General features: G+C 60.8%; 52 protein-coding genes (1 of these 52 running past the window's edge). 33 read left to right on the top strand and 19 right to left on the bottom strand.

The window, feature by feature from the left end:
* Positions 1-290: the 5' end (the start) of a DUF1302 domain-containing protein gene (locus KEM63_RS08830; RefSeq protein ID WP_223650804.1), read on the bottom strand. 1,507 nt of this gene lie to the left of the window's left edge; the window shows 290 of its 1,797 coding nt (coding positions 1-290); its start codon is at positions 288-290; its stop codon lies beyond the left edge, outside the window.
* A 201-nt stretch (positions 291-491) separates the two neighbouring features.
* On the opposite strand from KEM63_RS08830, the gene KEM63_RS08825 reads away from it, so the two are divergent.
* The 14 genes from KEM63_RS08825 (at position 492) to KEM63_RS08760 (ending at position 12,895) form a co-directional block, all read left to right on the top strand.
* Positions 492-2,099, top strand: a complete 1,608-nt coding sequence (locus tag KEM63_RS08825; RefSeq protein ID WP_223650802.1) for a DNA recombination protein RmuC — start codon at positions 492-494, stop codon at positions 2,097-2,099.
* Positions 2,100-2,182: 83 nt separating this feature from the next.
* Positions 2,183-2,428 carry a phosphopantetheine-binding protein gene (locus KEM63_RS08820; RefSeq protein WP_223650800.1) on the top strand — a complete coding sequence of 82 codons (246 nt, stop codon included), beginning with the start codon at positions 2,183-2,185 and terminating at the stop codon, positions 2,426-2,428.
* Positions 2,429-2,595: 167 nt separating this feature from the next.
* Positions 2,596-3,453: an urease accessory protein UreD gene (locus tag KEM63_RS08815; protein WP_223650798.1), complete on the top strand. Its 858-nt coding sequence runs from the start codon at positions 2,596-2,598 to the stop codon at positions 3,451-3,453.
* A gap of 13 nt (positions 3,454-3,466) precedes the next feature.
* Positions 3,467-3,769 carry an urease subunit gamma gene (gene ureA, locus KEM63_RS08810; RefSeq protein ID WP_223650796.1) on the top strand — a complete coding sequence of 101 codons (303 nt, stop codon included), beginning with the start codon at positions 3,467-3,469 and terminating at the stop codon, positions 3,767-3,769.
* A 10-nt stretch (positions 3,770-3,779) separates the two neighbouring features.
* Positions 3,780-4,085 carry an urease subunit beta gene (locus KEM63_RS08805; protein WP_223650794.1) on the top strand — a complete coding sequence of 102 codons (306 nt, stop codon included), beginning with the start codon at positions 3,780-3,782 and terminating at the stop codon, positions 4,083-4,085.
* A 55-nt stretch (positions 4,086-4,140) separates the two neighbouring features.
* A complete protein-coding gene (gene ureC / locus KEM63_RS08800; RefSeq protein WP_223650792.1) occupies positions 4,141-5,841 on the top strand; it encodes an urease subunit alpha in 1,701 nt (566 codons plus the stop codon).
* Between the two features lie 9 nt (positions 5,842-5,850).
* Entirely contained in the window at positions 5,851-6,342 is a 492-nt protein-coding gene (gene ureE / locus KEM63_RS08795) for an urease accessory protein UreE (RefSeq protein ID WP_223650790.1), read from the top strand.
* Positions 6,329-7,015 (top strand): urease accessory protein UreF, encoded by a 687-nt coding sequence (locus KEM63_RS08790; RefSeq protein ID WP_223650788.1) that lies wholly within the window; start codon positions 6,329-6,331, stop codon positions 7,013-7,015. The genes ureE and KEM63_RS08790 overlap by 14 nt, the downstream gene beginning before the upstream one ends.
* A gap of 11 nt (positions 7,016-7,026) precedes the next feature.
* Positions 7,027-7,674: an urease accessory protein UreG gene (gene ureG, locus KEM63_RS08785; protein WP_223650786.1), complete on the top strand. Its 648-nt coding sequence runs from the start codon at positions 7,027-7,029 to the stop codon at positions 7,672-7,674.
* Positions 7,675-7,676: 2 nt separating this feature from the next.
* Positions 7,677-8,249, top strand: coding sequence for a HupE/UreJ family protein (locus KEM63_RS08780; RefSeq protein ID WP_223650784.1), 573 nt, complete (start codon positions 7,677-7,679; stop codon positions 8,247-8,249).
* 205 nt (positions 8,250-8,454) lie between these two features.
* Entirely contained in the window at positions 8,455-9,372 is a 918-nt protein-coding gene (locus KEM63_RS08775) for an AAA family ATPase (RefSeq protein WP_223650782.1), read from the top strand.
* Positions 9,369-10,331 carry a DUF58 domain-containing protein gene (locus tag KEM63_RS08770; RefSeq protein ID WP_423747857.1) on the top strand — a complete coding sequence of 321 codons (963 nt, stop codon included), beginning with the start codon at positions 9,369-9,371 and terminating at the stop codon, positions 10,329-10,331. Before KEM63_RS08775 ends, KEM63_RS08770 begins: the two co-directional genes overlap by 4 nt.
* Positions 10,328-12,382 carry a transglutaminase TgpA family protein gene (locus KEM63_RS08765; RefSeq protein ID WP_223650776.1) on the top strand — a complete coding sequence of 685 codons (2,055 nt, stop codon included), beginning with the start codon at positions 10,328-10,330 and terminating at the stop codon, positions 12,380-12,382. The genes KEM63_RS08770 and KEM63_RS08765 overlap by 4 nt, the downstream gene beginning before the upstream one ends.
* 48 nt (positions 12,383-12,430) lie before the next feature.
* Positions 12,431-12,895, top strand: coding sequence for a DUF3429 domain-containing protein (locus tag KEM63_RS08760; RefSeq protein WP_223650774.1), 465 nt, complete (start codon positions 12,431-12,433; stop codon positions 12,893-12,895).
* Positions 12,896-12,917: 22 nt separating this feature from the next.
* Here KEM63_RS08760 and KEM63_RS08755 read toward each other — a convergent pair whose 3' ends face one another.
* Positions 12,918-14,048 carry a serine hydrolase gene (locus tag KEM63_RS08755; protein ID WP_223650772.1) on the bottom strand — a complete coding sequence of 377 codons (1,131 nt, stop codon included), beginning with the start codon at positions 14,046-14,048 and terminating at the stop codon, positions 12,918-12,920.
* A gap of 154 nt (positions 14,049-14,202) precedes the next feature.
* A complete protein-coding gene (locus KEM63_RS08750; RefSeq protein WP_223650770.1) occupies positions 14,203-15,609 on the bottom strand; it encodes an MFS transporter in 1,407 nt (468 codons plus the stop codon).
* A gap of 216 nt (positions 15,610-15,825) precedes the next feature.
* Here KEM63_RS08750 and KEM63_RS08745 point away from each other — a divergent pair, with 216 nt between their 5' ends.
* Positions 15,826-16,542, top strand: a complete 717-nt coding sequence (locus tag KEM63_RS08745; RefSeq protein WP_223650768.1) for a YebC/PmpR family DNA-binding transcriptional regulator — start codon at positions 15,826-15,828, stop codon at positions 16,540-16,542.
* A gap of 35 nt (positions 16,543-16,577) precedes the next feature.
* Here the strand turns inward: KEM63_RS08745 and KEM63_RS08740 are convergent, their stop codons facing one another.
* Together KEM63_RS08740 and KEM63_RS08735 are read right to left on the bottom strand one after the other, a co-directional pair.
* On the bottom strand, positions 16,578-16,925 hold the full coding sequence (locus tag KEM63_RS08740) for a zinc ribbon domain-containing protein YjdM (RefSeq protein ID WP_223650766.1): 348 nt from the start codon (positions 16,923-16,925) through the stop codon (positions 16,578-16,580).
* 93 nt (positions 16,926-17,018) lie between these two features.
* Entirely contained in the window at positions 17,019-17,747 is a 729-nt protein-coding gene (locus KEM63_RS08735; RefSeq protein WP_223650764.1) for an extensin-like domain-containing protein, read from the bottom strand.
* A gap of 114 nt (positions 17,748-17,861) precedes the next feature.
* Between KEM63_RS08735 and KEM63_RS08730 the strand changes: the two genes are divergently transcribed.
* Positions 17,862-18,347 carry a hypothetical protein gene (locus tag KEM63_RS08730; protein WP_223650762.1) on the top strand — a complete coding sequence of 162 codons (486 nt, stop codon included), beginning with the start codon at positions 17,862-17,864 and terminating at the stop codon, positions 18,345-18,347.
* A 76-nt stretch (positions 18,348-18,423) separates the two neighbouring features.
* Here the strand turns inward: KEM63_RS08730 and KEM63_RS08725 are convergent, their stop codons facing one another.
* Positions 18,424-18,780, bottom strand: coding sequence for a GFA family protein (locus tag KEM63_RS08725; protein ID WP_223650760.1), 357 nt, complete (start codon positions 18,778-18,780; stop codon positions 18,424-18,426).
* Positions 18,780-20,048 (bottom strand): mechanosensitive ion channel family protein, encoded by a 1,269-nt coding sequence (locus KEM63_RS08720; RefSeq protein ID WP_223650758.1) that lies wholly within the window; start codon positions 20,046-20,048, stop codon positions 18,780-18,782. Before KEM63_RS08720 ends, KEM63_RS08725 begins: the two co-directional genes overlap by 1 nt.
* A 419-nt stretch (positions 20,049-20,467) precedes the next feature.
* Here KEM63_RS08720 and KEM63_RS08715 point away from each other — a divergent pair, with 419 nt between their 5' ends.
* Positions 20,468-21,634, top strand: coding sequence for a baeRF3 domain-containing protein (locus tag KEM63_RS08715; protein ID WP_223650756.1), 1,167 nt, complete (start codon positions 20,468-20,470; stop codon positions 21,632-21,634).
* A gap of 73 nt (positions 21,635-21,707) precedes the next feature.
* Here KEM63_RS08715 and KEM63_RS08710 read toward each other — a convergent pair whose 3' ends face one another.
* Complete coding sequence (locus tag KEM63_RS08710; protein ID WP_223650754.1) at positions 21,708-22,592, bottom strand: mechanosensitive ion channel domain-containing protein; 885 nt, start codon at positions 22,590-22,592, stop codon at positions 21,708-21,710.
* A 119-nt stretch (positions 22,593-22,711) separates the two neighbouring features.
* On the opposite strand from KEM63_RS08710, the gene KEM63_RS08705 reads away from it, so the two are divergent.
* The gene (locus KEM63_RS08705) at positions 22,712-23,560 is read left to right on the top strand and encodes an MOSC domain-containing protein (protein WP_223650752.1); all 849 of its coding nucleotides are present in this window, start codon (positions 22,712-22,714) and stop codon (positions 23,558-23,560) included.
* Positions 23,561-23,572: 12 nt separating this feature from the next.
* Here the strand turns inward: KEM63_RS08705 and KEM63_RS16960 are convergent, their stop codons facing one another.
* The 5 genes from KEM63_RS16960 to KEM63_RS08675 form a co-directional block, all read right to left on the bottom strand.
* Complete coding sequence (locus KEM63_RS16960; protein ID WP_279346571.1) at positions 23,573-24,880, bottom strand: methyl-accepting chemotaxis protein; 1,308 nt, start codon at positions 24,878-24,880, stop codon at positions 23,573-23,575.
* 209 nt (positions 24,881-25,089) lie between these two features.
* A complete protein-coding gene (gene rimO / locus KEM63_RS08690) occupies positions 25,090-26,421 on the bottom strand; it encodes a 30S ribosomal protein S12 methylthiotransferase RimO (protein WP_223650750.1) in 1,332 nt (443 codons plus the stop codon).
* Positions 26,422-27,574: 1,153 nt separating this feature from the next.
* Entirely contained in the window at positions 27,575-32,185 is a 4,611-nt protein-coding gene (locus tag KEM63_RS08685) for a DUF6531 domain-containing protein (RefSeq protein WP_223650748.1), read from the bottom strand.
* A 235-nt stretch (positions 32,186-32,420) separates the two neighbouring features.
* Positions 32,421-35,015, bottom strand: coding sequence for a bifunctional aconitate hydratase 2/2-methylisocitrate dehydratase (gene acnB, locus KEM63_RS08680; protein ID WP_223655850.1), 2,595 nt, complete (start codon positions 35,013-35,015; stop codon positions 32,421-32,423).
* Between the two features lie 308 nt (positions 35,016-35,323).
* Positions 35,324-36,184, bottom strand: a complete 861-nt coding sequence (locus KEM63_RS08675) for a universal stress protein (protein ID WP_223650746.1) — start codon at positions 36,182-36,184, stop codon at positions 35,324-35,326.
* 160 nt (positions 36,185-36,344) lie between these two features.
* Between KEM63_RS08675 and KEM63_RS08670 the strand changes: the two genes are divergently transcribed.
* The 3 genes from KEM63_RS08670 (at position 36,345) to KEM63_RS08660 (ending at position 39,461) form a co-directional block, all read left to right on the top strand.
* Complete coding sequence (locus tag KEM63_RS08670; RefSeq protein WP_223650743.1) at positions 36,345-36,956, top strand: MiaE family protein; 612 nt, start codon at positions 36,345-36,347, stop codon at positions 36,954-36,956.
* Positions 36,957-37,033: 77 nt separating this feature from the next.
* Complete coding sequence (locus tag KEM63_RS08665) at positions 37,034-37,861, top strand: substrate-binding periplasmic protein (protein WP_223650741.1); 828 nt, start codon at positions 37,034-37,036, stop codon at positions 37,859-37,861.
* A 139-nt stretch (positions 37,862-38,000) separates the two neighbouring features.
* On the top strand, positions 38,001-39,461 hold the full coding sequence (locus tag KEM63_RS08660) for an aminotransferase-like domain-containing protein (RefSeq protein ID WP_223650739.1): 1,461 nt from the start codon (positions 38,001-38,003) through the stop codon (positions 39,459-39,461).
* A 50-nt stretch (positions 39,462-39,511) separates the two neighbouring features.
* On the opposite strand, the gene KEM63_RS08655 is transcribed toward KEM63_RS08660, so the two are convergent.
* Positions 39,512-40,456: a LysR family transcriptional regulator gene (locus KEM63_RS08655; RefSeq protein WP_223650737.1), complete on the bottom strand. Its 945-nt coding sequence runs from the start codon at positions 40,454-40,456 to the stop codon at positions 39,512-39,514.
* Positions 40,457-40,635: 179 nt separating this feature from the next.
* On the opposite strand from KEM63_RS08655, the gene KEM63_RS08650 reads away from it, so the two are divergent.
* Positions 40,636-41,844, top strand: a complete 1,209-nt coding sequence (locus tag KEM63_RS08650) for an acyl-CoA dehydrogenase (protein WP_223650735.1) — start codon at positions 40,636-40,638, stop codon at positions 41,842-41,844.
* Positions 41,845-41,888: 44 nt separating this feature from the next.
* Here KEM63_RS08650 and KEM63_RS08645 read toward each other — a convergent pair whose 3' ends face one another.
* From KEM63_RS08645 to aat, 4 genes are all read right to left on the bottom strand, one after another.
* Complete coding sequence (locus tag KEM63_RS08645; RefSeq protein WP_223650733.1) at positions 41,889-42,959, bottom strand: AI-2E family transporter; 1,071 nt, start codon at positions 42,957-42,959, stop codon at positions 41,889-41,891.
* 171 nt (positions 42,960-43,130) lie between these two features.
* The gene (infA, locus tag KEM63_RS08640) at positions 43,131-43,349 is read right to left on the bottom strand and encodes a translation initiation factor IF-1 (RefSeq protein ID WP_080050557.1); all 219 of its coding nucleotides are present in this window, start codon (positions 43,347-43,349) and stop codon (positions 43,131-43,133) included.
* A 171-nt stretch (positions 43,350-43,520) separates the two neighbouring features.
* Positions 43,521-44,228, bottom strand: coding sequence for an arginyltransferase (locus KEM63_RS08635; protein ID WP_223650731.1), 708 nt, complete (start codon positions 44,226-44,228; stop codon positions 43,521-43,523).
* A gap of 58 nt (positions 44,229-44,286) precedes the next feature.
* Positions 44,287-44,988 (bottom strand): leucyl/phenylalanyl-tRNA--protein transferase, encoded by a 702-nt coding sequence (gene aat, locus KEM63_RS08630; RefSeq protein WP_223650729.1) that lies wholly within the window; start codon positions 44,986-44,988, stop codon positions 44,287-44,289.
* Between the two features lie 214 nt (positions 44,989-45,202).
* Here aat and KEM63_RS08625 point away from each other — a divergent pair, with 214 nt between their 5' ends.
* The 8 genes from KEM63_RS08625 to KEM63_RS08590 all read left to right on the top strand — a co-directional run bounded on the left by KEM63_RS08625 (position 45,203) and on the right by KEM63_RS08590 (position 54,546).
* Entirely contained in the window at positions 45,203-47,632 is a 2,430-nt protein-coding gene (locus KEM63_RS08625) for a DNA translocase FtsK (RefSeq protein WP_223650727.1), read from the top strand.
* Between the two features lie 18 nt (positions 47,633-47,650).
* Entirely contained in the window at positions 47,651-48,286 is a 636-nt protein-coding gene (gene lolA, locus KEM63_RS08620; protein WP_223650725.1) for an outer membrane lipoprotein periplasmic chaperone LolA, read from the top strand.
* 2 nt (positions 48,287-48,288) lie between these two features.
* On the top strand, positions 48,289-49,614 hold the full coding sequence (locus KEM63_RS08615; RefSeq protein WP_223650722.1) for a replication-associated recombination protein A: 1,326 nt from the start codon (positions 48,289-48,291) through the stop codon (positions 49,612-49,614).
* A gap of 2 nt (positions 49,615-49,616) precedes the next feature.
* Positions 49,617-49,988 carry a fluoride efflux transporter CrcB gene (gene crcB, locus KEM63_RS08610; RefSeq protein WP_423747856.1) on the top strand — a complete coding sequence of 124 codons (372 nt, stop codon included), beginning with the start codon at positions 49,617-49,619 and terminating at the stop codon, positions 49,986-49,988.
* Between the two features lie 39 nt (positions 49,989-50,027).
* Positions 50,028-51,311, top strand: coding sequence for a serine--tRNA ligase (gene serS / locus KEM63_RS08605; RefSeq protein WP_223650718.1), 1,284 nt, complete (start codon positions 50,028-50,030; stop codon positions 51,309-51,311).
* A gap of 60 nt (positions 51,312-51,371) precedes the next feature.
* Positions 51,372-52,784, top strand: a complete 1,413-nt coding sequence (gene cysG, locus KEM63_RS08600) for a siroheme synthase CysG (RefSeq protein WP_223650715.1) — start codon at positions 51,372-51,374, stop codon at positions 52,782-52,784.
* Positions 52,785-52,842: 58 nt separating this feature from the next.
* A complete protein-coding gene (gene corA / locus KEM63_RS08595) occupies positions 52,843-53,928 on the top strand; it encodes a magnesium/cobalt transporter CorA (protein ID WP_223650713.1) in 1,086 nt (361 codons plus the stop codon).
* 180 nt (positions 53,929-54,108) lie between these two features.
* On the top strand, positions 54,109-54,546 hold the full coding sequence (locus KEM63_RS08590; protein WP_223650711.1) for a hotdog fold domain-containing protein: 438 nt from the start codon (positions 54,109-54,111) through the stop codon (positions 54,544-54,546).
* A gap of 142 nt (positions 54,547-54,688) precedes the next feature.
* Here KEM63_RS08590 and KEM63_RS08585 read toward each other — a convergent pair whose 3' ends face one another.
* Positions 54,689-55,483 (bottom strand): SDR family NAD(P)-dependent oxidoreductase, encoded by a 795-nt coding sequence (locus KEM63_RS08585; protein WP_223650709.1) that lies wholly within the window; start codon positions 55,481-55,483, stop codon positions 54,689-54,691.
* A gap of 37 nt (positions 55,484-55,520) precedes the next feature.
* On the opposite strand from KEM63_RS08585, the gene KEM63_RS08580 reads away from it, so the two are divergent.
* From KEM63_RS08580 to KEM63_RS08570, 3 genes are read left to right on the top strand one after another with little or no spacing between them, the layout of a single operon-like run.
* Positions 55,521-55,742, top strand: a complete 222-nt coding sequence (locus tag KEM63_RS08580; protein ID WP_223650707.1) for a hypothetical protein — start codon at positions 55,521-55,523, stop codon at positions 55,740-55,742.
* Positions 55,743-55,769: 27 nt separating this feature from the next.
* Positions 55,770-56,474 carry a type 1 glutamine amidotransferase gene (locus KEM63_RS08575; protein ID WP_223650704.1) on the top strand — a complete coding sequence of 235 codons (705 nt, stop codon included), beginning with the start codon at positions 55,770-55,772 and terminating at the stop codon, positions 56,472-56,474.
* On the top strand, positions 56,464-57,033 hold the full coding sequence (locus KEM63_RS08570; protein WP_223650702.1) for a lipocalin family protein: 570 nt from the start codon (positions 56,464-56,466) through the stop codon (positions 57,031-57,033). Before KEM63_RS08575 ends, KEM63_RS08570 begins: the two co-directional genes overlap by 11 nt.
* The last annotated feature ends 56 nt before the right edge of the window (positions 57,034-57,089 follow it).

The raw sequence follows: 57,089 nt of genomic DNA, 5'->3' as shown, positions 1-57,089 counted from the left end.
TCGTGGGTACCCTTGAAAATGGTGGAGATCACGTCGCCCTTTTCATAGTTCAGGCGCCCGTCGTCCGAGTTGGCCGCATTGGCACGGCCGCCATTGTTTATCCAGATGAGATCGGCATCGCGCGCCTGCGTACTCCAGGCAGAACCGACGGAAAGCTGTGAATCGAACTGGCCTTGCACCTCGCCAATATCGAAGCGTACCGCGTGAGCCGGCGTTGCTGCAGCCATGGCGACCGCTACGGTCAAGGACGTCAGGCCCCAGATCCATTTTCTTGTAGTTATTCTGCTCATGATTCCCTCGCGTCGGGCTTGTTCTTATTGGAACCCGGGGTGATGTCGCAAGCCGTCTGCAACGGCCTTTTCATGCCCCACTCGACACTATGCTGGCCGGTTGCCGGCCTGAACCCCCCTTATGGGGGGGATTGCCGGAGCGAGGAGGTTGCAACGTGGTGCATCAGGCGGATAATGCGGGTCCTTGCCAAGGAGATCTGCATGCCGTTTTCAGACATTCAACTGCTCATGGGCGTGATTGCGCTCGCGTCCCTGGTCGGCTGGGGCGCGACAGCCGCGCTGCTGCTGCGCCGGCAGAATCAGCGCCAGGCCGAACTCGAAGCAGCCATCGCCCAGCTGGAAGAGCAGCGAGAGCGGGGGCATCGTCTCGAGGTCGAGGGCCATCAGCATCAGGCCCGGCACGGCACGCTGGAAGCACGGCTGGAGCACGTGCAGGAGACGCTCGATGCGTTACGTGCCCAGCACAAGGAAATCTGTGAACGTCTGACCGAAGCCGAGCGCCTGAGTCACGACTGGCAGGTGCAGGCCGAGCGGGCGCAAACCATGAGCCGGGAACAGTTGCGGCAGATGGAGGAGCTGCGCGGCGAGCGGGAGTCGCTCACGGCTCGGCTGGTCGAGCTGCAGACTGTTCACGAACAGTTGAACGTCGAGCATTCGACCCTGCGTAACAGCCTGGAACATCGGCAACAGCATTTCACCGAACAGCAGCAGCTGCTCAAGGAAAGTCGCGAGCAGTTGAAGATGGAGTTCGAGCAACTCGCCGGTCGTATCTTCGAGGCCAAGGGGCAGGCGTTCTCGCAGCACAGCCAACAGTCACTTGATGCGCTGCTCAAGCCGTTTCGCGAACAGATCGACCAGTTCCGCACCAAGGTCGAAGACATTCATCACAAGGACACCCAGCAGCAGGCCGCGCTGGCGCAGGAGCTGATGCACCTCAAGGAGCTGAACAGGCAGATCACCCAGGAAGCGCACGATCTGAGTACGGCCCTGCGCGGGCAGAAGAAAACCCAGGGCAACTGGGGCGAGCTGATTCTCGAAAACGTGCTCGAGCGGTCAGGCTTGCGGGCCGGGGAAGACTTCAAGCGGGAGGTCAGCTTCACCAATGCCGAGGGCCAGCGGCAGCGCCCCGATGTGTTGGTGTACCTGCCGCAGGGCAAGCACCTGATCATCGATGCCAAGGTGTCGCTGAATGCGTACACCCGCTATATCAATGCCGAAGACGATGCCGAGCGCAATATTGCGCTGGCCGAGCATGTCCAAGCCATCGGGCAGCGTATACGCGAGCTGTCGGACCGCAATTACTTCGAGCTGCCGGGGTTGAATGCGCCGGAAATGGTGTTCATGTTCATCCCCATCGAATCGGCGTTTGTCGAAGCGCTGAAAGCCGATGAAAAGCTGTTTCAGAAGGCCATCGAACAGAACGTGCTGGTGGCCACTCCGACGACGCTGCTCACCAGCCTGAATATCGTTCGCCAACTGTGGCGATTCGAGGACCAGAACCGGCATACCGCCGAGCTGGCCGACCGCGCAGCCAAGGTTCACGACAAGTTGCGCACCTTCCTCGGGAGTATGGACAAGATCGGCAAGAATCTGGAGTCGGCGACCGAGGCCTATCAAAAAGCCTGCGATCAGCTCGTTAATGGTCGCGGAAATCTGGTGAAGCAGGTCAACGATTTCAAGGAGTTGGGCGTGTCTGTTAAAGCAGAACTTGGCGATCAGTGGACTGACCGCGCTGGCCTCGAGCTTGGTTATCATGCCGCTGAAGGACCAGGCGAGTCCGCGCCGCAGCCGGAGGATGATCCGCGCTGAGCCTGCGTTGCAGTATCGCTGGTGTGGCCGCAGCAACTTTGGCAGAATCCGCCGCTGTCATTACCACCCCGGGAGAAAACCAGTTGGATAGACTGGCTGAAATTCAGGCATTGCTCCGCCGCAGCCTGCTCATTGACGATAGCGTTGCGCTGGATGCGGAAACCGAGCTTCTCGGCGGGCTGCCCGAGTTCGATTCGATGGCCGTGGTTGCGATTCTCGAAGACATCGAGAAGCAATTTGGTGTGTTGATCCCCGATGACGAAATCGAAGGGGAAGCGTTCGCCACCGTTGGCTCGCTTCATGACTTCGTTGTTGCCCGCCTGCGGTAACGCATTACTGGTATGCCGCCTCGTTTTGGTGCGCCTTGATTAGGGCGCACCAAATCAGGTCAGCCTGATGACCTCTCCTGATCCGTCACGCCTCGCCATCGCTGGCATCGTCATTCAGTGGCACGTCTATTGCTCAGTCCGCTTAATCGCAGACGGGGCAGGGCGACATGAGCGCAGCGTGGTATCTGGAGCAACTCGATAGTGCAGTAAGCTGGCAGGCGGGGCTGCATGTCAGCGTCGTTCGTCGCGCGGATCGCACCGTAATCGATCGTCTTGCCTATCGTGGCCCGCTTCGTGTGCAGCGACCCTTGCATCCAGAGGGTTCCGGTTGCCCTCATCTCTATATCCTTCATCCGCCTGGCGGACTGGTCAGCGGCGACACGCTGCGCCTGAACACCGACGTCGGTACCGATGCCTCGGTTCTGCTGACAACTCCGTCCTCTGGTAAATGCTACCGCGCCCGTGACAACGGAACGCTGCAGCAGCAGCTCAATCGGTTCAGCGTCGCTGCCGGCGGGTCGCTGGAATATCTCCCGCAGGACACCATCGCCTTTGAAGGATGCGACGCCCGCTTGACTACCCGGGTTGACCTGGAGGGTGACGCGCGGCTGTGCCTGTGGGATCTGCTCTGCCTGGGCCGCCCGGCCGCGGGTGAAGGGTTCTCTGCAGGCCGGGTCGATCAGCATCTGGACATCTGGCGCGACGGGCGCCCGCTATACATCGAGCGCAACCGCTTCGATGGCGGCGACGCCCTGCTCACTGCGCGCTGGGGCCTGGGTGGTTGTGGTGTGAGTGGTACCTGGCTGGCCACCGTCATGCTGGAGCGCAACGAGCTGGATGCGCTGCGTGACGATCTTGCAGGGGTGCCGCAGGTGGCTCTTACGCAGCGCCACGGGTTGTTGGTCGGCCGGTATCAGGGGCATAGCGGCGAGCACGCTCGAATGACTTTCATGCGGTTGTGGCAACGGCTACGCCCGCGCATAAACGGCCGCCCCCCCTGCGCGCCGCGAATCTGGAACACCTGAACGGAGTGTAACCATGGAGCTTTCGCCCCGTGAGAAAGACAAGCTGATGTTGTTCACCGCCGCGCTGGTTGCCGAACGCCGCCTCGCTCGTGGGGTGACGCTGAATTATCCGGAAGCCATGGCGTATATCAGTGCGGCGATCATGGAAGGTGCGCGAGACGGACGTAGCGTTGCGGAGATGATGAGCTTCGGTCGCACCTTGCTGACCCGGGAGCAGGTCATGTCCGGCGTTCCGGAGCTGCTCGCCGAGGTGCAGGTGGAAGCGACCTTTCCCGACGGTACCAAGCTGGTCACCGTCCACAATCCGATTGCATGAGGCTCGGCCGATGATCCCTGGAGAGATACAGACCCTCGAAGGTTCGCTGACCCTCAACGAGGGCCGCGAGACACTGCGCCTCAGCGTAGCCAATACAGGAGACCGCCCCATACAGGTCGGCTCGCACTATCACTTCGCAGAAACCAATGCTGCGCTGCGCTTCGATCGCGACGCCGCGCGAGGATTTCGATTGAACATCGCTGCCGGAACCGCGGTGCGCTTCGAGCCCGGCCAGAGTCGGGATGTCGAGCTGGTGGCGCTGGGCGGTGAGCGAAAGGTGTACGGCTTCCGCGGCCAGGTGATGGGCGGGCTGTAACGCCCGATGACGATTTCGTGTCGGGCGGCATGGCCGCTCGGCACCAGGAGGTGCTATGGATATCAGCAGGCAGGCGTACGCAGAAATGTACGGGCCGACCACCGGGGATCGGGTTCGCCTTGGTGACACCGATCTGTGGATCAGCGTGGAGACAGACTACACGCGCTACGGGGAAGAGGTGAAGTTCGGTGGCGGCAAGGTGATCCGCGACGGCATGGGCCAGAGTCAGCGCGGCCGGGCGGACACCCCGGATACCGTGATCACCAATGCGCTGATCCTCGACTGGTGGGGCGTGGTCAAGGCAGACGTCGCGATCAAGGACGGCCTGATCCAGCATCTGGGCAAGGCAGGCAACCCGGACATTCAGCCCGGGGTAGACATCATCATCGGGCCTGGCACCGAAGTCATAGCCGGCGAGAGCATGATTCTCACGGCTGGCGGCATTGATGCGCACATCCATTTCATCTGTCCGCAGCAAGTCGAAGAAGCGCTGATGTCGGGGGTCACGACCATGCTTGGCGGCGGCACTGGTCCGGCGACGGGTACCAACGCCACGACCTGTACCCCGGGCGCGTGGCACATTGCGCGCATGCTCGAAGCCGCCGAATCGCTGCCGATGAATCTGGGCTTTCTGGGCAAGGGCAATGCCAGCCTGCCGGATGCACTGGAAGAGCAGATCGAAGCAGGTGCGATGGGCCTGAAACTGCATGAGGACTGGGGCACGACGCCTGCAGCCATCGACTGCTGCCTGAGCGTGGCCGACGCCTATGACGTGCAGGTCGCCATTCACACCGATACCCTGAACGAATCGGGCTTCGTGGAGGACACGCTGGCAGCGATCAAGGGGCGGGTGATCCATACCTACCACACCGAAGGGGCCGGTGGCGGCCATGCTCCGGACATCATCAAGGCCTGCGGCGAGCCCAATGTGCTGCCATCTTCCACCAACCCGACCCGACCTTATACGATCAACACCGTGGATGAGCATCTCGACATGCTCATGGTCTGCCATCATCTGGACCCCTCGATCGCCGAGGATGTCGCCTTCGCAGATTCGCGCATTCGCCGCGAAACCATTGCCGCCGAGGACATCCTGCATGATCTGGGCGCCTTCTGCATGATCTCCTCCGACTCGCAGGCGATGGGCCGGGTAGGCGAAGTCATTACCCGCACCTGGCAGACAGCGCACAAGATGAAGGTGCAGCGCGGAGCGTTACCCGAGGACAACGACTGGGCAGACAACTTCCGTGCCCGTCGCTATGTGGCCAAGTACACCATCAACCCGGCGGTGACCATGGGCGTCGGTCACATCGTCGGCTCGGTCGAGCCCGGCAAGCTGGCCGATCTGGTGCTATGGAAACCGGCGTTCTTCGGCGCAAAGCCAAGTCTGATCCTCAAGGGCGGGGCGATAGCAGCCGCGCCGATGGGGGACCCCAACGCGTCGATTCCCACTCCTCAGCCGGTGCACTACCGGCAGATGTTCGGCGCGCTTGGCAAGGCGATGAATCACACCTGTCTGACCTTCGTTTCCCAGGCGGCACTGGATGCAGGAATCGGCGATCGCCTTGGTCTGTCGAGACGTCTGGTGGCAGTGCGCAACACGCGCACCCTCAGCAAGGCCGACATGAAGCTCAACGACTATATGCCGCAGATCAGCGTCGACCCGCAGACTTATGTGGTCGAGGCCGATGGGGTCGCGTTGCTGTGCGATCCGGCAGACGTTCTGCCGCTGGCGCAGCGTTACCATCTATTCTGAGGAGGCCCCATGCTCGAATGTCACCAATGGCTTGACGGCCCGGGACCGGCGCATCATGAACTGGAACTGACCTATGAGCTGCGCACCCGTAGCCGGCTGCGCACGCGCACCCGCAGCGGTGTGGAGGTGGGCCTGTTCCTGCCGCGCGGACGCGTTCTGCAACAGGGCGATCGGCTGCTGGCAGACGACGATACGGTCGTCATTATTCATGCCGAGCCCGAGCCGCTATCGCGGGTACTCTGCGACGACACCCTGTTGCTGGCACGGGCGGCATACCATCTCGGCAATCGTCATGTTGCGCTCGAGGTACAGCCGGGTCAGCTGCGCTATCAGCGTGATCATGTCCTTGACGGGATGCTCAAGGGTCTGGGGCTCGATGTGGAGGATATCGTCGCGCCGTTCAACCCTGAACCCGGTGCTTACCACGGGCATACCCATAGCGTGGCGACCCCTGCAGCGCCCTTGCTGCGCCTGAACGGGCATCTTCATGCCGGTCGCTGAATCACCGGATGACGCATTGCTGCGGGTGCTGCAGCTGGCCAGTCCGGCGCTGCCGATCGGCGGGTATGCGTATTCGCAGGGGCTGGAGTATGTCATCGAGCAGGGGTGGGTGAGCGATCTGAATACCGCGGTGCACTGGCTGGACGGCCTCGCTTCCCGAGGCCTGGCCCGATTGGATATTCCGATTCTCCTGCGGCAGTACGCAGCCCTGGAACAGGGCGACATGCAAGCCGTCGCGACCTGGAACGACTGGCTGCTTGCCAGCCGGGAGACCGCTGAACTCTACCTCGAGGACAGTCAACAGGGCGGCGCGCTGTTGCGCCTGCTGTGTTCCCTTGAGCAGCCCGCTGCGCTTGACTGGCCGAGGGGTGAGCCTATCGCGCTGGTGACTGCATTCGCCATGGCCGGCTGGCATTGGCAGACGGGCAGCCGCCAGCTCGCCCTTGGGGCACTGTGGAGCTGGCTGGAGAACCAGACCGGCGCTGCAACCAAGTTGATCCCGCTCGGACAGACCGATGCCCAGCGCCTGCTCGATCGCCTGCTGCCTCGTCTGCCGGGCGCAGTGGACATCGCTGCGCGCCTCGACGACCACGAATTGGGTGCAGGGTTGCCGGGGCTGGCCTTTGCCAGCGCCCGACACGAGCATCAGTACACACGACTGTTTCGATCATAAGGAGCGACACCATGAGTACCAGACCGGCACTGCGAGTAGGCATTGGAGGTCCCGTCGGATCAGGCAAGACGGCGCTCGTGCGCACGCTATGCGAGCGCCTGTTTCCGCACTACGACCTGGCGGTCATCACCAACGATATCTACACCCGGGAGGATGCAGACTTTCTGCTGCGTCACGAAGCGCTGCCGGCCGACCGGATCCTTGGGGTCGAGACGGGCGGCTGCCCGCATACGGCGATTCGCGAAGACGCCTCGATGAACCTGGCTGCCGTCGCGGAGCTGCACGAACGCTTCCCCGGGGTAGAGCTGATCTTCGTCGAAAGTGGCGGCGACAATCTTGCGGCCACCTTCAGCCCCGAGCTGTCGGACCTGACGCTCTATGTGATCGATGTGTCGGCGGGCGACAAGATTCCGCGCAAGGGCGGGCCGGGCATCACCCGCTCTGATCTCTTGATCATCAACAAGACAGATCTCGCGCCACTGGTGGGGGCAGATCTCGGTGTGATGGACCGTGACGCGAAGAAGATGCGTGGCGATCGTCCGTTCGTGTTTTCCAACCTCAAGAGCGGTGCCGGTGTCGACGACATCATCGCCTTCATCGTTAGCCAGGGCATGCTACGCCCGCTGCCATCCGCTGCCTCTGCGGCTCAAGGAGCTTGATCATGACATCCACATTGATGCGGAGCGCCGTACTCGCTGTGTTGTTTGGCGCGCCCGCCGTGGCCTACGCCCACCCAGGCCACGGGGATATCGGAGGCCTGTTCTCCGGACTGATTCATCCGCTTGCCGGACTGGACCATCTGTTGGCCATGCTTGCGGTAGGCCTGTGGGGAGCCCAGCTGGGCGGACGCGCGCGCTGGGTCCTGCCATCGCTGTTTGTTGTCTTCATGCTGGCGGGTGCGGGCGCAGGTGTGGCCGGTATCGCTGTGCCCGGCGTCGAGGAGGTTATCGTCGCCTCGGTGCTGGCGCTGGGGCTGCTGCTGCTATGGGCCCGCCGCGTGGCGCTGGCGCCCGGTGCGGTGATCGTCTCGGCCTTTGCGCTGATGCACGGTGTTGCCCATGGCGCAGAGATGCCCGTCGACGCTGGCATGGCCTACTACATGCTGGGGTTTGCGCTGAGCACGGCGCTACTGCACCTGGCAGGGATCGGCGTCGGCAGCTGGCGCGCTTCGGGGATTGCGCGGCTCGCCGGCGCTGGTATCGCGCTGGCCGGCCTGGGGTTGGCATTAAGTTGAAACACGCGGCGCTCGCCGCTTCGCTTGCCGCCGTTTAGACTGCATGGGTCAGACGGCGAAGGCGCGGCGGTAACCGATGTATCCACCGTCGATCCTGCGGCTGCTCGCAGGTTTCCTCTTCGCCGCCTTGTTCTGCTTCGCTTCAGGTGCACCAAAGCGTACGTGGAAGGGTCATAGTTCCAGGATGGCATAAGAAGAGGTGTACATGAGGGATGCGCTGGATCGTGCGGTAGAAGCAGTGGATCAGGTTCTTTACGGGAAGCGTCATGTGGTCAGGCTTGCAGTAGCCTGCATCCTCGCTCGTGGCCACTTGCTACTGGAAGATCTGCCCGGGATGGGCAAGACAACCCTCTCACAGGCTCTGTCCCGGGTACTCGGCATGAGCCACCAGCGAATCCAGTTCACCAGCGACCTGCTGCCCGGCGACATTCTCGGCACGTCGGTCTTCAACCGCGAGAGCGGCCAGTTCGAGTTCCACCCCGGCCCGGTGTTCGCCGAGCTGATTCTTGCCGATGAAATCAACCGCGCCACGCCGAAAAGTCAGAGCGCCCTGCTCGAGGCGATGGAAGAAGGCCAGGTGACCATCGATGGCGCCACCCGCGCGCTGCCCGATCCCTTCTTCGTTATTGCCACCCAGAATCCCGTTTCGCAAAGCGGCACGTTCGTGCTGCCGGAATCGCAGCTCGACCGCTTTCTCATGCGCCTGTCGCTTGGCTACCCTTCGGCTACGGCGGAAAAAAGTCTGCTGCAAGGCGATTCGCGCCGTGTCCGTCTCGATCGAATCCAGCCGGTCCTCACCCGCGGGCAGCTGCATGAACTTCAGGCGATGGTTCCGGAAATCACCGCGACCGATGCGATCATCGATTACATCCTCAGACTGGTGAACCGCACGCGCGAAGGTCAGGTCTGTGCCTGGGGCCTGTCGCCGCGCGCCAGTCTCGGTCTGCTCGCCGCATCGCGTGCCTGGGCGATGCTGCAGCATCGTAGTTACGTCATTCCTGAAGACGTGCAGGCGGTATTGCCAGCGGTGGTCACCCACCGACTGCGAGCCAGCGAAGATCCCGCAGGTCACGGTGGCGAAGGGCTGGCCCAGTGGCTGCTCAACGAAGTACCGGCAGTGTGACGGCGCGGTCCTCGGCACGCCCCCGAGGGGCGTTCGCCCGCTGGTTGAACCGGCGGATTCCTGCGGCCAGTCAGGTGAGGCTGGACCACCGGCGGATCTTCATCCTGCCCAGTCGGGCAGGGATGGGCATGCTGCTGTTGCTGTTGATCATGTTGCTCGGTGCCATCAATTACCAGAACAGCCTGGTCTATGCAGTGACCTTTACACTGGGCAGCCTGTTCTGGGTCGCGCTGCACCACACCTATCGCAACCTTGCCGGTCTGCAGTTGCAATCGGCAGGCAGCCGTTCCGTGTTTGCCGGCGAGGCGGCACCCTTCGAACTCAAGCTCCGAGGCGGCCGCCGAGAGCATCAATCGATAAGCCTGCGCTGGCGGGGTGCCCAGGAGCGTCGCATCGACGTGCCGGCGAAGGGAGAAATCGACACCACGCTATACCATCCCACCCATCGCCGGGGGTGGTTCCGGCCGGGGCGGCTGCGAGTCGAAACGCGTTACCCACTAGGCTGGTTCGTCGCATGGAGTCTGGTGGATCTGAACTGGCAGGTACTGGTGTACCCGAGTCCGGTGGAAGCCGAGCTGCCCAGACAGAATCGTAACCGCGAAGGCGAGGGCGAGCAGCCGCGTGGGGAGGGCGTGGAAGATTTCCAGGGTCTGCGCGATTACCAGCCGGGTGATTCCAGGCGACGTCTGGACTGGCGCGCCTGGTCGCGTGGGCAAGGGTTGCACAGCAAGATATTTGCCGAGCCCACCCAGAGCAATCTCTGGCTTAGCCTTGAAGACGCGCCAGCGTTGGATCTGGAGGGCCGCCTCGGCTGCCTGACCGGCTGGATACTGCAGCTGGAACAGTCCGCTCAACCCTACGGGCTGGTGCTGGGCGGAACGCGCCTCGAGCCTGGCTTGGGCGAGGCGCATCGCGACGCCTGTCTGCGCGCAGTGGCACTGTATCAGGAGGGGACATGAGCGCCGCCGGACTGGTACCACGCAACAGCCTCGTCTGGTTGCTCACGGCTCAGGTCGTGGTGCTGGCGCCTCATCTGCCGCGGCTGCCCATCTGGGTCGCGGTTTTGTGGGTGGTCTGCGCCGTGTGGCGGGTGCAGATCCAGCGTATGCGCTGGGGTTATCCCGGCAAGTTGATCAAGGTGCTGGCGCTGGTCACTACCTGTGCCGGGGTGTTCGTCACGCAGGGGACGCTGATTGGTCTCGATGCTGCGGTGATGCTGCTGTTGCTGCTGTTCATGCTCAAGTTGCTTGAGATGCGAGCCCCCCGCGACGCCCTGGTGGTGATCTACCTGGGTTTTTTTATCGTCGCCACCGCCTTTCTGTTCGACCAGAGCATCGCCCTGGCGTTGTATCAGTGCTTTTCGCTGCTGGTACTAGTTGCGGCCCTGGTTGGCTTGCAGCAGACGCCTGCGCGCAACGATCCGGCACGGGCATTCCGCACGGGGGCGGTGATGCTGTTTCAGGCCATACCGCTGATGCTGGTCCTGTTTCTGGTCTTCCCGCGTATCGGCCCCTTGTGGGCGGTGAATACGCCCGGGCAGGATCGGATCGGCCTGGCCGAAAGCATGGCCCCGGGAGATGTTGCAGAAGTGGCGCGTTCGGGCAACCTGGCCTTCCGCGCGAGCTTCTCGGGCGACATCCCGCCCCATCCGCAGCTCTACTGGCGAGCGCTGACGCTCGGCCACTTCGATGGTCGCAACTGGAGCCATTCGGGTTTCGCGTCCAGTGGCCCGGTGCCGCCCTGGGAAGCGATCGGTGATTCGATCGACTATCAGGTGATGATCCCGGCGACGGGCCAGGCGTGGACATTCAGCCTGCGAGGCGCAACCAGCCTGGACGATCGACTGCTGCTCACCCGCGACTTCATGCTTCAGGCGCGCCGTCCCATCAGCCAGACGCTGTTCTACTCGGCCACCTCCTGGCCCCAGAGCCGCCTCGATCCGGAGCGTCTGGACCCGATCCAGCGGCGGGTCTACACAGGCTTGCCGGAGGGTTCGGACCCGCGAGCGCGTGCCTGGGCGGCCGAGCTGCGCAAGGACTATCCGGACGACAGCGAGCTCATCCAGGCTGTTCTCGAGCACTTCAATCGCGAGCCCTATTACTACACCTTGCGCCCGGACCGGCTTGGCCGGCATACCAACGATGAGTTCCTGTTCGATAAGCGACGCGGGTTCTGTGCACACTTCGCCGGTGCCATGGCTTTCGTGCTGCGTGCTGCGGGAATTCCGGCGCGCATAGTGGCGGGCTACCAGGGCGGCGAGATCAATCCTCGGGGCAACTATGTACTGGTTCATCAGTTCGACGCTCACGCCTGGGTCGAAGCCTGGGTTCAGGGCGAGGGCTGGGTGTCGGTGGACCCGACCTTCCAGGTCGCTCCCGAGCGGATCGAGGAGGGCATTCAGAATGCGATCATGGATGAAGGCTCGTTCCTCGAGGATGCACCCCTCGCCAGTGCCCGCTACCGTACTATCGGCTGGGTCAACGACATCCGTCTGGCGTGGGACGATGTGAACTACCAGTGGCAGCTCAAGGTGCTTGGATATGAAAGCGAACGCCAGCTCGACTTCTTCAAACGCTGGCTGGGGACGACCGACTGGCAGCGTATCGGACTATACGCACTGATTGCAGCGCTAGCCGTGATGATTCCGCTGGCTCTGTGGACGTTGCGGCCTCAGCGGCGACGGCGCGACCCGCGGCAGGATGCCTGGCTCAAGCTGAATCGGCGGCTGGCCCGCATCGGGCTGCAGGCAGGAGTGTCCGAGGGCCCGCGAGCATGGCAGGCGCGACTGAGCCAGGCATTGCCGGACCAACGCGGACAACTCGCAGCGTTCTTTGACGACTACGTGCGGCTTACCTACTCGCAGGAGGCTTCTGCACGCGGACGCCAGCAGAGCAGGGAGCTGACCCGATCGCTCGGGCACCTGCTGAGCGTGATACCCCGACGCAAACCGCCGCGCCCGATCCGGCCCGTTTCGGATCATGACTTGCCCACAGAGCGGCCAGACCTATAATGATTCGCAGTTCGAAGGATCACCCCTTCACGGATAGCTGGAGCAAGCATGCATCCATTTAGCGCAATACGTCCGCCACGCCTGGCGGTGGGCCTCGGCATGGCCGGTCTGGTGCCGTTCGTTACCGGTGCCCTGGGCATGTGGGTGACGCCCGAAGCCTGGCGCGAGCGGGTGCTCGAGGAACTCATGGCTTACGCCGCGGTGATTCTGGCCTTCATGGGGGCGATCCATTGGGGCCTTGCAATGCGCGCAGACGAGCGTAGCGAAAAGGCGCCGATACAGCTGGGCCTGTCGGTGATTCCGCCGTTGCTCGGCTGGGTAGCACTAAGCCTACCGGTCAACTTCGGGCTGCCAGTGATCTTCATCGCGTTCGCCACGCTGTATTTCGCTGATATCTGGGCGGTGCGACACGGGTTGGCACCGGTGTGGTACCCCTCGTTGCGCAAGCCTTTGAGTGTCGTAGTAGTGATGTGCCTGGGCATTGCCTGGCTGAGCACTGTGAATCGACTCTAAGTCAGACGCCCGCGCATCAGCGTCAGTCCTGTTGCAGTACACCCGACGCGGCGATTGCCTGGCCGATATCGGCTAGGGCCTTGCTGGCTTCTTCCGCGGTGGCCGCGCCTCGGGTGCAGGCCGCTATGATCACGCCTTGAGCTGAAGCAGCGCCGCCCCCGGCCGATGTGATGATGCCAGCGTCGCATGCCCGTCTCGGCAGCTGGCTGCTCTGCTGCGCAAAGCGAGCCGATTCAGGTAGGTGGCTGCCCATAGGACCCTTTCCGAGCTGCATCATTGTCAGCAGCGCATCCGCGCTCTCTCGGCTCAGCCCCTGACCGGCGTTGAGCGCAGCTAGTATCTGCCCGTAACTGTCGAGCGTTCCGCCATGAATCGGCGTGGCGTAGTACATGGCATAGGCGCTGGCGAGATCCGGTACTTTCATGTCCTGCGGCCCAACCTCCAGGCGCTGCTGAAAAGCCTCGAGCTGCGCCTGATCATCGCCAGCCTGGCGGATTTCCATGAAGTCCTCAGCGCTCAGATCGAATGCCCCGCGATGCAGGATGCCGAACACATTGCGGTACATCTCCAGCGGCCGAACAATGGGACCCAGCTCCTGATAGTCGTCTCCCGGCGGCAACAACTGCTGCGCGCGCTGGTTGACCGCATCGAGGCCAACCTCGCTGATCAGTATCTCCGTGGCCGTCGGGTCACCGGAAGCCAGCATTTGTTCAAGCAGATAACCCACGCCCAGCGCGGTACCCGGCTGATGCTGGCTGGTTTCCCCCGGCCCGTCGACGATATGGGCTTGCGTCAATTCAATGGTGTCGCTCAGGCTGAGCTCGCGCTTGTCGATCCGGCTGAACACTTCAACGGCGATCGCCACATTGGTCAGCGAGCCCAGGTGCCAGGTCTCGTTTGCATGCCAGGAAAGCGAAGCGCCGTCGCTGAGCTGCTGCACGTACAAGCCGACTTCGCCGGGGAAGTAATTGTCGATCCGTGTGATCTCGTCCTGAAGGGACTTCTGCCAGTCCGTGGCGGCACACGCGAGGCCGGGGAGTAGAGCGAAGGTGGTGATGAGCAGTGAGCGTCTCATGGTGTAGTCCATCCGATCGTTGAATTTGCTTGGGTCGAGCAGCGCCAGGGCTTCGCCGCATTCACTTCGAACGGTCACGACAGACTGCATGCCCCATTGCAGGTTGCTGCTGATCGTCAGCTGCTAGCAGGGTTCACAGCTTAAGGCAGCGAAGCGCTGGTAAAGTTCGCGAGCGCACGCGGCATGGGGCTTCCAGCAGGCATCTCTCGACGTTTGGCAGACGGGGAGACGCTCAGCTTAGAGGGCTGGCAAGCGCATCCGGACGCTTGGCAGGGGGAGCACTATCGTGGATGCAATAGAACCGGTACGCGTAGATCGAAATGAAACCGAACACGCAGGCAGACAGGTTCAGCCAGGCCAGCCGGGTAACCGCGTCCGCGCTGACCTGGCTTGGCTCGGACTGAAGCGGAAAGGCAATCAGGTCGAGACCTGCGCCGGCGATGAAATAACCAACGGCGACCGACAGTTTCCCGGTGAATGCGGTCGCGCTGAATAGAAAGCCTTCCTGGTTACGTCCGGTTCGCATGGCGTGCTGATGCGCCACGTCCGCCATCATGCTGCCGCCGGTAATGATCGCCATTCCCGACGCCGCGCCGCCCACGAACAATAAAAACAGGATAAGCGGCACGAACAGTGGCGTACCCTGCTCTGGAAATACCCCGGCCAACTTGGCGGCTACCGCGATATTGCCGGCCAGCGAGGCAGTCAGCGCTGCGACAATGATCGTCGGCTTCTTGTCGAAGCGCCGGTGCATCGGGCCTGCCAGAACGATGCCCACGATCCAGCCGATCAGGGCGCCTGTGGCGAGAAAGGCTATCGCTGAACTGGGGAGCCGCCAGAAATAGACGTTCAAATGAACGTTGAGTGTTTGCACCACGCCAATCGATATGGCGACCAGCATGGTGCCGATGAATAGTGCCCGGAATGAAACGTTGCTCCAGGCGGCGGCTGCGTCATCGCGCAGGCGCGTCCGCTGACCCTTGTCAGGGGCAGAGGGAAGCGTGGGGATCCGGTCGCGGGTGCCCCAGGCGCAGATAAGAATCGCCGTGCCCATGATGATCGCACCACAAAGCGCCACCTTCGGATAGCCTGCCGGGTTCAACAAGCCGTTTTCGAACTCCGGAGTCTCCGGGAAAAAAAGCGGAATCCCGATCAGAATCACCGGTGTGGCGCCGAGTACGCCACTGATTCCCCTCCATGAGGCGACCGATGTGCGCTCGTGATAATCGGTGGTGAGCTCCGCTCCGAGTGCCAGATAGGGGACGTAATACAGGGTCATCGCGCCGCGCACGAGTATGGCGAAGCCGGTCAACCAGAGGAAAAGGCCGATCTGGTCCAGCCCATGCGGCGGCATGAACAGACCGAACCAGGCCAGGGCGAGGGGCAGCGCGGCTGCGTACATGAACGGGTGACGGCGACCGCGTGGAGATCGCCAGTTGTCCGAAAGCCGGCCGGCCAGAGGGTCTGTCACCGCGTCGAAAGTCAGCGCAATCATGACCGCCGTACCCGCCAGCGCGCCGCTCAAGCCGAGTACCTGGGTGAAATAGAAGAACAGAAACAGATCGAATCCGGTGCTCTTGACGGTCTCGGCGATCTGGCCAGAACCATAAGCGATTTTGGTACGCAGTCTCAACGACATGGGGTCGTCTCCGGGCGGTTGTTATTGTTATCTCGTGGGGAGACATAATGCGTTCTTGTGCGATGTTCGTCGAGCCTCGATGCCTGGTACTCGAAGGAGCTGACGTCGACCGTGAAGCTGCGGTTAGCGCTCGATCTGGCAGCGTCGGCGCGGCATGGATATGCCGGCCGAGTGCGGGTAGAATCGGCGGCTTTCCGATTTCACTGGGATGTAAACATGGGACGCGCCTACCAGAACCGCAAAGAATCCATGGCCAAGACGGCTGATGCCAAAACCAAGCTGTACAGCAAGTACGCTCGGGAGATCTATGTCAGTGCCAAGTCGGGCGGCGTGGACCCCACTGGCAATCTGACGCTCCGCGGTCTGATCGAGCGGGCGAAGAAGGATCAGGTGCCGGGGCACGTCATCGACAAGGCAATCGACAAGGCCAAGGGTGGTGGTGGCGAGGACTTTGCGCTGGCTCGTTACGAGGGTTTCGGGCCAGGCAACTGCATGGTCATCGTCGACTGCCTTACCGACAATCCGAATCGCACCATTGCCGATGTCCGCCACTGTTTCACCAAGACGAAGTGCAAGCTGGGCGTGGCCGGCAGTGTCAGCCACATGTTCGACCATTGCGCGATCCTGGCCTTTGCTGGAAATGACGAAGAAGCGGTGCTGGAAGCACTGATGATGGCAGACGTTGATGTCACAGATATCGAGAACGAAGGCGGCAGCATCACGGTGTTTACCCCGAACACCGAATACGCCAAAGCCAAGCAGGCATTGGCCGATGCGTTCGGCGATATTGATTTCGCCGTGGACGAAGTACAGTTTCTGCCGCAGACGATGACCGCCATCAGCGGCGAAGATGTCGAGATGCTGGACAAGCTGCTGGACATGCTCAATGACGTCGACGACGTGCAGAACGTCTACCACAACGCAGAAGTGTAGACCGCAGGCGCCCGCGACCGCGGGCGCTTCCTGGGTTAGACCTTTCTCACGAATTCGGATTTGAGCTTCATTGCGCCGATGCCCTCGATCCGGCAGTCGATGTCGTGATCGCCATCAACCAGGCGAATGTTCTTCACCTTGGTGCCGACCTTGACCACCAGGGAACTCCCCTTGACCTTGAGATCCTTGATGACGGTGATCGTGTCGCCGTCTGCCAGCGGCGTCCCATTGGCATCGCGGATCGATCTTTCAGCAACGCTTTCGCCCCCAGTCTCAAAACCGTCGACTGACCATTCATGCGCGCACTCCGGACACACCAGTTGCGAGCCATCTTCATAGGTATATTCGGAGTTGCAGGCGGGGCAGGGTGGCAGGGGAGTCATCGAAAACCTTCGTTCACTGCGCGCTCACGATGAGCTGCTAGAGGCCGCGCATGGTGCCAGACTGGCGTCGGTTCGCGCAATGCGCGGCGGCATCTAGCGGCAGAAACCCATCCCGCTGGTGTCCAGGTGAAAGTGATTGGCATGTGGTTGGTTGTAGTCCGGCCCAAGAACGGTGCCGAAGTAATCGCAGGCGGCGCGATGCACATCCTGCAGAAATGCTGACCTGGCCGGCTCGCTATCGTTGTCCCAGTCGCGCAATACGCTGGCTACCGTGCCGTCGCGCATGCGAAACGCGGCAATGTCGAATGCAGAGGCAGTTGCGTGCTGGCTGCGTCTGCCGCTGGCGCGGTGATAGACGTTGCGGCAGGCGAAACTGCCGAAGTGCTCGATGCGATCTGCCCGGGTGCCGAAGTGCCCGAGTGCCAGCGGTTGCAGCTGTTGACGCTCGAACATCACCCAGCGGACAGCGAGGGGGCAGGTCACCGTGAACGGCGCGTTGAACGTCAGCTCGCTACGGTTGATCCTGACCACATTGGTCAGCGGACAGCCTGCAATGGGCGTGTAGTCATCCAGCGCTGTGTAGTTCAGGGTTGCTGCAGTGTCGAGCACCGCATGACAGGCTGTGCGGTCGGTTTTCAGTCTGGCCAGTTTCCAGTGAGTGACCGGGTTCATCGGGTCATCCAACGTAAGCGGCGCCCAGGGGTTCCAATAGGCTGGCACCGCTCGCCAGGGCTCGGCGACATACACCGCCAGGCAGAATATCGAGAATGCCGCCAACCTGAGCGAAAACCATCCAAGCGCTATCCATTGTTGCTTTTTCACTTCGCACCACTGCCTGCCGGAACACCCTTTTTGACTCTTGCGCCAGGCAAAAATGCCGGGGAATTTTCACCCGGCCTGACCGTCAACTGAACAGACACCAACAGGAGATGCCGTATGAACCGACAACGCGATGATCGCTCCCCGCCTGACACACAGATCGACCCAACCGAGGTGGCAGCGGAAGTTGACGAGCTGGAGTTTCCTGACGAAGGCGTTATGGGACCTGTAGGCGAGCAGCCCTCCGAGCGCGGACTGGATCCCGAGCGCGTCAGCGAGGCGGGGCTGACCGAGGCTTCGTTTCCGGGCGGTGGACCGACGATGGACGACGTCACGCCGGAGACGATTCTGCCTGATGACGGCGCGCGCTCGCCAAACGAGCCGGGTGCCGGCGAACCTGCCGATCAGCAACTGTCAGAGGCGGGGATCGATGAAATCGGCGCGCGTGGTGGGCTCGACGAAGCCGAATTGGGTCGGACAGATCCTCTGGACGGCAAGCGTTGGGACGGCAACCCTGACGAGCCGCTAGAGCCAGCGCGGACTGTAGACCGGGAATTCCCAGCGGATCAAAACGCCGAAGGCAAGACCGACGGCGAGCGCTAGCACCTGTTGCGACGCTAATCGCTGTCTTCGGAGGCGGGCCTGTAGGGCCCGTCGAACCGAGGCAGCTCACCCTCGATTACCCACCAGCTGGCTCGAGAACCGTAGAAAAAATGCGCCAGCGGCCGGGTCTGAAGATCGCCTTCGAGCAGACCGCCCGAATGCGCAGTACGCCGGGCAGCGCGTCCTTCCTGCTGTAAATCGGTGACCCACAGGTGCGACAGAACACCCGGCGCTTTCCTGGAGACGATTCGAATTCAGTGAGCGAATCCGCCCCCGAGACGAGCGTGAAGCACGACTCGTCCACCGGGATATTGGTGGCGAAGGGTCCGCCCTGGGCTCGGCGACATTGTGAGCAATGGCAAACCTGAATCGGCTCCAGGTTTCCCTCGATATGAAAGCGCACCTTGGCGCACAAGCACTGTCCGCTGTACATCAGGATTCCTCCTTGCTGTTCGTGTCCGGTTTGAATGCATCGGGTGGCCGCGGCACGAGCACTCTTACGCCTGGTTCCGGGAGTCCGATCCCGGCCGCGCGAAACGCCTGCACAATGCCTCGCCGTACATTCGAGGCTGTCAGGACGAAGTCGCTGCGGCGCGAATCCGCCCAGAAACGCGCTTCCAGATGAATACTGTCCTGGAGCTCGGTGATCCGGACGGTGGGCGCCGGTGTGGCGAGGACGCCTTCGGCCGCCAGAGCGGCGTCCAGTATAGTCTCCACCGCGGTCTTCAGCTCCACCTCGTAGCCGACCGGTACGGCGACGCTGCCTCGCCTGACGGGGCTCTCGGTATTGTTGGTTACTCGGGACGTGAACACTTCACTGTTCGGTACCAGCACGGCGCGGCCGTCGTAGGTGCGAATCTGCGTGGCGCGCAGAAGAATGCGCTCGACACTGCCCTCGGTGGGGCCGATGACGATCTGATCGTTGATCTCGAACGGGCGCATGAGCAGGATCAGGAGCCCGGACACGAAGTTGGAGAGAATGTCCTTCAAGGCGAAACCAAGCGCGACGCCGGTAAGGCCCAGGCCGGTTGCGAGCGCCTGCGGATCGAACCCCAGCGCGCTGGTGGCAACGATGATGCCTATTGCCCAGATGGAATAGTAGGTGATCTGCTTGATCAGGTTTTCTACAGTCAGGTCCGAGATCAGACCGCGCAGTACCAGACGCGTGATCCATCTCACCGCCGATGCGAACGCCCAGAACAGCAATAACACCAACACGCCAGCGAGCAGGCGCGGGACAACCGTGATTGCAGTCTCCAGCATGCGGGCAAAGGCGGTCTCGACGCTGGCCTGGGTCTCGGTGCTAAAGCGGCGCCACGTTGAGGTGCGCCTTTCCCCGCCGCGGGTCAGCGCGCCGTCGATGGCGTCTCGCCAGGTAACGGCCAGTTGATCGATGTCAGTGAGATGCTCGGTCGCATCCTCCGGCGATATCTCCACCACGGGACGGCCAGCGACGCTGAGAATGCGACGCTCGCCCTCCGTGGCAATCGTCACCGGGCTGATGTTGGCCGGCGTTTCGAGTATGCGGTTCAACCGCTTTTCGATTGCGTCTGCACGCTCCCGCGCAGCTTCCTGCGTTGCGCCATCTACCTGGAACAGCGCGCGAGCATCGAGCCTCACGGTCGCCCGGCCGGTATCGGCCAGGGCCGAATGAACCGAGCAGAGCAGAACGAAACAGAAAAGTAGAACGCGTTTGGTCATTGGTTAGTCGGTCCCGCTGCTGCCGTGTTGCAGGCAACAGTTTTGTTAAAGGTTGCTATTGGGACTGCCCCGACGTCGATTCGCTCCGTCGGATGGCGGACGCCCGACCCAAGCCCCGGGGGCGTGATACGCCAAGGGGACGGTTCCGGCGGGGGTATGGGTTTAGCCTGACAGTCGATACAGGCGTTCATTGAAGGTGACGAGCGACCGGTTAGCCTGGGCTTCGCTGCAGCGGCCTGGCCGCCGTCTGGGTGCGCTGCGCTGCCCCGGCTCGCTTGAACTCAAGGCTGGGAGATACGTCGTAACTCTATGAGCTGACTACCTGAATCGGTAACCAACGCAGCAAACGGAGCCGCGCCGCAGCGCGGATACGGCAGGAGCTGAAGCGTGTCTTTCCCATGACTGACGAGGAGACTGCCATGAACGATCCCATCACCCGAGATACCCTGACCGATCTGGTCAAGCTCGACGAGCAAATTTGTCTGTCGGTGTACATGCCGACCCATCGCAGCGTACCGGAGAGAGAACAGGACCCGATACGGTACAAGAATCTGCTTCGCGAATTACGAGGCGCACTCGCATCCCGATATCCACAGGCCGATCAGGATGCGCTGCTTGAGCCGTTCGAGGCGCTGTTGGAGGATCGCGACTTCTGGGTTTACCAGCGTGACGGCTTGGCGGTACTCGGCGGTGAACATTTCTTTCGCGTATTTGCACTGCAGCGTCGGGTGCCGGAAATTGCCTCTGTCGACGTTCGTCCCTACCTGAAGCCACTGTTGCGTATCGCCCAGTCAGCCGATCGTTTCCAGGTGCTATGCCTGGCGCGGGACGAGGTGCGGCTGTTCGAGGGCAACCGCGACGTGCTGGATGAGATTGAGCTGGTCGATGAAGTGCCTCGCAATCAGATTCAGGCGCTGGGGGGCGATCTCACCGAGGCCACGCAAAGCGGGAAGCCCGGTGGTTACAGCATGGCATCCGAACGGGGCGACCCGATGATGCACGAGGCCGGTGGCAGCGGAAAGCAGGATGAGATCGATCTTGATCGCGATCGATTCTTTCGGAAGGTTGACTCAGCGATTTCCGAAAACTACTCCAACCCGGGCAACCTGCCGCTGTTGCTGGTAGCGCTACCGGAAAACCAGTCGGTATTCCGAGCCGCGACCCGAAATCAGCATCTGGTCGAGCAGGGGGTCGACATTGACCCTTCCTCCCTGGACGTCGACCAGTTGCGCAAGCGCAGTTGGGAGGTGATGTCGCGCCAGTATCGTCAGCGGCTCGATGGCATCGTCGATCAGTACGGCGCCTCAAGCGGGCAGGGACTTGCGTCGGATCGCGTCGAGGACATCGGTCAGGCTGCGGTGGCGGGTCGGGTTTCAACGTTGCTGGTGGAAGCCGAACGGGTAATTCCCGGCGAGCTCGATCAGCAGAGCGGGGAGGTACACGTGAACGGGACCGGTGAGGAAGACGGATACGATGTGCTGGATCAACTGATTCCGCAGGTATTGCAGAACGGTGGCGAAGTGATCGTTCTGCCCGCTGATCAGATGCCGGTAAGCACCGGTGCAGCGGCCATGTACCGCTTCTGACCCGTCAGCGGCCGGCGTGCTTGCCGTCGGCCGCGTGGGTGACTGAAAGACTCACTACCGGATGCGAATGTGATCAGTGGTGAGTCTCCTCGGGCGCCTCTTCCGTGTCGACATTGGCCGCCGCATAGCTGCGCGCGGAAAACACTTCAGACAGGATGGCCTGTTCCAGTGCGCCGCGCTGGCCCGGCTTGACGGGAAGCCGGACCACCAGATGCAGCTCACTGGCAACCGGAACCTGGATGGTCACTCTCGGATCCACCGAGGGTACAGCCAGTCCGCGCTGTGAGCTGACCCGTTTCATGTGCCGGCGAACCTGCTCAAGATAGGGTTGAGCATGTCGATTGGCGGCGGCAAGCAAGGCTTGCTGCGCTGCCTGCCAGTCATCCTCTCGCTTGAATGGCACCGTGAATACGTGAAACTCGTACTCCTCGGTAAAGCTCTCATTGACCACCGGCTCGGAAACGAACAACGCATTCGGGATGACCACCACGCGGCCGGTGCGCTGATGCATGGTTTTCCCGGGTCCGACCTCCAGGATGGTGGTAGCGAGCAGGCTCTGATCGATCACGTCTCCGCGAAATTCCTTTATCTGAATACGGTCACCAAGGTTGAATGAGCGAGAGCCACTCTTCAGAAGGGACCCGGTCAGACACAGGATCAGCTCCTTGGTTGCCACCACGAACGCTACCGCGATCGCCACAATGGAAAGGGCCAGCGTTCTGAGCTCATCGCCCCAGATGATCACCAGACCGAGCAGCAGCAACAGCAGAAACCCGTTGCGCGAGTTGACCAGCCAGCGGCCTCTCAATTCGGCTGACTGCACGGTTCGTCGAATGAATCGCGCACTCAGGGCACGCAGGATCCCGATGGTGACGACGAGAATGAGAGAGTTGATCAGCAGACCAAGCAGGCTATCGGGCACCTGGACGGTGGGCGGCCATACGAAATTGTCGAGCATCTGGAGTCCTGTCTAACGGATTGACACCCATGATCCTGCGCGGCGCGCGACCCGTCAACGCATGCTGGCATTGAAGATGCAGTGTTAGCGATAACCGATCGATGGTAGGGAGTGTTGCGATGCGATTAGTAGGAACGATCAAGGAAATCTGGCGCTATCCGGTCAAGGGAATGGGTGGTGAACGTGTCGGGAGTTCCCGACTGACCGACGTCGGTGTGGACGGTGACCGAGAGTGGGCCGTACGCGACGTCCTCCGTGACGAAATACAGAGCTGCAAGTTCAGACCGGATCTGCTGCGCTGCACGGCCAGTCATGAGCCCGGGTCTACCGTTCCGCTCGTCGAGCTGCCAACTGGCGAGAGGCTCAGCTGCAACGACCCGGGTCTTGGTGAACGATTGTCGGCGCTGGTCGGGCACGCGTCGCGGCTGGAGCCCTTGCAGTCTAACGAAGGGCTCGATCGATTTCGCCGGTATCACGGTGGTGCGAATGGTTGGCTGGACGAGCTCAAGGCGACCTTTGATCGGGAGGAGGGCGAACCTCTGCCAGACCTGGACGGCCTGCCGCCATCGGTGGCCGATTTTGTCGTCTCACCCGGCACGTTCTTTCTGGTAGCCCCGCTTCACATCGTCACGACAGCGTCCCTGGAACGCCTGGCTCAACTACGCGAGGAGGCTGACTGGGACGTAAGGCGCTTCCGGCCCAACCTTGTGATAGAGACCACGGCCGACTTCGCAGGCTTCCCCGAGCAGGAGTGGATCGGCCGCACGTTGCGCCTGGGCGGAGCCACTGTGAAATGTACCGCGCCGGCACCACGCTGTGGTGCTATCACTCGGGCGCAGCGCGATTTCGGGGCTGACACCCGCGTGCTGCGCACTGTCGTGAGGCACGCCGAGCAAAACGTCGGCGTATACGGCCAGACAGCTCAGGCCGGCCTCGTGCAACGGGGCGAGCAGGTGTGGTGCGACTGATGTAATGTGGGGCTAGGCATGTGACTCAAGCAGCCGGGAAGCGGTTCTGCATACATTTTCGGCGCCCTGGTGTATTTCATCCATGATCGAAGCGACCTCGTTGATGCGCAGGCGACCGTCCTCCGCCGATTGGCTTACCGCCTGCACGCGGCTGGTCACGTGCTGGGTCAGGTCGCGGTTGCGATGCACGACCTCGGCGATCTCCGACGTTGATTTGCTCGTCCGCGCCGCGAGCTGACGCACCTCGTCTGCCACGACCGCAAAGCCGCGACCCTGCTCGCCGGCACGAGCCGCTTCGATGGCGGCGTTCAGTGCAAGAAGGTTGGTCTGCTCGGCGATCGCGCTGATCGTAGCGACGATGTCCTCGATACTTTTCGACTGGCTGTTGAGCTGTTCGATGAGTGTAGTGGCCTCGGTAACCTGATCGGCTATACGTGCGGAAGTCTCCACGTTGGCTTGTAGCGAGGTCATGCCCTGGAGGGCAATCTGTGCGGTTTCTTCTGACGTGCTGCTTGCGACCTCGGCCGCCTGCCTGACGGCCAGCGCCTGTTCAACACGCTCGGTGATCTCGGTCGCAAACTTGACCACCCGGGTTGTGACGCCGCGCTCATCGATGATCGGGTTGTAGGTGGCTTCCAGCCAGATCGTCTCGCCTCGGCTGTTTCTTCGCTCGAAACGGCCCGACTTGAACTGACCGTCTGCGAGCTCTTTCCAGAAATCCGGATGGCTGCGTGTGAACGAATCGGGACAGAACATCCGGTGATGGTTGCCGCGAATCTGCTCGATCGAGTAGCCGACGGTATCCAGAAAATTCTGGTTGGCATCGACGATTTCGCCGGCAGGCGTGAACTCGATCACGGCCAGCGACCTGTGCAGGGCATCGATAATTGCCTGCTGACCCTGGGCTTTCACGTGCTGCTCCGTAACGTCGTTGGCGATCTTGAGAATCCTGATGACACGCCTGTCTTCATCGAGAACAGGGAAATACGTGGCTTCCAGCCACAGTGCACGCCCTCTGGCGTCGATGCGGGCGAATGTGCCCGCATGCGCCTTGCCGCGGGACAGGTCATTCCAGAACTGCCGATACGCCAGCGAGGTACCCACCTCCGCCGAGCAAAGCTGGCGGTGGTGATTGCCCTCAAGCTGGGAGAAGGAATAGCCGGTCAGCTGCAGGAAGAGCTCATTTGCATCCAGAATCACCCCGTCTGGCGTGAATTCAATGACGGCCACGTGCCGACGCACTGCATCGAGCATGGCTTTATAGGCGTTGAGTTCCAGCTGACTGGACTGCAGTTCGATCTTGATGCGGCGATTGAACATGGAGGAGACGTCCGTTTCGTGATGGCACGGCGATAGACAATAGCCATCATGAAAGGTTCGTACAATATTTGTATAGAAAAACTGTTCCTTTTTGCGCGGCTGTACAATCGCTGGCGCAATGACGAACGGTTTATAACAGGGGACGTGGCTGGACGATTCACTCGCCCGGAGGGGCCCGGGCGAGGTGGTCTGGTGCACCTGCGAATGCCTCAGGCGAGGCGAGCCCACAGGTCATACTCGTCGGCATCGGTGATGATCACCTTCACCATATCGCCAGGCTTGAGCGGATCATCCGTATCGATATAAACCGCACCATCGATTTCGGGGGCATCAGCCATTGAGCGGGCGATGGGGCCATCTTCATCGACTTCGTCAATCAGTACGTCCATCGTCTGGCCTACCTTGCGCTGCAGGCGTGCGGCGCTGATCGCCTGCTGGTGCGCCATGAAGCGCTCCCAACGATCCTCCTTCACATCTTCCGAGACCGGATCGGCCAGCTCGTTGGCGGGTGCGCCGTCTACCGCGGAGTATTTGAAGCATCCGACGCGATCGAGCTGCGCCTCGGTCAGCCAGTCCAGGAGATACTGGAAATCCTCTTCGGTTTCGCCCGGAAAGCCCACGATGAAGGTGGAGCGAATGGTCAGCTCGGGACAGATTTCGCGCCACGATTTGATGCGTGCCAGGGTCTTGTCTTCGAATGCCGGCCGCTTCATCGCTTTCAGGACCTTGGGGCTGGCATGCTGGAAGGGAATGTCGAGATACGGCAGGATCTTGCCTGCAGCCATCAGCGGGATCAGTTCATCGACGTGGGGATACGGATAGACATAATGCAGCCGGACCCACACGCCGAGCTCACTTAGCGCCTCGCACATTTCCGTCATACGCGACTTCACCGGACGGCCGTTCCAGAACCCAGTACGGTATTTGATGTCGACGCCGTAGGCGCTGGTGTCCTGGGAGATGACCAGTAGTTCCTTGACGCCGGCCTTGACCAACCGCTCCGCTTCGCCGAGTACATCGCCGACCGGACGGCTGACCAGCTTGCCGCGCATCGATGGGATGATACAGAAGCTGCAGCTATGGTTGCAGCCTTCGGAAATCTTCAAGTAGGCATAGTGGCGGGGCGTCAGCTTGATGCCCTGCGGTGGCACCAGATCAATCAGCGGGTTGTGATCGGCGCGCGGCGGCACCGCATCGTGCACTGCGTTCACCACCTGTTCATATTGCTGCGGCCCCGTCACAGCCAGAACGTTCGGGTGCACGTCACGGATGACACTCGCCTCCACGCCCATGCAACCCGTGACGATCACGCGTCCGTTTTCCGCGATAGCCTCGCCGATGGCATCCAGCGATTCCGCCTTGGCCGAATCGATGAATCCGCAGGTGTTGACCACCACCACGTCGGCGTCCTGATAGGTCGCGACTACCTGATACCCTTCGGTACGCAGCTGAGTGAGAATGCGCTCTGAATCGACCAAGGCCTTGGGGCAGCCGAGACTGACAAAGCCGACTTTGGGGTTGGTCGACGGGAGTTTGGACATGAAAACCTCTGGGGACAGACACGGCGGTGGCGAAGAGCGCGTATTCTATCCGCCGCAGTGGCACCTTGCCAGACTACGGGCCTGCCGTTGGTCTCGGCGGCGGGGTTTCCCGACGATTGGAACAGTGAACAAAGCGATCGGTGCCGCCTTGTCTGTGCGCAGACCGAACCCGTTGTTCTGCTAGCGCTAGTCAATCGTCTGTTTCTCAGTCCTCGCTCTCCCGGTCCAGGGTGCTGTATCAGTAGCTACGCGTTCCGCTGAAGCGTGAGTCGGTTGGTTGTCGAGGCTTCAAAGGACTGGCTTCACTGTGTATGAGCTACTTTCGCTTCTGTATCTGTCAAACCTGTCCAAGCAGCAGGGCTTTGTGATTGGCCTGCAGGGCATTCTGTTCAAGGCGACGTTCAAATGGTATCGATGGATAGGCTTCTACCCAACAAGCTGAAAACCGAATGGGCGCCGACAACTAAAATGACGGAAACAAGCAGGAATACAAAACTCCAGGCCAGCACTCTCTGTTTTTTGGCTATGACTAGCGACGTCCAGAAAACGCCTGTCCAAAAAAGGAGTGACACCCCGATACCCGCGGTTCTGCTGCTGACTAGATAATCGGCAGGACCGAAAATTACCATCTGCGGATAAATGGCTAGCTATAAATCCGACTGGTTGGAAATTCAGCCAGTTTAATAATGCTCCTAAAGCGAAAGGTGCGAATAATATGGTGCCCGCAACCGCGACGCGCATCCCTATCTGATGACTCATAGAGGCCCAATATTCTGTAATACTGGGTGCGACGTAAATCAACATTATTTTTGGAAGAAGCATGCGTAAAACATATCTCAGGTCTTTTTTGAGTTGCTTGGCTGATTTGATGTTTTGTGACTCATTCGCATGACGAACGACAAAATAAATGCATATATTAAAAAGGTAAGTAGTCGACCCAGTATGCTTGGCATGAAACCGATCTCAGTGCGAAAAAAAAATGGGCTCCCGATTAAGCTGGATAACGGAGAATAATAGATTGTATCCAAAAACGCCCATATCAAACCATAAGATGAATCAAGCCTCATTAAAAGCGCAGGGATTATTGGAAATAACAGTATCGAAATCCCTATCAATCTCCTTTTTTTACTTCGCTTTAATGCCTCGAAAGAAATCAGTTGCACCGTAGGCCTCTCCGAGTCATCCGACACTGGGGTGGGTTGATAATGCGATCGTATTCAACTCTCAGTGCCTCAGAAAAATGTTGACAGTTGCGCCCTGCAAGGCAGTATGTGCTGCCATTCCAGTCGTCTCGAATGTTATTTAGAGCTTGACGCATAATATCGTCGTCGTACGTAGGCCCAATAAAATCATATTCATCTCGTGTATGTCCTTCATCACTTCTGACGTTGCCGAATTCGCCGCACACCACTGGCCCGAAACCTTCTCCATCACCAGAGAAAAAACCAACATTCTCATTGGGAATGTCATCAAACCATAACTGCTCATGAGCAAAATGATGATTACTGCTCCCGTCGGGAGCGTCATAGAGTTGTTCTTGCCCTTCTAATGGTCTAAACCCAAACCGCGCTAAGCCCAGCGGATCCAAAAATGTCAGTGGATTGCCGCTAACGTAAGAAAATGTGTTGAGTCCACCCCGCAACCCAATCGGATCGCTCTGTAGATACCTTCCTGCCGCCGGGTCATAGTCCCTATAGTAGTTGTAGTGCAACCCCGTCTCTTTATCAAAGTACTGCCCCGGGAATCTTAGATATAGGGATAACTGAAGTTCTTGTGGGGAGCTTAGACTTTCCCCTCTTACGGCGCCAAAAGCATCACTACCCCATCTCCAGATGATCGCTTGATTCAAATCGGTCGCGGTCCGCGGCGTGAGCAAGTGATCGCTATGAAGCCAGGCGATGTTAGAGGCTTCGTATCGGTTAGTGTCGATCGCTACCAATGGCCGCAGTTGGAGCCAGACGATGTTCTGGGTGTTCGCCGCTTGCTCGTGATCTGACGCTCCGCTGATCTGCAGGCGGGTCTCGCCCAGCAGTTGACCCTGCTGATCGTAGTGGAAGAGGGTATGCGCCTCGCCGCCGTCCGGCTGCAGTACCGCCTTGTGGATGCGTTGGCCAAGCGCGTTGTAGTGGTAGCGGGCCTTCAGTCGGCCGTTCTCCCGATACGCGCTGATGCGGTTCTGGGCGTTATAGTCGTAGCTGCGGATCGTGTCGTTGCGCTCCAGTAGCGTGTTGCCGACTGCGTCAAGAACGATGTCTTTTTCATTGGTGCCGAGCAGCCGGTTGCTGGCGGGTGCGTAGAAGTACCTGGTTAGCTCTTCTTTTGCTTCGTCCGGCTCGCCGATGTGGTTCTCGTCGCTTCTGGTGTAGCGCTGGGTCAGTCGATTGCCGACTTCGTCATAGTCGAAGCGCTGCTGCCCGTAGGGACCCTGATCCATGATCAGCCTCTGCAGCAGGTCGTAGCCGAACTGCTGCTGGTAAGTCCGTTGGCCTTCGCTGCGCTCGATGCCGGTGATGTTGTTCAGTCGGTCATACTCGTAAGCCTGCTGCCAGACGGCTTCGTTGTTTTCGTTTTGAACGTTGACCGCAGTGATGCGGCCATCCAGGTCATGCTCCAGCGTCTGGGTCAGGCCGTTGCCATAGGTCCAGCTGTCCATGCTGCCGAAGGGGCGGTGGGTGATGTCGGTAATCAGCGGGGTATCGGTTTGCTCGGTTCCCAGCGTGACCTGGCTGTGGCGGCCGTTCTCATAGTCGTACCGAACGGTCTGGCCGTTGGGGTAGGTGATCGACGCCAGTTGGTTGCCGTTCGTGTAGCTGTAAGTGATCGTTTGCTCATGGGTGTGCCCACCCACCTTTATCTTCCGGGCATCGACCAGTAGGTTGCCGTGGGCATCGTAGCGGTAGTCGATCTGGCTGTGGCGGCTGGTGATGCGGGTCACTCGACCGATGCCAGCGCCATGAGCTTCGTCGTTCTGATCGTAGGTGTAGGTGATGTCTTCGCCTGGATCGCTGTACTGGATGCGAGTGAGGCGACCGAGCGCATCGTAGTGGTAGCGGACGTCCTGGTCTGGCTGGTCCGGACGGTGGGTGCGGCTGAGCTGGCCGGCGTCATCGTAGTGATGGATCTGGATACCGGTGTCGGGGCTGTCCAGTTGCAGCAGCCGTCCCAGCCCATCGCGGGTGTAGCGGGTGGTCGCCTGGTTGGCGGCGATCACGGTGTCGAGCTGCCCAGTCGGGCCGTAGCCGAACTGGGTCTGGCCGTCGGCCGGGTCGCGGGTCTGGGTCAGACGCGCCAGGGCATCGTACTGTTGCACGGTGGTCAGCAGGCCGGTGGGTTCCTCGCCAGCCTGCTGCTCGATACGGATCGGCAGGCCGGCCTTGTCATACTGCACGCGGGTCTGCTGGCCGGCATTGCCCAGCAGCGCAATGACCCGGCCCAGCTCGTCGAGCTGACGCTGCTTGACCAGCACGTCCTGACCTTCTTCGTTCTGAATCGACAGCGTTTCCCAGGCGCCACTGACGGCGTTGGGTGTGACGGCGATGTGCTCGCCCAGGCTGTTGGTCAGGCTGGTGACCTGGCGGGCATCGTTGTAGGTAACCGTCAGGCTGTCACCGTTTTCCCGGTGCAGGGTAGAGGGCAGGCCGTTGGCCAGATACTCGATCTGCATCTGGCTGGTATGGCTGCCGATGCGTTTGATCCCGGTCAGCCAGCCACGGTCGTTGTAGGTCAGCTGGGTGATCAGGCCGTTGGGGTCGGTGATGCGGCCGGGGCGACCCTGGGCGGTGTGGTTGTCATAGCGGGTAACGTGGCCGAGAGCGTTGGTCACACGAACCATCTGACCCTGCTTGTCGTAATCCAACTGGGTCTGAGCTTTGCGCGGATCGGTAATGCGGATGCGCGCCAGGTGCGTGTTGGCATCGTCATGATAGCTGTACTGGTAGGTCCAGCTGCGACTGTCACCGTGGGTGGCGTAGGGCACCTGCTGGGTGCTCAGGTTGACCTCGGTGTAGACCTCCGGGCGGTCCTGCTGGTCATAGTGCGTGAAGGTCTCGCGCTGGGGCTGCCACTGCTGGTCATCGTCCAGACTGTAATAGGTGCGGCGCGTCACCAGCGGCTTGTGCGGGTGCCATTCGCTGACGATGCGCTGGCTCTCCGGTTGTAGCACCGGCGCTTGGTTCTGCCACAACACGCCCTGGGTCAGCTCGGTGATCAGCCCCCGCTCGTTACGCTCCATCAGCGTGGCGCGGCCTTCGGCATCGATGGCGGCGGTCAGATAACCGGTGTCGGCATAGATATGCCGCTGCTGGGTCTCGGGGCAGTAGGGGGTGGCATCGCCCTCGATGCGACTGAGGCGTTTGACGCCCTTTTGCTCGATCAGGTGATAGGTCGCGGTCTTGCCGGCTGCGTTGGTGATGAAGGTCTTGTTGGCCAGATACTCAACCGTGATGCGCTCCACGCCTTGGCCGTGCTCGGACAGCACCGCCCGGCCCAGGTTGTCATAGGCCCAGGTGGCGTAGCGGCGGCCGGCTTCATCGGTGATGCCGGTCAGGTAGTGTGGGAAGTCCGTGTCTTCGTAATGGTAGGTGCGGGCCGGGCCGTCCAGTGTCGAGCGACGCAGCCGGTCGAGCAGCCCCGGTTTGCCCTGGGTGACGGTGAGCAGATTACCGTTGAAGGTGTCATACCCGAACTGCAGCGCCTGACCATCGGGCGTATCGACCCGCACCAGACGCTGGCCGGAGTACTGAAAGCGCACGCGCTGGCCATAGGCATCGCTGACGCTCGCCAGCTGGCCCTCTTCGTTGTACTCAAGCTGCTGACGCTGTCCATGCACGTGCTCGATACTCAGCAGGCGGCCCTGGGCATCGTACTGCTCGGCGCCACCGGTGCCGGGGCGGTAGGTCCAACCGAGCAACTCGTCCTGGCGATACACCCCTTCAAACGTGTCGACGTTGTTGTCGGTGGCGATCCAGCGCTGGCCATCCTGGCGGAAATAGTGCCGGCGGCCATCCTCACGCACCACGCGCATGCGGCCGTCATCGTGAGCAGTGATACGCCGCTCGTAGTTGTGCTGCCAGCCCGAGCCGAGGCTGCCGGCTTCGTCGGTGGCGTGGCTGTTGTAGGCGCGGATGAACGCGAGGGGAAACTCACCCGAGCCCTGGTAATCGACTTCCTGCTGGTACTTGTTGCCAGTCGCGATGTTGATCGGGTTGCCGACCAGGGTGTAGGTCGGTGGGCTGCCGCCGGCGGGGGAGGCGTTCTGATCATTACCCGTGTCGACCGAGCAGGCCATACCGCCGCCCAGATCGCCGCCGGGGTTGAAGCCGGAGGAGCCGCCACCGCCCACGCCATCGAGCCCGCCGCCACTGCCGCCCCCGAGCAAATCATCCCATGCGGTGCCGCCACCAGCGCCACCGCCCGAACCGTCTGCGCCCCCACCGGTACCGCCGCCCACGGTGCCGGAGCCCCCACCCGAGCCGCCGGCATCGCCGCTGCCCGCATCCGTTCCTGAACCCGAGCCGCTCCCTGAGCCTGATCCGCCACCGGAACCAGGCCAACCCGAACCCCCACCACCGGCACTGCCGCCGTCCATCGACGCGGGCATGCCAGCCAGTTCCTTGGAGATATGTCCAACATGCTGGCGGCTGCTGGAGCCGAAGCTGGAAAAGGCGATGACGCCGACGACAATCAGGGCGCTGACGACGATCAGGTATTCAACGAAGGTGGCACCGGCGAGCGGACGCCGGCGGGAGACAAACTTCCGTGTCATGGTAGATCCCGGTCTTTAACTCAAAGATGGAGAACCAACGACAGCGGAACATTGGCGTGCGGGCCGGAGTGTGTTGGCCGAAGAGACGAAGCGCAACGGTGAGTGCGGGAAAAGCTGATGCGAGTCACATATCTGGGGTCCGGAGCCTGCGGGCCAAGGCAGATATCCCTAACGACCTGATGACCCCAACGAAAAAGCCCCGCACGAGGCGGGGCTTTTCGATATTGCGTGGTGCTTAGACCTGAGCGACCGGGATGGACGCTGCGGCCTTCTGGTACGACTCGATTTCGTTGAAGTTCATGTAGCGATAGATATCGCTGGACATGCTGTTGAGCTCTGCAGCATAGCCCATGTATTCCTCAACGGTCGGCAGGCGACCCAGAATCGATGCAACCGAAGCCAGCTCGGCAGAAGCCAGGTACACATCGGCGCCATCACCCAGACGGTTCGGGAAGTTCCGTGTGGAGGTGGATACGACGGTGGACTTGGCAGCCACACGTGCCTGGTTACCCATGCACAGCGAGCAGCCTGGCATTTCCATGCGCGCACCAGCCTTGCCGTAGATGCCGTAGTAGCCTTCTTCGGTCAGCTGGAACTGATCCATCTTGGTTGGCGGAGCCAGCCACAGACGAGTCGGCAGGGCACCCTTGTTCTTCTCGAGCAGCTTGCCGGCCGCGCGGAAGTGGCCGATGTTGGTCATGCAGGAACCGATGAAGACCTCGTCGATCTTCTCGCCAGCTACCTGAGACAGCAGACGCGCATCGTCCGGATCGTTCGGGGCGCAGAGAACGGGCTCTTTCACTTCGCTCAGATCGATTTCGATGATGGCAGCGTACTCGGCGTCCGGGTCGGCCTTCATCAGCTTGGGATCAGCCAGCCAGGCTTCCATGGCCTGAGCACGGCGCTCCAGGGTACGCGGGTCCTGATAGCCGTTGGCGATCATCCAGCGCAGCAGGACGATGTTGGACTTCAGGTACTCGGCAACCGACTCTTCGCTCAGGTTGATGGTGCAACCGGCAGCGGAGCGCTCGGCGGAGGCGTCGGACAGTTCGAATGCCTGCTCGGCGGTCAGGTGATCCAAACCTTCGATCTCGAGAATACGGCCGGAGAAGATGTTCTTCTTGCCTTTCTTCTCGACGGTCAGGTGACCTTCCTGGATCGCGTAGTAGGGGATTGCATGCACCAGATCGCGCAGCGTGATGCCGGGCTGCATTTCACCCTTGAAACGCACCAGAACCGATTCCGGCATGTCCAGCGGCATGACGCCGGTGGCAGCGGCGAAGGCGACCAGACCGGAACCGGCCGGGAAGGAAATGCCCATTGGGAAACGGGTGTGCGAGTCGCCACCGGTACCGACAGTGTCGGGCAGCAGCATGCGGTTCAACCAGCTGTGGATAATGCCGTCACCCGGGCGCAGCGCGACGCCGCCACGGTTGTGGATGAAGTCAGGCAGCGTGTGGTGCGTGGTCACGTCGATCGGCTTGGGGTAAGCCGCGGTGTGACAGAACGATTGCATGACCAGATCAGCAGAGAAGCCCAGGCAAGCCAGGTCCTTCAGTTCGTCACGGGTCATCGGGCCCGTGGTGTCCTGCGAACCCACGGTAGTCATCTTCGGTTCGCAGTAGGTGCCAGGGCGTACGCCCTCTACGCCACATGCCTTGCCGACCATCTTCTGCGCCAGGGTGTAACCCTTCTTGGTGTCCACCGGCTGCTCGGGCTTGCGGAACAGATCCGAGTGCGGCAGACCAAGTTCGGCGCGTGCCTTGTCGGTGAGGCCGCGGCCAATGATCAGCGGGATCCGGCCACCAGCGCGGACTTCGTCCAGCAGAACCTGGGTTTTCAGCTCGAAGGTGGTGATGACGTCGTCGGTGCCGTGCTTGCACACCTTGCCGTCGTACACGTAGACGTCGATCACGTCACCAGTTTCCATCTCGGAGACGTCGAATTCGATCGGCAGGGCGCCGGCATCTTCCATGGTGTTGTAGAAGATCGGAGCGATCTTGGAACCGAAGCAGAAACCACCGGCGCGCTTGTTGGGCACGTAGGGGATGTCGTCGCCGAAGAACCACAGAACGGAGTTGGTGGCCGACTTGCGCGAGGAACCAGTACCGACCACGTCACCGACATAGGCAACCGGGAAGCCCTTGGAACGGACTTCTTCAATCTGCTTCAGCGGACCGATGGCGCCTTGCTCGTCCGGCACGATACCGTCACGAGCCATCTTCAGCATGGCCAGTGCATGCAATGGGATGTCGGGGCGCGACCAGGCATCCGGAGCCGGGGAGAGGTCATCAGTGTTGGTTTCGCCGGGAACCTTGAAGACGGTCAGGCTCAGTTTTTCCGGCACGGCAGGCTTGTTGACGAACCACTCGCCGTCGGCCCAGGACTGCAGCACGCCCTGTGCATGCGCATTGCCATTCTTGGCACGTTCGGCAACATCATGGAACGCGTCGAACATCAACAGAGTGTGCTTGAGCTCCACAGCGGCGAAAGGAGCGAGCTCCTGATCATCAAGCAGTTCGACCATAGTGGCGATGTTGTAGCCGCCCTGCATGGTGCCGAGCAATTCGACAGCACGCTGTTTGGTCAGCAGCGGGGAGGTGGCTTCGCCTTTGGCAACGGCAGACAGGAAGCCGGCCTTGACGTAGGCAGCTTCGTCCACTCCCGGAGGAACGCGGTTGGTCAGCAGGTCGAGCAGAAACTCTTCTTCGCCGGCGGGCGGGTTCTTCAGCAGATCAACCAGACCAGCGGTTTGTTCGGCGTTCAGCGGCTGAGGCACGATGCCCTGGGCGGCGCGCTCTGCAACGTGTTTGCGATAGGCTTCAAGCACAGTAATACCCTCATCAGTCTGTTCCGTTTGTGACGGAACGGTCATCCTCACGGACCATGGCGCCGGATATGAGGTTGGGTGCAAGCGCAAGCCCTAATCTGGTGGGGGGCAACCTGGGTAACTGGGTACGCAGATACGAATGGGGTTGCGGGCAAACGCCTGTCACACAGCCCTAACGGCGCGCCGATTCTACAGTAAGCGCCCGGTAAAGTTAAGTTGCAGGGGTCTATAACCTTGGTAGGGGACAGACGGAAGCGGACAGGCAGCTTCCGGAGCCAGGGCAGCACCAGAAGGTGCTGCCCTGTCGGCTACTTCTCGAGGATGTCTTCAAGGTGCGCAATCATGTCATCCGGCTTGAGTACCAGGACATCACTGGCGAGTTGGTCTAGAACCACTTCTGCGGTATTGCCGATCAGTGCTCCGGAAATACCGGTGCGTGCAACGGTACCGATCACGACAACGCTCGCACCGATCCGACGCGCGACGCGCGGTATCAAGGTGTCAGCCGGACCTTCGTCGACGTGGACCTGTTCTGCAGGCATGCCGTACTGGGCGATATATTTCTGTGCCTCGTCGGCGTACCGAGCCGCAATGCGCTCGCGCAGTTGATACACCGGATCGGCGGCGGACAGCATCGGCGCAGGGTGAGCGCTGACCAGGTGAAGCTTGCCGTTGATCATCTCGGCAATGTCCGCAGCATGGCTGACGATGGTGTCGTGCAATACATGGTGCTGGTCGTCATGATTGCCCAGGTCCACAGCTGCGAGTACCGAGCCGTGCATCCATGACTCGACGCTGCGTACCAGCAAAACCGGAGCAGGGCAGTATCGCAGCAGCTTCCAGTCGTCCGGTGTCAGCAGCGCCTTGCGCAGCGGATTGTCGGGCAGGTGCTGCTTGACGACCAGGCCGCAACCCTCGCAACGCTGGGCGTGGATGATGGTGTCGGTCAGGTTGCCGTGCCACTGCTGGGATACGCTGACGCGGCGGCCGTCCGCTTCCAGTTCGCCCGCCAGCTTCTGCAGCAGTGGTTTGTAGTCGTCGCGGTTCTCGCAAACCAGCAGATGCAACTCGGATTCGATGACGCCGGCGATCAGGCGTGCCCGAGTCAGCGCCATCTGCTCGGTCTGGCTGGGGTCGATGACGACCAGGATTCGTTTGACGGCTTGCATGGCGGATCTCCCTTGATGTGTGTCGCGTTCTTCAAAGCCTATCCAGAATGTAGTCGTTTTTCTGAGAACGGCTGTTGATGTGGGTCAAGCTCCAGGGTGCGCCATGTCGGTCGGCCTCGTTATAATGGCTGCCTTTCCCGATGCGTTACCCGAGAGCCCGATGACCCTGCCCGCCGAACTGCTCGCCTTCCTGCACTGTGAAACGCCCGACAACTGGATCAGTCAGGCGCTGGACCATCCCTCGGAATTGCTGATTGATCACGCGAACTGCGAGAAAAAAGCGGCTTCCACCGCGCTGAATCTGATGTTCCGTTACACCGACAAGCCCGGGTTGCTGCAGAAAATGTCACGCCTGGCGCGTGAAGAGCTGCGGCATTTCGAGCAGGTCACCGCGATCATGAACAAGCGCGGTATCGTCTACCGGAATCTGTCTGCCAGCCAGTACGCGCAGCGGTTAAGGCAGCACGTACGGACTACCGAACCGGGACGGCTGGTGGATACGCTCATCGTTGGCGCATTCATCGAGGCGCGGTCATGCGAACGCTTCGCCAAGCTCGCACCGAACCTCGACTCGGAGCTCGGTGGTTTCTATCGTTCGCTGCTGAAGTCCGAGGCCCGGCACTATCAGGACTATCTCAAGCTGGCCCGAGAGTACGCAGATGGGCCCCTCGACGAGCGGATCGAGTTCTTCGCCCGTGCCGAGGCGCTGGCGGTGGTGCAACCCGATGAGGAATTTCGCTTTCATAGCGGTGCTGCCGTCGAGGTGGTCTGAGGCAGGGGAGTAGTTATACTGCCAGGCAACCGGTGACGCTCGAGTTGCCAAAATGACAAGCTGTGAAGGGGTGTGCGATGCGCTGGGCTCGGTGGATGGTCGGTGGGTTGGTGTTGACGATGGCCGGTACGGTGGCTGCGTCCGGCACGTGCGAGCGCATCGTGGTCACGGGTGATCCGCAGTATCCTCCAGTCCTCTGGACCGACCCTGATGATTCAACACGCCTGACTGGCGCGGCTATCGAGCTGCTTGAACGAACATTGGAGGGCAGCGGGGTAAAGGTCGAAGCGTTGAAGGTGGCGTCGTTTTCCGTTGCTGAGGATGAGGTTCGCAGTGGTCGAATCGACATGCTCGCCGGGGTTTTCCTGACCCCCGACAGGCTCGGTTACATGGATTATGTTCATCCGGCCTATCTCGAAGTTCCGAGTGTCCTGTTCGTCAAGCGCGGTGCCTCCTTTGCCTACAGTGGCTGGGATGACCTGCGTGAACGGCGCGGTGCGACGGCGGCAGGCGCCCGCTTCGGCCGAGCGTTCGATACCTATGCGCGCGACAATCTGGACCTTCGCCAGGAGAAAACCATAGAGCAGGCGTTTCAGCGATTGCTCAACGGCCGCGCTGATTATGTGGTGTTCCAGCGGCACCAGGGGCTTGCTCTCGCAGAGCAGCTTGGTGTGGCAGACCAGCTCGATATCCTCGACGGATCCGTAATGAATGAGCGGCTCTATTTCGCAGTCTCCCACAACTCGGCCTGCAACTCCCCGGCACTGCGCGCGGCCCTCGCACAGGGCATGCATCGCCTCACGCAGGAGGGTGAGCCGCGCCGGCTGTTCGAGAAGTACCGTGATCGCTGGGCGGGGCGCTTCAATGCGGCGCTGCCTGATGCGGAATCCGAGCTGGCTGATTGACGAAACAGTCTGTTCGGTTTCGCATCTGAACCCTTACAGTTGAGCAGCTGCTATTCTGTGCAGGTATCTTCGTACGCAGCTGTACGGGGCCGCCAACTGCTCGCCTGCGCTAGCCTAGGGAGCTGATCAGGAGAGCGACATGGCCAGTCTTTTATACCAGCAGATTGCCCAGCAGTTGGCTGAAGACATTCACAAAGGATTTTACCAGCCCGGCGAGCGTGTTCCATCGGTGCGCAAGTTGAGCACGCAGAAGGGCGTGAGTCATGCCACGGTACTGCAGGCTTATGCCACGCTTGAGGATCAGGGTCTGATCCGCGCTCGTCCGCAGTCGGGGTACTACGTCCATCGGACTCCCGCTCTGACGGCACCCACGCCCTCGATCTCGCGCGTCGAGCCACCCTATGCGGTGACCCGCAGCGGCATCATCAGCCAGATTCTCAGTCAGGCGCGGCGCAGTGGCGTGATCCCGCTGGGCGCGGCTGTTCCCTCGAGTGAATTTCTTCCATTGCGGGCGTTGCACCAGCAGATGAGCAAGGTCACCCGCTTTCACGCCCAGCGGGCGTTCAGTTATACCTTCAGCCCCGGGTATGAGCCGCTACGCCGGCAGGTGGCCATTCGCATGCGTGACGCGGGCGCCGTGGTCGATCCGGCGGATATCGTGATTACCAACGGTTGTGTGGAGGCGCTCCAGCTTTGTCTGCGCACGGTAACCTCCCCCGGAGACCTGATTGCAACCGAGTCGCCGAGTTATTACGGTCTTCTGCAGTTGTGCGAGCTGCTTGGCTTGAAAGTCATCGAGATCCCTACGGACCCGGAGACAGGTCTGAGCCTGGAAGCACTGCAGGCAGCAGCAGACAAGTGGCCGATCAAGGCGCTGGTCGTCACCAGCAGGGCGGGCAACCCGATGGGCGCGACCATGACCGAACCGCGGCAGCGCAAGCTTGTCGGCATGATGGCGCAGCGGGCCATACCGATCATCGAGGACGATATCTACGGCGAGCTCATGTTCGACCATGGCCGCTCGAAGGCGCTCAAGGCGTTCGACTGTTCCGATACCGTCCTGTACTGCTCAAGCTTCTCGAAAACCATCTCGCCGGGTGTGCGGACCGGTTGGGTTATCGCAGGGAAGCACCAAGACGCGATCGAGAAGCTGCAAACCTTCACTACGCTCTCGGCGTGCAGTGTCAGCCAGATGGCCGTGGCGGCCTATCTTGAGAACGGAGGGTATGACCGACACCTGCGTTACATTCGCCAGGAGTACCGCAAGAACCTCAGCAATTTTCAGCTGGCCGTACAGCAGCATTTCCCCGAGGGAACCCAGATTACACGGCCGCGCGGCGGGTTTATTCTCTGGTTGAGTCTGCCGGGTGGAATAGATACTCAGCTGCTTTTCAATCGTGCACTTGAGCGGGGTATCAGCATTGCGCCGGGGGTCGTCTTCAGCAATACCGAACAATTCAACCATTGCCTGCGCCTGAACTGCGGTATCCCCTGGGATCGCGATGCCGAGCGGGCCATCGTGACGCTCGGATTGCTGGCCGCGCAGCAGTTGCAGGAGCAGCAGCGTGATCAATCCGTCAGTGCAGAGGCAGTAGCGTAGCGAGGTCAGGGTGACGGCGCATCTGACGCGGCAGCGCCAGATGCGTGTATTCAGGACGCCATCGAGGCAATGGGTTTTTCGCGCAGGCCGCGGCGTTCGAGTTGCTGAGACAGTTCAATGAGCTGTTCCCGCATCCAGCGGTTGGCAGGATCCTGATCGGTGCTCTCGTGCCAGAACAGATGCGTTTCGATCGGCGGCACGTCGTCGATCGGCAGTTCTACCCAGTTCAGGCTGTGACGCTTGGCGAAGCGCTCGTGGACGGTCATCACCATGTCGGTGGAGTCCAGTACCAGAGGCGCCATCTGGTAATGCTGTGAGCGCAGCACGACGCGGCGCTGAAGGCCTATCTTGCCCAGCGCCAGATCCACGTGCCCGAGTCCGTTACGGCGGCTGGAAATATGAATGTGCGATTGGGCCAGGTACTCGTCCAGCGAGATTTTTTCCTTGCCGGACAACGGGTGCCCCTTGCGCATCACGCAGACGTAACGGTCCTCGAAGAGCTTGACGTGTCTGACCTGCGTGTCGGTATTTAGCGGGGCATCGATTGCGAAATCAAGACGTCCGGCAGCCAGCTCCTTGGTCGTTTCGCGACGCTTGGTCAGGAAGCTGTCTATATTGACGTTTGGCGCCAGGCGACGAATCCGCGCCGCGAGATGTGGCAGGATCACAGCCTCGGACAGATCGGTCATGCTGATCCGGTAGGTCTTGGTCGCCTGGTCGGGGTTGAAACTGCGACTTTCCTGCACCGATACCCGCAGCAGTTGGAGCGCGTTGCGCACCGGCGTAATGATGTTCTGCGCCATGGGCGTAGGCACCATGCCCTGGGCAGTACGAACGAACAGCGGATCGTTGAACGTTTCGCGAAGACGTGCGAGCGCGTTACTCACTGCCGGCTGAGTGATGCCGACGATCTGTCCGGCACGCGTGAGGTTGGCCTCGGTATAAATCGCATCGAATACAATGAACAGGTTCAGGTCGACTTTGCTGAGGTTCATCGCAGTTTTCCTTCGAAAGAAATGACTCACTTACGAGACATGGCGCTTTGTGTGGGACGTTCAGTATATATCGCTTATGAATCTTTATACACGTGAAAAATAGGTTCGATTTATTCGTCTGCGTCATCTAGCATTTTTTCGTCGCACTCAATAAGTCACCTCATCAAAGGCCAACCACTATGGATTTCGGATATTCCCCCAAGGTTAAAGAATTGCGTGAGCGCGTCGACGCGTTCATGCAGGAGCACGTATTTCCCGCTGAGCCGATCTTCCACAAGCAGGTAGCTGAAGGCGATCGCTGGCAGCCTACCGCCATCGTCGAGGAGCTGAAGGTCAAGGCGCGTGACGCCGGACTGTGGAACCTGTTTCTGCCGGAATCCGACCTGGGCGCCGGCCTGACCAACCTTGAATATGCGCCGCTCGCCGAACTGATGGGTCGCTCGGGGCTGGCGTCTGAAGCCTTCAACTGCAGCGCGCCGGATACCGGCAACATGGAGACCATCGTTCGCTACGGTAATGACGAGCACAAGGAAAAGTGGCTCAAGCCGCTGCTGGCCGGCGAAATCCGTTCCTGCTTCGGCATGACCGAGCCGGGTGTTGCATCTTCCGATGCGACCAACATGCAGGCCAATGCCCGTCGCGAGGGTGACGAGTGGGTGATCAATGGCCGCAAGTGGTGGACATCCGGTGCCTGCGATCCCCGCTGCAAGATCATGATCTTCATGGGTCTGACCAACCCTGAAGCGCCACGTCACCAGCAGCATTCGATGATTCTGGTGCCGATGGACAGCCCCGGCGTCAAGGTCATTCGCCCATTGCCCGTCTTCGGCTATGACGATGCGCCTCATGGCCACGCCGAAGTTCTGCTGGAAAACGTCCGTGTGCCGTACAGCAATGTGCTGCTGGGTGAGGGTCGCGGTTTCGAAATTGCCCAGGGTCGCCTCGGGCCAGGCCGTATTCACCACTGCATGCGTTCCATCGGCGCGGCGGAGCGGGCTCTCGAATTGATGTGCCGTCGTTCGGTAGAGCGTGAAGCGTTCGGCAAGCGTCTTGCCCAGCTTGGCGGCAACATCGATCTGATCGCCGAGTCGCGTATCGAAATCAACCAGGCACGTCTGCTTACCCTGCAGGCGGCCTACATGATGGATACGGTCGGCAACAAGGTCGCCAAGAGTGAGATCGCCCAGATCAAGGTCGTGGCACCCAACGTGGCACTGCGGGTAATTGATCGTGCAATCCAGATGCACGGCGGCGCGGGCGTGTCGGAAGATACTCCGCTGGCTCACATGTACGCCATGCAGCGCACATTGCGCCTGGCAGACGGCCCGGACGAAGTACACCGCGCTGCCATCGGCAAGATCGAGCTGGGCCAGTACATGGCGCGCTAAGGTCGCAAGCTGCATGAAAAAGGCCCGCTTTCGGCGGGCTTTTTTTATGCGTCCGAAGAGGGGTCCTCGACAGACTCATCCCCGAGCACGTCTCGTACATACAGCTGATTGGTCAACACCATCACGGCGGCTGCGAGGGGGGTGGCAAGGATCAGCCCGAGTGTCCCGGCCAGCACGCCGAACAGCAACTGCACGCTGATTGTTACGGCAGGCGGCATTTCGACGATGCGATGCTGCAGCCACGGGGTCAGCAGCCAGCTTTCGACTGCCTGGATGCCTGCGTACAGGCCCAGCACCCACAAAACGGTGTTCATTCCGTCCAGTGACGCGAGCAGGATGGCCGGGATGATCGAGATGATCGGCCCGAAGTTGGGAATGAAAGACAGGAGGCCGGCGATGAGGCCCAGAACCAACGCCAGGTCAATGCCGATAAGCCACAGGCCCAGGGTGGTGAATACGCCAATCACGAGCATCTCCAGCAGCTTTGCCAGCAGCCAGGATTGCAGCGTGCCTCCGGTATGGAGAAGAACCTCACGACCTCGCGACCGATACGACAGCGGCAGCAGGCTGACGAAGCCATTCAGATAGACTGACGGGTTCAGGCTGAAGCAGATCCCGATAATCAGCGCGATGAAAAAGCTGGTAATCGCTCCAAACACCGAAGACATGATGGTGGTTGCCGTGCTCACCACGCCAGTGGTTTCGGTCGCCTCGCGAATGGTATCGCGCTGGCTCATCACCAGTTCCATCCAGCGCGAGTCGCTGGCTCGGCTGGACAGCTGGTCCCAAGCTTTCGGAAGACTCTCGGAGAGCGAGTGGAACTGCTCTACCACGCTGGGGGCCAGAAGGAACACCCCACCAGTCAGGACGGCGGCAAGCACCACAAAGAAGGTGGCCAATGCCGCAGCGTAAGGCATGTGGGTAAGATTGCTGATGCCCTGTCCGGCGCCGTGAAACAGCACGCCGAAGAGGATTGCGGCAAATATCAGAAGGAAAAAATCGAACGCCAGCCAGAACAGCGCCAACATCACGACCACGGCGGCTGCCACGCTGCACCGGACCAGAGTGCGGTGGGCAATGGCTTTCATCGGGTGCGCGCGATCCTGTTCTGCCATGTAACCCCTCCAGTGAATGTCCAGGCGAAGGGCGCCGCCCATTTGCCGTTCAAGCCAATGGACTACGGCCGCGCTGCGACGTTCATTCGAGACCGAAGCGAGAGTCGGGGGAGGGTGGCTGGGAAGTAGATTTCAGGGAAGGCCATCTGCAGGTTGCAGACGGCCCGAGCATCAACGAGCGCGGTAGGTGATACGACCTTTGGTCAGGTCATAGGGGGTCAGCTCGACGCGGACCTTGTCACCGGTCAGGATGCGAATGTAGTTTTTACGCATCTTGCCTGAAATGTGGGCAGTCACGACATGGCCGTTCTCCAGTTCCACCCGGAACATGGTATTAGGCAAGGTGTCGATGATGGTGCCTTCCATTTCAATACTGTCTTCTTTCGCCATTAAGCAAAGGCCTCTCGATTTCGGTTCCACGCGGGCGAATTGGAACGCCACCCGCAAAAAAGGTGAGCAATTGTGCCCTAAAAGTCATCAACAGCCAAGCAAAGCCGGTGGAGAAGGCGGTGCGGGGGGGCATCTTGCGTTGCCGATTGGATCATTCAGACCGTGCCGAGTTCAGTTCACCTGAACCCAGCGCTGGTTGACCAGCATTTCGATCGGTCGATATTCGGTCTTGTAGTTCATCTTGCGACAGTTCTTGATCCAGTAACCGAGATACAACGCAACGAGCCCGGAGCGACGGGCTTCCTCGATCTGCCAGAGGATTGCATACCGCCCCAGGCTGCGGCGCTGCTCGGCTGGCTCGTAGAAGGTGTATACAGCCGACAGCCCATTGAGCATCTGATCGGTGACCGCTACGGCTACCAGCCGCCCATCCAGTCGAAATTCATAAAACAGACTGAAAGGCCATTTGCGTACCAGAAACGAGCTGAACTGTTCCCGGCTGGGCGGGTACATATCGCCGTCCGAATGCCGAGAGTTGATATAACGGGCGTATAGATCGTAGATTTCTTCGTCAATCCGCGGCAGGGTAGCGGTGACCTGGATATCGCGGTTGCGCTTGATGATCCGCTTTTGCGACGCAGTCGGCTCGAATGCGTCCGCGGGGATGCGAGCCGGGACGCAAGCGGTGCAGGTTCTGCAGTGCGGTCTGTAAAGGTGGTCGCCGCTGCGCCGGAATCCCAGCTCGGAAAGCTGGCTGTAGGTAGTCAGGTCGATCGGCTTCTGAGGGTCAAGAAACAGCGTCGTCGCCTGCTCGTCCGGCAGGTAGCTGCAGGTATGCGGCTGCGTCGCGTAGAACTTCAGGTGAGCCAGATCGGTCATGTAGCGCTTCTCGCTGCCATTTTTCTTTCAGGCAAGTATAGATTTTGTTCGCGTTCGATCAACTTGCCCGTTGGTCCGCGTGCCAATGGTCGGCCACGGCTTCGTTGCAATGCAGATCAAGCTCACGTCTAAACGCTTCGCGGCTGATCGATCGAGCGCCAAGGCTGAAAAGATGATCGGTTGGCATCTGGCAGTCGATCAGTTCGAAACCCCAGCCGTGCAATCGTTCCACCAGGTGGATAAAGGCGAGTTTGGACGCATTGCTGGTGCGGCTGAACATTGACTCGCCGAAGAAGACCCGGCCGAGCGCGACGCCGTAGAGACCGCCCACGAGGGCCTGACCATCCCAGACTTCTACCGAGTGCGCATGCCCCAGGCGATGCAGATCGCAATAAGCGTCCAGCATCTCGGCGGTGATCCAGGTGGCGTCGGTGTAATCACGAGGCTCGGCACAGCCGCGCATCACCGACATGAAAGCGCGATCATAGCTGACGCTTAAAGTGGTCTGACGCATGAATTTGCGCATGCTGCGCGATACATGCAGCGACGCGGGGAACACGACGGTTCGCGGGTCAGGGCACCACCACAGGAGCGGTTGACCGTCCTGATACCATGGAAAGATGCCCTGGCGATAGGCACTGAGAAGCCGGGGTACGGACAGATCCCCGCCGATGGCCAACAAGCCATTCGGGTCCGCCAGGGCGCGGGCGGCTGGCGGAAAATCGATGGTGTCGGGACGCAGCCAGGTCAGTTGGCTCATTAACATGCCTTAGGTCGCAAGAACGCTTCTAAATGGTTTATCAAGAAAACGATATAAGTTATTGTCGCTGATCAAGATAGTTCCTTTGCCGGGCAAAGCGCAAACTGCTTGCTCCAGGCAAAACCGCCAGCGAGCCGGTCACCGTTAAGGCGCCCGACCGGTGGCGATTGTTCATTCGCGCTACGCACACCTTACAATAGCGGCTGGAAAATTAATGGAAGCCAGGATTTTGAAGGACAACCAAGCCAAGAAAGCGCACATCGCCTGGCGTGAACAGCTCAGTCTGCGCTTGCGCGAAGGGGCTCTGCTGGCAATGATCGCGCTGTGCCTCTATCTGTGCATGGCGCTGTTCACCTATAGCACGGCCGATCCTGGTTGGACTCGCAGTGGAGACGTTGCCGATGTGCAGAACGCCGGCGGCCGCATGGGTGCATGGATCGCCGATGTACTGCTGCTGGTGCTGGGTTATCTCGCATTCCTGTTTCCGCTGATCGTTGCCGTGAAAGTGTGGCAGATGTTTCGTCGCCGTCATCTTCCTTTCATCTGGAATGGCTGGCTGTTTTCATGGCGGCTCATCGGCTTTGTACTCACCGTTTTTGCCGGCACCGCTCTCGGCGCGCTACACGGGACGGCTCCCGACAGCTTCCCGGATGGTGCCAGCGCCGGCGGTGTGCTGGGGCAGTTGCTGCGCGATCTGGCTTATCCGGTGCTGAACATGCAGGGCAGCACTCTGCTGTTCCTGACGCTGTTCCTTTTTGGTCTGACCGTGTTCACCAACCTGTCCTGGTTTCGCGTCATGGATATCACCGGGCGGTTGACGCTGGATCTGCTGGATCTGCTGCGCCGCGGGTGGAACGCATGGCAAGGTCGGCGGGAGTCAGGGCGGACGGAACGCGACGTAGCGGGGCGCCCGGGGTCGGCTGCCGTGGCACGACCTGCCCAACGTACCGAGCCCGTGGTCAACGTCGAGGAGCAACGGCGGGCGGAGGCTTCCAGAGCTCAGCGCCAGGAGTCACTTGCCCGGCATGTTGCTGCACAGGAAAAACGCCAGCCCCCGGAGATTGTCCCGCCTGAGGCCAAGCCTGCCGAAGCCAGCGTACGCCTGCACAAGGAAAAGCAGTCTCGCCTGTTCACCGATTCGGTGGAGCCGGGCTCGCTGCCGCCGATATCGTTGCTGGATCCAGCGAGCAAGAAACAGAAGGGCTTCTCGCCGGAGTCGCTCGAAGGCATGTCGCGTCTTCTCGAGCTCAAACTCAAGGATTTCGGCGTAGAAGCGTTGGTCGAGAAAGTGCAACCGGGGCCGGTTATCACCCGGTTCGAAATTCAGCCTGCTGCCGGCGTCAAGGTCAGCAAGATCTCCAACCTCGCCAAGGATCTGGCGCGTTCGCTGGCGGTTATCAGCGTTCGAGTGGTGGAGGTCATCCCGGGCAAGACCACGGTGGGTATCGAAATTCCCAACGAAGATCGCGAGATCGTGCGTCTGTCCGAGGTGCTCGAAACCCGCGAGTTCGACGAGGCACAGTCCCCGGTGACGTTGGCGCTCGGGCACGACATTGGTGGTCATCCGATCATGGCCGATCTGGCCAAGATGCCGCACCTGCTGGTCGCCGGTACCACCGGCTCGGGCAAGTCGGTGGGCGTCAATGCGATGCTCCTGAGTATCCTTTTCAAATCGCATCCGGAGGAGGTGCGGTTGATCATGATCGATCCGAAGATGCTCGAGCTATCGATCTACGAAGGTATCCCGCATTTGCTGACGCCAGTCGTGACCGACATGAAAGAGGCGTCGAACGCGCTGCGCTGGTGCGTGGCGGAGATGGAACGGCGTTACAAGCTGATGGCGGCGATGGGCGTGCGTAACCTGGCGGGATTCAACCGCAAGGTCAAGGATGCCCAGAAAGCCGGTACGCCCTTGACGGACCCGTTGTATCGTCGCGAGTCGATGGATGATATTCCGCCGGAGCTGGAAAGCCTGCCAATCATCGTTGTGGTGATCGACGAGTTCGCCGACATGATGATGATCGTGGGCAAGAAGGTCGAGGAACTGATCGCCCGTATTGCTCAGAAGGCTCGCGCCGCGGGGATCCATCTGGTCCTGGCGACGCAACGTCCATCGGTCGATGTCATCACCGGCCTGATCAAGGCGAATATCCCCACCCGAATGGCGTTCCAGGTTTCAAGCAAGATCGACTCGCGCACCATCCTCGACCAGGGCGGCGCCGAACAGTTGCTCGGTCATGGCGATATGCTCTACATGCCGCCGGGCACCAGCCTGCCAATGCGTGTTCATGGGGCGTTCGTATCCGATGACGAGGTGCACCGTCTGGTTGATGAGTGGAAGAAGCGCGGCGCGCCGAACTATATCGAGGATATTCTCGCCGGTGCCGACGAGGGCGGTGGAAGCTACGAAAGTGGCGGCGGCGGTGTCGACGGTGATGCCGAAGAAGATGCGCTGTACGATGAAGCCGTACGTTTCGTTACCGAAAGCCGACGCGCATCCATCTCTGCAGTACAACGCAAGCTCAAAATCGGCTATAACCGCGCTGCAAGGATGATCGAATCCATGGAGATGGCCGGGGTCGTGACCCCGATGAACACAAATGGCTCGCGTGAAGTCATCGCGCCGCCACCCATTCGCGATTAGCGGAGACACGTCTACATCATGCTCAAAACCCTGTTGCGCTCTACCGTTGCGGCCGTCTGTCTGTTGGCGACACCCCTCGTCGCCCTGGCCGACGAGGCACACGCTGCAGCCCGGCTCAACGAATTGCTCTCGAAGGCCCGTACCATCACCGCTGATTTCTCGCAGATGACGTTGAGTTCCAACGGCGCCAACATGCAGGACACCACCGGAACCATGGTGGTCAAGCGCCCCGGCATGTTCCGCTGGCACACCAACCCGCCGCTCGAGCAGGAACTGGTATCCAATGGCGAAACCATCTGGCTGTATGACCCGGACCTGATGCAGGTCACAGTGCAGAAGATGGACCAGCGTCTGACCCACACCCCCGCGTTGCTGCTGTCAGGTGATGTCAGCACGCTGCAGGAGAACTTCACCATTGCGCTCACCGAAGGCGGCAACGTGCTGGATTTCGTGCTGACACCCAAGGCGAACGATTCGATGTTCGATTCGCTGCGGCTGTCATTTCGTGACGGGGTCATCAATGACATGCAGATGAGTGATCCGGTCGGCCAGCGTACCAACATCCTGTTCCAGAACGTTCAGCTCAACCCGAGCGTCGACAAGGACCTGTTCACCTTCGACATCCCTGATGGGGTCGATGTGATCAGCGAGTGAGCATGGGCCTGTTCCCGGACCAGGCCGCCCATCAACCCCTGGCCGCGCGCATGCGGCCGGCGACACTCGACGAGTACGCGGGCCAGGCGCACCTGCTTGGCCCGGGTCGGCCGTTGAGAGTTGCGCTGGAGCAGGGCGCACTGCATTCGATGATCTTCTGGGGGCCTCCGGGCGTCGGCAAGACCACGCTGGCCCGGCTGCTGGCTACACTCGCCGACGCGCATTTTGTGACCATCTCCGCGGTACTGGCGGGGGTGAAGGACATACGCCAGGCAGTAGACGTTGCCCGTCATCAGGCTGCGCAGAGCGGACGTCAGACCATACTCTTCGTTGACGAAGTGCATCGCTTCAACAAGGCGCAGCAGGACGCGTTTCTGCCCTATGTCGAAGACGGCACGCTGCTGTTCATTGGCGCCACGACCGAAAATCCTTCATTTGAACTGAACAATGCGTTGCTTTCGCGAGCTCGCGTATATGTATTGAAGTCGCTGGACGACGAAGCCCTGAGCGTCTTGCTCGACCGCGCCCTGGCCGATGTCGGGCGAGGACTCGGTCAGCATCGGTTGAGCCTGGCTGACGAAGCCAGACGCATCCTGCTCAGTGCCGCGGACGGAGACGCTCGGCGTTTGCTCAACCTGCTGGAAATCGCCGCGGATCTGGTCGCAGACGGCGGAGTGATCGATACCTCTCTGGTGAGCGATCTGCTCAATGACACCAGCCGCCGCTTCGATAAAGGCGGCGAAGCCTTTTACGACCAGATATCGGCGCTGCACAAATCGGTGCGCGGTTCCAATCCGGACGCCTCCCTATACTGGTTCGTCCGCATGCTCGATGGCGGCTGCGATCCTCTGTATATCGCACGTCGAGTGGTCCGGATGGCGAGTGAGGAAGTCGGCAATGCCGATCCGCGGGCACTGGAACTGTGCCTGAACGCCTGGAATGTACAGGAACGTCTGGGCAGTCCCGAGGGCGAGCTTGCGGTCGCCCAGGCCATTGTCTATCTCGCCTGCGCACCGAAGAGCAACGCCGTGTACAGCGCCTACAACGCTGCGCGGGCCGATGTCGCCGGACAGCCTTCCTACGAACCGCCGCTGCATCTTCGCAATGCACCGACCAAGCTCATGAAGGAGCTGGGCTACAGCGAGGGTTATCGTTACGCCCATGACGAACCTGAAGCCTATGCCGCTGGCGAAGATTACTTTCCCAGCGAACTCCAGCCCCGCCAGTACTACAAGCCGGCCAACCGCGGGCTCGAACAGAAGATTGCCCAGAAGCTCGAGTACCTGCGCAACCTGGATGCGCGCAGCAGCCGAAAAAGGAGAGAGTGATGCTGACCAAGACCTTGCTGGTCGTGGCGCTGGGAGGCTCGCTCGGCGCGCTGTCGCGTTATGGTCTGGCTCAGTGGGTAACCGCGACCTGGCCCAGGGCGTTTCCGCTGGGGACTTTTGCCGTCAACCTGCTTGGGTGCCTTGCGATCGGTATACTATATGGTCTGTGGTTGGCACGTCCTGAAGCCTCGCCACTGCTGCGCCAGGGTCTGATCGTCGGATTCCTCGGCGCGTTTACTACATTTTCCACGTTCTCTCTCGACACCCTGCGCCTGATGGAGAGCGGCGAGAGCCTCATGGCTCTGGGATACATTCTGCTCAGCGTGTGCGTGTGTCTGCTCGCCACCTGGGCCGGCCTGGCTTTGACGCGTTAGTTGGCCGGGCTGCCACCTGCAACCGATAAGTGATGACACATGCTTGACCCGAAACTGGTTCGTAGCCAACCGCAACTGATCGCTGAACGCCTCGCCCAGCGCGGCTTCACCCTGGACGTCTCGACGCTCGAATCGCTCGAGTCACGGCGCAAGACGGTACAGACGCGCACCGAAACCCTCCAGGCCGAGCGCAACAGTCGGTCCAAGACGATCGGGCAGGCCAAGGCCAGAGGGGAGGACATTCAACCGCTGCTGGCCGATGTCGATCGTATGGGCGATGAGCTCAACGCCGCCAAACAGGAACTCGACGCCATCCAGTCCGAATTGGACGCGCTGCTGTTGACCATCCCCAATCTGCCGGACGAGAGCGTGCCGATAGGCGTTAGCGAGGAGCAGAACGTCGAGATTCGCAGCTGGGGCACACCCCGTACCTTCGATTTCGAGGTCAAGGACCACGTCGCGCTTGGTGAGCAATATGGCTATCTGGACTTCGAGACGGCAGCGAAGCTGTCGGGAGCCCGATTCGCGTTGATGCGCGGCCCGATCGCCCGGCTGCATCGTGCGCTGGCCCAGTTCATGCTGGACCTGCACGTGAACGAACATGGTTACGAAGAGGTGTACACGCCTTACCTGGTTCAGGCCGAAGCCCTGCAAGGTACCGGACAGCTGCCCAAGTTCGAGGAAGACCTGTTCAAGGTTCCGCGCGGTGAAGATCAGCGGGACCTGTATCTGATTCCTACTGCAGAAGTATCGCTGACCAACATCGTCAGTGGAGAGATTCTCGACGCCGGCAAATTGCCGATGCGCCTGACTGCGCATACGCCGTGTTTTCGCAGTGAAGCAGGATCCGCCGGCCGCGACACGCGCGGCATGATACGTCAGCATCAGTTCGACAAGGTCGAAATGGTGCAGATCGTGCGGCCGGACCAGTCCATGCAGGCGCTCGAGGAACTCACCGGCCATGCCGAAGACATCCTCCAGCGGCTCGAGCTGCCTTACCGTACGCTGGCTCTGTGCACCGGTGACATGGGCTTTGGCGCGGTCAAGACCTACGATCTCGAGGTGTGGGTTCCGAGCCAGGGCAAGTACCGGGAAATCTCGTCCTGTTCCAACTGCGGTGATTTCCAGGCGCGGCGCATGCAGGCTCGCTGGCGCAATCCCGAAACCGGCAAACCGGAACTGGTCCATACGCTCAACGGTTCCGGACTGGCTGTCGGGCGTACGCTCGTGGCCATTCTGGAGAACTATCAGCAGGCCGATGGCAGCGTCACGGTGCCGCCGGTGCTGCGCGGCTATATGGGCGGTGTCGGAAAAATCGGCTGATCGGCTGCAGTCTTCCGGGGCGCACTGCGCCTTCACGCCAACTGACGAGGCAAGCTGAACATGGAATTCCTGCCGCTGTTTCACAACCTGCAGAGCCGGCTGGTTCTGGTGGTGGGTGGAGGCGAAATTGCGCTGCGCAAGGCGCGGCTGCTCACGGAGGCGGGCGCCAGGTTGCGTGTGGTCGCGCCGGAAATCGAACCGCAGCTGGCCGCGCTGGTCGAGCAGGGCGGTGGCCATAGCGAGATGCGGGGGTATCGGGCAACCGATCTGGATGATGTGGTTCTGGCTATTGCGGCTACCGATGACGAGGCGTTGAACGCGCGGGTGTCTGCCGAAGCCCAGGCCAGGAACCTGCCGGTCAATGCGGTCGATGCACCGGAGCTCTGCACGGTCATCTTTCCTGCCATCGTCGATCGATCGCCCCTGATCATCGCTGTGTCCAGCGGCAGCCATGCACCGGTCCTGGCGCGGTTGACGCGAGCCCGAATCGAGACGCTGTTCCCGCACAGCTATGGTCGTCTGGCGCAGTTGGCCAAACGATTCCGCAGCCAGGTCAAGGCGGCCTTCCCGAAGATCAACCAGCGTCGGGTGTTCTGGGAAAACGTCTTTCAGGGAGACATCGCCGAGCGTGTGTTTGCAGGGCAGGAGCAGGCCGCCGAACGCTTGCTTGCAGAGCGCCTCGCAGAGCAGGCGGGGCAGAGTTATAGCGGCGAGGTGTATCTGGTCGGTGCGGGCCCCGGTGACCCGGACCTGCTTACATTTCGCGCGCTGCGACTGATGCAGCAGGCTGACGTGGTGCTCTACGATCGACTCGTGGCGCCGGCTATCGTCGATCTCTGCCGGCGCGACGCGGACCGCATCTACGTGGGCAAGGCTCGCGCCGAGCATGCTGTGCCGCAGGAGGAGATCAACCAGCTGCTGGTCAAGATGGCCAGGCAGGGCAAGCGTGTGCTCCGGCTCAAAGGCGGCGATCCTTTCATATTCGGCCGAGGCGGGGAGGAAATCGAAGAGCTCGCCGAACACCACATTCCGTTTCAGGTGGTCCCCGGCATCACCGCCGCCAACGGTTGCTCCGCCTATGCAGGTATCCCTCTGACGCACCGCGACCACGCCCAGTCAGTGCGCTTCGTCACGGGGCACTTGAAAAACGGCACCACCGATCTTGCCTGGGCGGACCTGGTCGCGCCTGGACAGACGCTGGTCTTCTACATGGGCCTGGTTGGTTTGCCCGAGATTTGCGCGCGACTCCTCGAATACGGTCGCTCTCCGCACACACCCGTCGCTCTGGTGCAGCAGGGGACGACCAGCAACCAGCGGGTCTGGGTTGGCACACTCGCGGACATGCCGGAACGGGTTGCCCGTGAGGAAATCAAACCACCCACGCTGATCATCGTCGGCGAGGTGGTCAGCCTTCGCGAGAAGCTGAAATGGTTCGACCCGCAACAGCAGGACGCCTCCGGAGGTGTGTTGTGACGGCACGTCGAAACAGTCATCCGGGGACGAGGTCCGTGAGTACATGCTGAAGGGCAAGATGAAGGGCAGAAAGCTGGCACGCAAACTGGTGGTGCGCCGCGGCAAGAAGGCGGGCGCTGCACCCGGTACGCTGGTTCACATCGGCCGCGAATACGATACCGCGGTACCAATGCGTCTGATCGAATACGATGACGACGAGTATGAAGATGTCGACGAAGTGGATGCACAGCGTATCGGCCAGCTTCGCGAGCCCGGCAAGGTTTCGTGGCTCAATGTGGACGGGGTGCACAAACCTGATCTGATCGAGACCCTGGGCAAGGAGCTCGGTTTGCATCCTCTGGTGATGGAGGACATCGTCAACACGGATCAGCGCGCGAAGGTCGAAGATTACGAAGGCTATCTCTACATCGTGCTTCGCATGCTCCGGTTCGATCCTCAGGAAAACGAAATACTGTCCGAACAACTGAGTCTCGTCCTGGGCCCTCACTTCGTACTGTCCGTGCAGGAACACCCGGGCGATGTGTTCGAGACGGTCCGCGATCGACTCAAGACCGGACGGCGCATCCGCTTCATGCAGGCCGACTATCTGGCCTACGCGCTTCTGGACGCTGTAGTGGACCATTATTTCGTCATGCTCGAGGAGCTCGGAGACCAGATCGAAGCATTGGAGGATGAGCTTGTTGTCACGGCCACCCCGGAGACGCTGGAGAAAATTCATCACTACAAGCGTGAAATGCTGCTGCTGCGCAAATCGGTATGGCCGCTTCGCGAAGTGCTCAGCCGACTGAGCCGTGACGACAATCCGCTTATCGCGCCGGAAACCCGGGTATTCCTGCGCGACGTCTACGACCACACCATTCACGTTATCGAGACGGTGGATACCTTTCGCGAATTGTTGGTGGGGATGCTCGATGTGTACCTTTCGAGTGTCAGCAACCGGATGAACGAAGTGATGAAGGTCCTGACCATCTTCGCCACACTGTTCATGCCGTTGACCTTCATTGCCGGGGTCTACGGCATGAATTTCGAATACATGCCGGAGCTGGAATGGCGATTCGGCTATCCGGCAGTGTGGGGAGTCATGATCGTGACGGTGATCGGTCTGCTGGTGTTCTTCCGGCGCCGGGGCTGGCTATCCCTGTAGGTAGTGCATGGCCTGTCAGCATGGATGTTTCCGACCTGAGGCTGACAGGCGCGACGATCCGGACCCTCACACTCCGCAACGCCCCTATCCCGGCTTTTGGCACTTATGTCCCCTGGCCCGGCTTCCGCTGACTAGAATGTTCCTCTAGAATGGAATTCTATTCATACGGAGGAATCGTTCATGAACCAGACGCTGCAGATGTTCGAACAGGCGGGTCCGGCAGCCTTCAGTGCGATGCTTGGCCAGGTGGCACCCTATTTCGCCTCGATCCAGCCCACCATGGATGTGCTCAGAGTGGGGTGCGCTGAAGTGAGTTTTCCCAAGCGGCGCGAGGTGCAGAACCATATCGGTACGGTGCATGCCATCGCCCTGTGCAATGCGGCAGAGCTGGCCGGTGGGACCATGACCGATGTGTCACTTCCTGCCGGCCGCAGGTGGATTCCACGTGGCATGACCGTCGAATACCTGGCCAAGGCCGAGGGCGACGTGAGGGCGGTAGCCGATGGGAGCAGCATCGACTGGAATACGCTCGGTGACATTGTCGTCCCGGTCACCGCTTATGTTGACGACAAGCCGGTGTTCCGTGCGCAGATAACCATGTACATCACTGCGGCCTGACATTCCGCGCCCAGTTCAACCGGGCGCGGATCCTTCTTCGCGGTCATGCCCGCTCCTGCGAGGTTCGATGTGGGCATCGGTTTGGGAGGTAGGAGCTCACCTGGGCACGAAGGCAGAGTCTGCAGATACCCGAACTGCTGCATCAGGTCAGCGTGTCGACTATGCCGCCTTCCACACGCAGCGCGGCCCCTGTAGTGGCCGATGCCTGATGTGAGCAAACGTAGACAACCATGTTCGCGACCTCTTCCGGCGTCGCTGCACGCTGAATGATGGACGAAGGGCGCTTCGCCTTGACGAAAGCGTCGCCGGCCTGCTCGATCGATATACCCTGTTTTTCCGCGGCGGGCCGCAGCAGATCCATCACGCCGTCGGACATGGTCGGCCCCGGCAGCACGGCGTTGACCGTCACACCGGTTCCAGCCAATCGCTTGGCCAGGCCCCGCGACACCGACAAATTGGCGGACTTGGTGAAACCGTAGTGGATCATGTCCTCGGGGATGTTGATGCCGGACTCGGACGACAGAAACACGACCCGCCCCCAGTTCTTCTCGACCATCTTCGGCACGTAGGCGCGCGAGACCCGAACGCCTGCAAGCACGTTGACGTCGAAGAAGCGCTGCCATTCCTCGTCGGGCGTGTCGAAGAAGTCCTGAGCCTTGAAGATGCCCAGGTTGTTGACCAGGATGTCCGCTTCAGGCACCTCGCGAAGCAGCTGTTCACAGCCGGCAGCGATCGATAGATCAGCCGGAACACCACGCACCTGCGCATCCGGTAGTGCTTCGAGCAGGCGATTTACCGCCTCCGTGACCCGTTGCCCGGTCCGGCCATTGATGACTACGCTGGCGCCGGCAGCGGCCAAGCCATGCGCGATAGCGAAGCCAATTCCCGCAGTAGAGCCGGTGACCAGTGCCGTTTTGCCAGACAAATCAATACGCATTGCTTACACTCCAGACAGTTAATCGAGGACAACCAGCATGAGCGACCAGATGAGCGATGACGCCCTGCAGGCGCTGAAAATCGCATTCACCTATATGCCCAAGCCGATCGAAGTGAATCGTTACGAGCACGGCGACGAGTATGAACGCATTCTCTCCGATATCCAGACGGTGCGGGAAATGCTGCTGGTCAACGGCGTGGATCCGGATGAAGTGGAAGGCGAATTGCGCCCGGATTCGACTCCGAATTCGTCATACTGAGCCCACGTCCGCCGACAGGAAGCACCTATGCGCGCACATTATTTACAACATGCCCCGTTCGAAGGACTGGGCAGCATCGAAAGCTGGCTCCGAGAAGCGGGCTACGGCATTACGGCGACCCAGCTGTATTCCGGTGACCTTTTACCCGATACCGACCAACTGGATCTGCTGATCGTCATGGGCGGGCCGATGAGTGTGAACGATGAAGCCGAGTATCCCTGGCTGGGGCCGGAAAAAACGTTCATACGCAGCGTCATCGACGCGGGCAAGCCCGTGCTGGGTATATGCCTGGGTGCCCAGCTGATTGCCAACGTAATGGGCAGCCAGGTGTACCCCAACGGCGAGCGGGAGATCGGATGGTTTCCTGTTCAGGGGTTGGCTCACGCAGGCGCTGACGTTTTTAGTTTTCCAAGTGAAGCGATGGTCTTGCACTGGCATGGTGAGACCTTCGAACTCCCCTACGGGGCTGTACAGCTCGCCCGCAGCGAGGCCTGCGACAATCAGGCATTCCAGCTGGGCCGTCACGTCATCGGGCTGCAATTTCATCTGGAAGCGACGCCGGGCCTGCTGACAGGCTTCGTCGAGTCGTCCGGCGACGACCTTACCCCGTCGCGCTATGTCCAATCTGCAGACACCATCCTGGCTACCGATTCCAGTCGGCTCGAGGCGGCAAGCCATTTGATGGGAAAGGTACTCGAATATCTTCACGGGAGCGTCACCGATGCGATCTGACAATCAACCGCTCGGCAGCTCGGGCATTCTGGTCCTCCTGATGCTTTTCGTCGGCGGGCTGCTTACCGGATGCGTGCGGCTCCCGGACGGTATCGAGCCAGTGCAGGGCTTCGAGCCGGAGCGCTACCTTGGCACCTGGTACGAAGTAGCCCGGCTGGACCATTCCTTCGAGCGTGGACTGAGCAGCGTGACTGCGCACTACAGCAAGCGGGACGACGGCGGGATCACGGTGCTCAACCGGGGGTACGATGCGGAGAAGGGCGAGTGGAGCGAGGCCGAGGGCAAGGCGTACTTTGTGGAATCGGAGGATGTCGGTCATCTGAAGGTCTCGTTCTTCGGTCCCTTCTATAGTGCGTACGGCGTTTTCGAACTGGACGAGGCGTACCAGTACGCCTGGGTTGCCGGTCATGATCGGGATTATCTCTGGCTGCTCGCGCGTTCCCCCGAGCCGGATCAGCAGATGGTGGACCGGTTTGTGCAGCGTGCGGCGGAGTTGGGTTACGACACAGGTGAGCTGATATTCGTCGAACACGAAATGAACGCTACACTTGATCAGTGAAGTGGCCGGCGATTGGGCTGCTGCAAATGGATTCAGACCAAAGTCTAGGTTGTCAC

The sequence above is a fragment of the Halopseudomonas nanhaiensis genome (genome assembly GCF_020025155.1).
Classification (GTDB): Bacteria; Pseudomonadota; Gammaproteobacteria; order Pseudomonadales; family Pseudomonadaceae; genus Halopseudomonas; species Halopseudomonas nanhaiensis.
Note: the sequence above shows the minus strand (reverse complement) of the source record. Positions and strands in the feature narration are given on the sequence as shown.

What these genes read in the sequence shown, in the direction of transcription:
- KEM63_RS08825 (WP_223650802.1), top strand. Translation starts at nt 492, where the DNA reads ATGCCGTTTTCAGACATTCAACTGCTCATGGGCGTGATTGCGCTCGCG.
- KEM63_RS08815 (WP_223650798.1), top strand. Translation starts at nt 2,596, where the DNA reads ATGAGCGCAGCGTGGTATCTGGAGCAACTCGATAGTGCAGTAAGCTGG.
- ureA (WP_223650796.1), top strand. Translation starts at nt 3,467, where the DNA reads ATGGAGCTTTCGCCCCGTGAGAAAGACAAGCTGATGTTGTTCACCGCC.
- KEM63_RS08805 (WP_223650794.1), top strand. Translation starts at nt 3,780, where the DNA reads ATGATCCCTGGAGAGATACAGACCCTCGAAGGTTCGCTGACCCTCAAC.
- ureC (WP_223650792.1), top strand. Translation starts at nt 4,141, where the DNA reads ATGGATATCAGCAGGCAGGCGTACGCAGAAATGTACGGGCCGACCACC.
- ureE (WP_223650790.1), top strand. Translation starts at nt 5,851, where the DNA reads ATGCTCGAATGTCACCAATGGCTTGACGGCCCGGGACCGGCGCATCAT.
- KEM63_RS08790 (WP_223650788.1), top strand. Translation starts at nt 6,329, where the DNA reads ATGCCGGTCGCTGAATCACCGGATGACGCATTGCTGCGGGTGCTGCAG.
- ureG (WP_223650786.1), top strand. Translation starts at nt 7,027, where the DNA reads ATGAGTACCAGACCGGCACTGCGAGTAGGCATTGGAGGTCCCGTCGGA.
- KEM63_RS08780 (WP_223650784.1), top strand. Translation starts at nt 7,677, where the DNA reads ATGACATCCACATTGATGCGGAGCGCCGTACTCGCTGTGTTGTTTGGC.
- KEM63_RS08775 (WP_223650782.1), top strand. Translation starts at nt 8,455, where the DNA reads ATGAGGGATGCGCTGGATCGTGCGGTAGAAGCAGTGGATCAGGTTCTT.
- KEM63_RS08765 (WP_223650776.1), top strand. Translation starts at nt 10,328, where the DNA reads ATGAGCGCCGCCGGACTGGTACCACGCAACAGCCTCGTCTGGTTGCTC.
- KEM63_RS08760 (WP_223650774.1), top strand. Translation starts at nt 12,431, where the DNA reads ATGCATCCATTTAGCGCAATACGTCCGCCACGCCTGGCGGTGGGCCTC.
- KEM63_RS08750 (WP_223650770.1), bottom strand. Translation starts at nt 15,609, where the DNA reads ATGTCGTTGAGACTGCGTACCAAAATCGCTTATGGTTCTGGCCAGATC.
- KEM63_RS08745 (WP_223650768.1), top strand. Translation starts at nt 15,826, where the DNA reads ATGGGACGCGCCTACCAGAACCGCAAAGAATCCATGGCCAAGACGGCT.
- KEM63_RS08740 (WP_223650766.1), bottom strand. Translation starts at nt 16,925, where the DNA reads ATGACTCCCCTGCCACCCTGCCCCGCCTGCAACTCCGAATATACCTAT.
- KEM63_RS08730 (WP_223650762.1), top strand. Translation starts at nt 17,862, where the DNA reads ATGAACCGACAACGCGATGATCGCTCCCCGCCTGACACACAGATCGAC.
- KEM63_RS08725 (WP_223650760.1), bottom strand. Translation starts at nt 18,780, where the DNA reads ATGTACAGCGGACAGTGCTTGTGCGCCAAGGTGCGCTTTCATATCGAG.
- KEM63_RS08720 (WP_223650758.1), bottom strand. Translation starts at nt 20,048, where the DNA reads ATGACCAAACGCGTTCTACTTTTCTGTTTCGTTCTGCTCTGCTCGGTT.
- KEM63_RS08715 (WP_223650756.1), top strand. Translation starts at nt 20,468, where the DNA reads ATGAACGATCCCATCACCCGAGATACCCTGACCGATCTGGTCAAGCTC.
- KEM63_RS08710 (WP_223650754.1), bottom strand. Translation starts at nt 22,592, where the DNA reads ATGCTCGACAATTTCGTATGGCCGCCCACCGTCCAGGTGCCCGATAGC.
- KEM63_RS08705 (WP_223650752.1), top strand. Translation starts at nt 22,712, where the DNA reads ATGCGATTAGTAGGAACGATCAAGGAAATCTGGCGCTATCCGGTCAAG.
- KEM63_RS16960 (WP_279346571.1), bottom strand. Translation starts at nt 24,880, where the DNA reads ATGTTCAATCGCCGCATCAAGATCGAACTGCAGTCCAGTCAGCTGGAA.
- rimO (WP_223650750.1), bottom strand. Translation starts at nt 26,421, where the DNA reads ATGTCCAAACTCCCGTCGACCAACCCCAAAGTCGGCTTTGTCAGTCTC.
- KEM63_RS08685 (WP_223650748.1), bottom strand. Translation starts at nt 32,185, where the DNA reads ATGACACGGAAGTTTGTCTCCCGCCGGCGTCCGCTCGCCGGTGCCACC.
- KEM63_RS08675 (WP_223650746.1), bottom strand. Translation starts at nt 36,184, where the DNA reads ATGCAAGCCGTCAAACGAATCCTGGTCGTCATCGACCCCAGCCAGACC.
- KEM63_RS08670 (WP_223650743.1), top strand. Translation starts at nt 36,345, where the DNA reads ATGACCCTGCCCGCCGAACTGCTCGCCTTCCTGCACTGTGAAACGCCC.
- KEM63_RS08665 (WP_223650741.1), top strand. Translation starts at nt 37,034, where the DNA reads ATGCGCTGGGCTCGGTGGATGGTCGGTGGGTTGGTGTTGACGATGGCC.
- KEM63_RS08660 (WP_223650739.1), top strand. Translation starts at nt 38,001, where the DNA reads ATGGCCAGTCTTTTATACCAGCAGATTGCCCAGCAGTTGGCTGAAGAC.
- KEM63_RS08655 (WP_223650737.1), bottom strand. Translation starts at nt 40,456, where the DNA reads ATGAACCTCAGCAAAGTCGACCTGAACCTGTTCATTGTATTCGATGCG.
- KEM63_RS08650 (WP_223650735.1), top strand. Translation starts at nt 40,636, where the DNA reads ATGGATTTCGGATATTCCCCCAAGGTTAAAGAATTGCGTGAGCGCGTC.
- KEM63_RS08645 (WP_223650733.1), bottom strand. Translation starts at nt 42,959, where the DNA reads ATGGCAGAACAGGATCGCGCGCACCCGATGAAAGCCATTGCCCACCGC.
- infA (WP_080050557.1), bottom strand. Translation starts at nt 43,349, where the DNA reads ATGGCGAAAGAAGACAGTATTGAAATGGAAGGCACCATCATCGACACC.
- KEM63_RS08635 (WP_223650731.1), bottom strand. Translation starts at nt 44,228, where the DNA reads ATGACCGATCTGGCTCACCTGAAGTTCTACGCGACGCAGCCGCATACC.
- aat (WP_223650729.1), bottom strand. Translation starts at nt 44,988, where the DNA reads ATGAGCCAACTGACCTGGCTGCGTCCCGACACCATCGATTTTCCGCCA.
- KEM63_RS08625 (WP_223650727.1), top strand. Translation starts at nt 45,203, where the DNA reads ATGGAAGCCAGGATTTTGAAGGACAACCAAGCCAAGAAAGCGCACATC.
- lolA (WP_223650725.1), top strand. Translation starts at nt 47,651, where the DNA reads ATGCTCAAAACCCTGTTGCGCTCTACCGTTGCGGCCGTCTGTCTGTTG.
- KEM63_RS08615 (WP_223650722.1), top strand. Translation starts at nt 48,289, where the DNA reads ATGGGCCTGTTCCCGGACCAGGCCGCCCATCAACCCCTGGCCGCGCGC.
- serS (WP_223650718.1), top strand. Translation starts at nt 50,028, where the DNA reads ATGCTTGACCCGAAACTGGTTCGTAGCCAACCGCAACTGATCGCTGAA.
- cysG (WP_223650715.1), top strand. Translation starts at nt 51,372, where the DNA reads ATGGAATTCCTGCCGCTGTTTCACAACCTGCAGAGCCGGCTGGTTCTG.
- corA (WP_223650713.1), top strand. Translation starts at nt 52,843, where the DNA reads ATGAAGGGCAGAAAGCTGGCACGCAAACTGGTGGTGCGCCGCGGCAAG.
- KEM63_RS08590 (WP_223650711.1), top strand. Translation starts at nt 54,109, where the DNA reads ATGAACCAGACGCTGCAGATGTTCGAACAGGCGGGTCCGGCAGCCTTC.
- KEM63_RS08585 (WP_223650709.1), bottom strand. Translation starts at nt 55,483, where the DNA reads ATGCGTATTGATTTGTCTGGCAAAACGGCACTGGTCACCGGCTCTACT.
- KEM63_RS08580 (WP_223650707.1), top strand. Translation starts at nt 55,521, where the DNA reads ATGAGCGACCAGATGAGCGATGACGCCCTGCAGGCGCTGAAAATCGCA.
- KEM63_RS08575 (WP_223650704.1), top strand. Translation starts at nt 55,770, where the DNA reads ATGCGCGCACATTATTTACAACATGCCCCGTTCGAAGGACTGGGCAGC.
- KEM63_RS08570 (WP_223650702.1), top strand. Translation starts at nt 56,464, where the DNA reads ATGCGATCTGACAATCAACCGCTCGGCAGCTCGGGCATTCTGGTCCTC.